This is a genomic window from Trichocoleus sp. FACHB-591, assembly GCF_014695845.1.
GTDB lineage: Bacteria > Cyanobacteriota > Cyanobacteriia > FACHB-46 > FACHB-46 > Trichocoleus.
Genome location: NZ_JACJPA010000025.1, coordinates 1 through 53,632, shown reverse-complemented (window position 1 = coordinate 53,632; position 53,632 = coordinate 1). Strand labels below are relative to the sequence as shown.

Genomic DNA, 53,632 nt, shown 5'->3' with positions numbered 1-53,632 from the left:
GCGACAACCGTGCTCGGAGCCTGCCTAGGCGAGGTGGTTGTTGCCCTGTTGCTTCAGGAAGTTGAGCAAAAGCGCATGCTGTTACAGCAGCAGGGGTGGGAGGTTCAGATTACGAGGTGCAAGATCTGAGATGTGGTTTTTGGGAGTACCTGCGGCTTCTAACTCATAAGCAATGCCGTCTTCCGTGCCGTCGTGCTGAATCCAAAGTTTTTCGTTGATGATATCAATGTGAATTAAGGTGTCATAGACGCGATCGCCGTTGTGCCAGCCCGTTTCGATGAGGAGATAGCGATCGCGGTTTTGGTCAAAGATGAGTTCTTTTTGTACCTGGTCGTCTTGTCCTAAAAAATCGGCGTATTCTTGCAGCACCTGTTCGACGATCCCTCGATATTTGGTAGTTAGGGAATCCATGGAATGATTTCCTCCTGAGTGGGATTGAAGCTAAAAAGCCGAATCAGTCCATCTTGAATTAAAATTTGCCTAGCTTCTTCTTCAAAGACGGATTTGCAAACTTCTTCGGGAACAGCGAGATAAAGAGTGCGATCGGGTTCGTGGCGCATGAAGGGATGGAAAATTTGCCAGTTCCTCTCATGCTCTACGATTAGGTGCCCTGTTGTAGCGCTAAATCTAGGCATTGATTGCTAAGCCAGTGGACACCAGAACTTCAGGAGTCTAAAACTTTGGGAACAAAAACCTGACTAATCCACAGAGATTTTCTCTAAGAACGTTCGCGCCCTAGAAAAGCCAAGCTGGAAAGTTTTCTCAGGAGCCAGAAGTAATTGTCGTCAGACACCCCACAGTTGGCAAGTTTCATCCTTGGAAAAATGGCTTGATGGAGGTAGTCGCTTGGGTTACGAATAGAGTGTAGCTGTTGCCGGTGTTGAAAGCAGGCGATTGCCCTTGGAACTTAGTCCGGAAACTAAGCGATTGCGGTTGTGAGAGAGGCGGGTCGTGGAGAAGAGGATCACTCGATCGCTGCGGCCACTACTTCAACCAGTTCTGGGAATTTTGAGTTCTAAGTGTGCAAACTCTTCCTAGAATTAGTGGTCGATCGATGATTAACTGACTGATCACTCAATGTAAGTATCAGCTACGTGCCCCACAGCCAGGACAGAGAAAACTACTCTCATTTCCATTGTTTACGCAAGGAGATGCTAAGACATTTCTACCAAATACGCGTTCAATTAATCCTGTTTGTAACTCATGAGCCAAAATATGGATATTCGAGTCGGAAAGTTGGATGTATGGGTAGCGTTGATAACATTGATTGCATACCCGTGCTCCCCACTCGGTGCCACAATCTTTGTTATCTTGACAGTAGCAGCGAAAGCACTGCCTATCCAACATTTCAAAGATTTTGGCTTCTTGATAGCAGGTTGGACAGGCTAACAATGATTTGAAACGATCCTTTGCTTCGTGGGAAAAATGGTTAAGCCTCTTTAACTCATTCAACGATCCTTTGGCTTGTGGTCCACGAGATTCAGTTTGTTTAATTAATATTGAGAGATTTTTATTAAAAGTATCCTGCTCCTCTTGTTGAGGTGGCTTGTGTAATATCATCTGCTTACCATCTTGCAGCAGCCATGAACTCTCACGTAGCAAGGTTTCAGGTATTTTCTCCTCAACTGTGAAGGGATAGATTTGGCAGTATTGGTTATAGAACCACCATTGAATAACGTGGGCAATACGTTCAATACTGAAAATATCCAATGGGCTAATAGGCACTAAGGCTAGTTGTCCCTTAACGTTATAACTATTCTCAAAACTACTAACCTTCTGTCTGAGCAGTTCTTGCCGCTCGTCTCCAGTTCCTAGATATAGGATTACTTTAATGACGTTCGCGTCATTAGAGCAAATAGTACTAAGTTTTTCGTAGGCTGTATTAATATCATTTACATCATCATTATCAGTAGCCGTCAAGGGCAGCATTAATGGAACCAGTTTTAATGGCTGAATTTCATTTGCTTCCAATAGAAGCATTCCATCAGAATGCTGCTCTAAAGTAATGCTATTTCTTGTACTATTGAATTTAATTGAGATTTTTTGATCCGAGTTATGCAGGCTATCAAACTCAAACCCCAGTCCTCGATCGTCTGCTGTTCCATTACCTGTTAAAGCTCGGCTAACAATAAGGAAGCAGAAAGCTTCAAATCCTTTAAAGCCTTTCTGATAAGTTTCAATAAGTTGGTGAGGGGTTTGCGTATGCCCACGTTTCCAAGGAGTCCAAGCATGCCATAAACGATCAACATAACGATAGTGTTGATCGTTTATTAGAATATTAGTCCTTTTAAGTGTACTACCAACTTTCGCTTGCTGAGGAATAGCACGATATAGCTCTGTATCTAACAAACCCTTTAGCTTATATTGCAATTGTCGCAATAACTTGAGTGTCTCTTCCGCCATTTTCAGGGCAGTTTCAGCCTGAAATTGTTCACCCCAAAGGCTACAAATTCGATTTCTATTTCTCCAATAGGTTCGGTCAATATCCCGCGAAAAATCATCCGCTTGTTCCAGTTCTCTTTGCAGAGTTTCTACATCATTAATTCGCCGTTGCAGGTATTCCAGCAAGTGCTCGATCAGCCTTACAGCCACTCTATTCTCATAGATGTCTAATAAATCCTCACGAATCAAGCACAAGATTCTTTTGGGACGAATACTGCGAAATGTCCGCTTTTCCCAATCTTCTGTATGTGCTGCCAGAAAATCCGTAGCATGTGGTGAGATGCGCTGAGCACGCGAAATAGGTAGTCGATCAGTCTCCATCTTCAAATAGGTTCTTGGACGGTGACAAATTTCCTCAAGATGTCCAATGTGTTTTCCCAAAAGTTGCTCTAGTAGTTGAGGGGAGACATTTTCTTCAATATCATTTACTAGAGGTACTGTATTGACCCATTTCTTCCAAAACTCACTTTGCCCTGACAGCCTGTTCAGCACATCATCAAAGTGCTGCAAGCTATCCAGCAAGAGGTCAGAGGGGATTTGCCAAGAGGGAAATATTCTTTCACTTGTAGCATCGCCTCGTAGATGCACTCTAAAACATCTCGTAGCATCAGGGGAAATGTAGAGCGTAGACCTGGAAGAAACAGGCACTCCATTAACAGTAACAGTTTCCCTCTCTGTAGATTCAGGAAGAAGCTGCCATTGTCCCATCAACAGATAATGAGGAATATTCTTCTGAGTTTGACCAGTTAGACGGTTGTAAAACTGCATAGTTAATACGCCCCCCGTTCAACCCGTTGCAATTCTGATTCAAGGAGTTTCAAAGACTTTACTGGTTTACCTGTGTCTAATTCAGACCAGTATTCCTCGATTGTTTCATGAAGTTCTCTTAAGTCTGCTGGTTGAGTATCATGGCGATCGCGTACTTTTCGCAGAATCTTTGTTGCCAGAATATGGTCAGTGGCCTCAGTTAAAGAACCTCCTGCTGCCAGCACAATGGGAACATAGTGGTGCATCTGGCGTTCAAGTCTATTACCCCAAGCAACTTTAAATTTCCGCTCAAGCAGATCAGACAAGTTATTATTTAGGAAACTAAACGCTTTAGCTGTTCGACCACCGTGTTGTTTTTGAGCTTCCTTAAAAGTATTGGTTAGTGCCTCATAAGAGATCGGGTGTCTAGGCGGAAGTTGAGGGATATCAAAACTCTCATGGCTACGTGCTAGTTCCATCACATGAGCACGGTCATAGGTTTTATCTGCAAACTCCAGAGTGGTTTCGTCTTGATTTGCAGTACCAACAAACCAAACGTTTGGAGGAATAACTAACGTGTCATTGCCTCGGAAAAGTTTGGGGACGGGACGATCTAAATCAGTGTTTAATCTAAGTGTTGGTGCATCTTGCTCTAACTTAGAAAGAAAGTCTGCGAAGTACTGTTCAGGACGCGATAAATTCATCTCATCGAGAATGATGATGTAGATTTGGTCTTGAAATTCAGGGCACTGCGCCTCATATAAAGCTGTGAGAAAGTCAGTTTCGTAGTACTTCCCTTCAAAGGAGTTGTAGTAGCCAAGTAAATCTTGACGATCGCGCCATCCCGCCTGCACTTCAACCAATCTATAGTTGGCTTGACCTCTCTGGCCCATTGCACGGGCAAAAGCAAGAGGAAGACTAGTTTTTCCTGTACCACTGATGCCTTGCAGAATGTGAAGTTTACTCATTGCAATTCCACCCAGGAATGCTCTAATATCCTGCTCCGAGTAGTAAAGCCGCTTACCGTTTTCTTGAGGGGATAATGCAATACGGAAGCGAAGATCTTCAGCGAATTGTGCGAGGTTAATGACCTCTCGTGAAAGTATGGGGGAGATTTGTAACTTATCATCTCTGTCCATTTGAGTGCATTTCTCAAATGGACTGCGCTCCTTAGACTGGGAGATTGCATCATTAACGTCTCTCCTCAATTCATCTAAAGCTGCCTGCAATCGGTTGTTGCTCGTTTCTAGTGCTTCTTTCTGTTTCTGTAAAGTGTTAAAGTCCAGCACTCCAGTTTGATAAACTGCTTCCACTTTCCTTAGGCGGCTCACTTCCTGCTGCAAATTAAAACGATCCCTATCCCAACTTTCCTTCTCGTCTTCTAGACTCCTCAATCGTTCCACTGCAGCTTCCGTTAGGCGCTCAGCTAATTTTTGCTCAAGTTCCTCATTTCGACGACGCAGATCGGTTAATTCAGCCAGAATCTCCTCTGGGTTACGCTGACCAAATCTCTTTACTGCATCTACTGCTTTAAGTAAATTAGCTTCAAGACTGCGTTGTAACTCTTGAGACTTTTCATAACGTTCCTTCCAGACCCGTAAATTGGCTTCAAGGCTTTCAACCTTCGCGGCTGCACGGTGCTCTACTTTTTCCTCTAAAGATTCTCTATCTTCATGTAGTAACTCGCGTTCAATTCCTAGCTTGTTCTGTTCTTTTCTAAGTTGTCTACGTTCTGTGATTAACTGCTGCCTTTCCTCCTCTATAGCCTGCCCCTCTAGCAAAACTTCCTGTTCAAATTCAGCATATTTCTGAGTAATCTCGTCTTTCAGTTGTTGTTGGATCTCAAGCTTCCGACTTAATGCTTGGGTAACCTCACTGCTAAGTTGTTCAACTTGCTGATCTAACTCAGCTAGTGCAACTCGATTCTGGACTAGAAAGCCTGCTACTGCATTGGCTTCCCGCTCTTGAAGTTGGCGTTCTTGCTTTCCGATCTCTGCAAGCCACTGGTTTAATTGCTCTCGCTCGTCATGTAGTAGTTTAGATTGTTCAGCTGATTCCTGATCTCGATCGTCTAACTCAGCCTGTTTAACCTTTAATTCAGCTTGTAAGGATTCAAATTCTTTTTCCCGGCTTGCTAATTGCTCGGCTGCTAGGGCAAAGATCTGAGCATTTTTCCAAAGCTCATTTGGATCAAGATCATCTGGAGCAGATGAGCCTATGGCTTCTAGCTCCTGAGGCAAAAGTTTTTCTAATGCTTGCGGTAATAAAGCATTGGCCTGTTCATTTGACTGAATTTTTTCTACTGGATCCGTTGCTTTCTGGGGGATATTAGTTCCACTTTTTCCAACACCTCCAGAGTTTCTGTTCCGAGAGTCACTTTGATTTCCAGGGAATCCCTTGCTGCGCTTGCCCATATTTATCTCCAGGTGGTCAAAAGATTAGAGTTGAAGAATCACGGTTGGTACGATAGTTGCAGTGTTTCAGCAGCAAATCTGTAGACTGTGTTGATGTGTTCCTCTATTTCACTTAATTCATAAATCTGGTCTTGACCTGATGCATGGGCACCGGCATTGCGAATATCTGCCAACTTATCTAAGTTAACTAGCAAGTCAGGAAATTTATGAGCCATTAATCTTAACGGGTGTGCTGTATTGCCTGGAGTAGCAAGAAGTGAAGCTAGTATTAGAGAACGAAGAGAACCATTTCCACTATTTGCTGTTCTGGAAATATCATTTTTGCTAAAATTTAATAGTTTGTTAGGTAGTGGACTATAAAAACCTGCCTTTTCTGCATACTCGTTAAGAGTGCTTTGAATTTCCTTTTGGCTCTCTGGTAAACGTTTGCCGAGGTTTTTGGTGGAGAAATCGTTTCGGATGATTTTAAACAGGCACTCAGCTACCTTCTGCAAATTTCGAGAAATATCCTCTAATTTAGTAATGACTCTTTGGGGGGTTGATTGGGTTAACTCTGTTGCTTCAATATAAGCTCGTTCAACGGCAACAAAGTACTCAAATAGCTCGTTATAGCCTCTAATTACTGGAGTCAGTTTACTTTCAACTTTAAACTCTGCATTTCTGCTCGTTAAATTGAACCATTCGTCAAAGTTCTGAAATACTTGTTTTTGTTGTTCATCTAACATATTGGATATAAAGTTTTCTAATCCGCTAATTGTCTTGTCCTTACGATGCTTTTCTAGCTTACGAAGCAACCAAGGACTATCGCCTAAGCCGAACGGATCGCAGACATTCCAAATGTTTGCGCCCGAAAAATCTTCAGGCACATATATATAAGTTGCAAGCCACAAATCTCTTGGTTCTTCATCTATAAAAGAAACGCGATCAAGGTTGGGAATTTTTTCAAAAACCCAATCTTCATCATCAGTTTTAATAGAATTAAGATTTCTCAAAGTTCTTTGATGCTGACAAACTGCATCAATAATTTCAGTTGGAGAGGGTTGTCGCTCAATTGTATTTTTGACTTGTGGTAGAAATGCTGATTTGGGGGTTGGCTTACCCGTTGTACCAAAAATCAACTCTAGATAGTCCTTATCATTCAATTGAGTATCAACATACCCCTCTCGTTCCACAAAACGCGGAAACAAATCCCCCGTCCATGGATCTTGAAAAATGAATCCAGCAACGGCATCCTGCGTAATCCAAGTTTCAGCTTCTAAAATCCTCTGGCCTTTCTGGGTAAGCTTGCCATGTAGGCCAATGTATTGTTTCTCAGTAAGTTGTGTGAGAATTAGGGCTGTCAAATCTTTGCCAATATCAAGATGTTGGCTGATTTCAATGGCTTCTGTAATACCAGCACGATACATGCCTAACACTGCTTTCTCTAGAATGTTAACCTTACGCGATGAAAGGCGTGGGGCAACGACTCGGTACATCCTAACGGGGTACAAAAAATACTTGCGCTGCTTCCAAGGTGTAGCGGGTTTAGGATTGTAGTACAGGATGGAAGTGTCTTTGCGAAAAGGCATACTAATTCCCCTAAAGCAGCTTTCCAGAAGATGTTTGACAAAGTTCATAGAAGGCAATTAATTCGCGAATTGCCTGGCGTTCATTCTGCGGTTTGTCAGCCTCTACCCTAATCATCTCCAAGTCACCTACCGCAATTAATAATCGCTGTTGTCGGCTCATTGCCACACAAAGACGGTTTTCCAGAAGTAAAAAACCATACTTTCTTCTATAAGTTTCCGGAGTATTAGGGCTTGTCTGGATATTGTTACTTCGGGTTACGGAAAGAAAAACGACATCAAATTCCTTACCTTGAAATGCGTCAACAGTCCCGATTCTTAGCCGCTCAACTAGTTTACCCTCATGGTTTGTTGTTTCTCGCCATGCGGGAGCGACTTGGAATGTTCCGTCATCTGTAACTTCCGCCAAACCGAGTTTACAAAGTTCGTGCCAAAGCTCTGTTACCTGTGCTCTATAGAAGGCGATTACTCCAAACGTTAAACGAGGGTCATGTTCAATAAGACGTTTGAGTTCTTCTGCAATCCTTCGGGCTTCTATACGACGAGACTTGCTTTGTCCTCTGGTTTCACCCCCTAAGTTGAGGGGAACATTAATCCAGGCAGCGACTTTACCTTGATAACCGGGAAGGGCGTGAAAAAACTCTTCTGCTAGTCTTCCTGCTTTAATGTGTGATTCTCCATGATGTTCATAGAATGTCCGGCTAACAAAGTCACCTAGAGTCGGATGCATCCGATATTGAGTATCTAAAGTCACAGTACGTTTAATACCGTCCTGATTTTCCCATTCCTGCAATTGCTTAAATAATTTCTCAAACAAGCTCTTCTTTAATGCTTCCTGGGTTGTTGTGTTCGATGAACTTAATTGACGTTCAACATCTTCTTCGAGGATGTGAGGTAATTGACGATGATCTCCAACCAAAATAATTCGGCGTTCAGCTTTTGCTAGCGGAATGAAAAGATCGAGCGGATTGGCCCTAGCAGCTTCATCTATGATGACTGTTTCAAAAACACTATCAGGGCTTCCTGTGGTAGATTCCATTTCTCTTCCTACCGCTTGCTGACAAGTAGCTGCCAAGACCACTGTATAGCTTCGCAGCATTTGCCTAACTCCCAGAGGATCGCTTTCTAAATCATGTAGATATTCCTCTAAAACACTTTCAACTCCAGCACGAGATTGCTGCACCTGCTCCGTCAGGGTCTCTCTCACTTGTTTAAGTAAGGCTTCAATTTCAGGGTTCGCGACAGGTGTAGCAATTGAATCGCTGACAACGGAAGTTAGTTGATCTAGAAGCCTGGTTTGAAGCCCAGCTAAATCCTGAAGGAAAGGAGGTTCACCGGAAGATTCAAAATTATCCCAATCGGCGGCTATCTCCAGTAGGCTATGATCGCTGTCTGTTAACAGACTTAATGATTCAAGGCGGCGTAGAGTCTTGTATGCAGCAGTTGGTCCATCATCTGAAAAAGCGACAAGCTCTACACGGAGAGAGCGAACTGCCTGTATTGCCAACTCTCTGTCTTCATCATCAACAGAGTTGTGAGTTGTAGTGCTCGTTGTAAGGGTACGACTTTTCTCTAGGAGGCGATCGCTAAGTTCCCCAGGAATGCTTTCCTTAGTTAGGTCATAAATCTCTTTTAACAACTGTGCTGTTTGCTGTAAGCTGCCAGGGGCTAATATATAAGCCGTGATTAAGCTCTGTACTTGACGTAGTAAGGTGGTTTCAGGCAATTCTGTCCAGTCAGCTCGTTTAGCTTTAAGAGATTCAATTCGCTCTCGACGCCAGCGATCGACATTATCTGGAGTGTCACTTCGACTGGCTTTTCCCCCAACTCGAACTGCTGGAAGTCCAAATATAACGGTTCGTTCCGCCGCATTCTCAACTGCATCATGTTGGTAACTAGTTAGCAGTAATCGGTGGGAAACGTTTCCATTTCTATTTTTCTCAATATCGGCTAGAACAGCCTGAATTGCAGTGATAACCTTCGTCTTTCCTGTTCCTGGTGGTCCCTGAATTAGAGCAATATCGGGCGTGTTGATAGCAACTCGCAATGCCTCTTCTTGACGAGGCGTTGGAGACCCATTAAAGGATGTACTGATCGTTTTGGAATGTAGTTTATGCTTGCGATGATTTGAAATTGAGATCTTCTGATTCTGTAGAATTAGTCCCAACTGAGGCATAGGGCAGGTTGCCGTTCGGATCAGTTCTTCAGCACGTTTACGGCGTCTCAAACGAGTCCGATCGCCCTGTAGCGACACAAACAAAAATCCCTTTTTTGGAGGGGAAAGTAGTTCATCTGGGTCAGAGGGACGAATATCTATCGTTAGGTTTTGAGTGTCAACTTCAGTAAGTTGCCCAAAGAATGCCTTCTGACTACTGAGGCTAGCTTCCAAACTGCTCAGATTCGGTTCCTTCTCATTGGCTTCCAGGGAAAACTCAGATAAATCCCTTAAAGATTGCAATCGCTCCTCTAAATTCGCCTGTTTCTCAAGATGAAAGCGATGTTCGCCATTAGCTAACCTCTCCTCAAATGAGTACGTGATCCAACCGAATTCTTGAGCACGTTGAAGAATCGCCTTCTGCTCAAGTTCGTTGTACTCCCGCCATAGAGACAGATAGGTATCTGCGTTTTTAGCAAGAACATCTAGTTCGGTACGAATGCTACCTCGCAATGTTCCTGCAACTGATATATCGCAAAAGGACATAAGTCCTTCAACTAGAATCAAAGGACGCTGCTCATTAAAGTCTTTAGGTGGGCGAGATTTTGTAACTCGTTCAACTCGGAGGTAATTATCTTCTGTGCGACGTAAATCAACTGTAATTTTATTTCCGCATAGCTGAAATGTATTCTCTAACCCATCCTGGTAATTCGCACTGGTTCTCATGAGAATACGTGCTTTTCCGCTTGCACTGGCTGGGGGCAAAATTAGTTCGCGGGTTAACCACTCAAGAACTTTGTCAACTGGATCTGAAATTCGTAGGTATCGCTTCCTGATGTCTTCAATGACTTTTTCATCGATGCCAAACTGCATCTCATCTGGAATGTAAAGTCTACCTGGAAACTCATGTACTTGAATAGAGAGTTGGTTAGGATTTTGTCCTCTGGGATGAGTTTCTAATACCCAACATAGAGTTGGTAGATTACGTTCAAGAATACTTTCTAGCTGAGTCTGATTCTGTTGATCCTTACCGTTAATGTTCCAGCTATCTTTCCCGTGATAGAGAAGAATGTCATTGCTGATCTCATCCTTTTGGAGAAGAACCTCGTTTTTCACAGATACGAGTTCCTGCCCATTAAATGCTGTGCGATCGCTCCGTTCAATTTCAATAGTGTAGATACGTCCACTTTGAATGTCGCTGACTCTCATGATGGGTTTCCTCCGGAGACAAATCTGAAGGTTGCAAGACGATGTGAACGATCAATGGGGGCAAAATGGAGTAGCCAGGTGCGATGTTGGTCATTTGCTGGAACTCGTTGTCGTTGCTCCTGTACCTCTACAGTCGTTTGTTCCTGTCCATCAAAACATGACAACCAAAAGCATCGTCCGTTCAAGCTACGGACCCAAATGTTGCTGCCCTCAAGTCGAAGTTCAATTCCAGGCGCTTGATGACCTGGTGTATTTCTGCCATTAATTACTCGCTCAGTCAGAATCAATGATTGATTTTCGGTCAGCGCTAGAGCCGCCAAAATTTTTTGGTTTGATAAGAGCCTTTGGCATTCTTTGATATTTGGTAGTGATTCCCACCGTTTGATCAGTAGCTGTACTTGTGCTGGGCGTGGATAATCGCACCAAGGGCAACATCTCTGATTCGCGTAATAAGTGCTGCTACAATCCGGACATTGCACTGTGAAGTCTGCTGCTGAATATAAAGCCTCAGCCCATTGATTTATACCTGGTCGTTTTGTTGGGTCTTGCAGTCCTTCCCCAAAGGAACGCTGACATAGCTTCTTGAGGTTTGGAGATAACACCATATCTCTTGGTAAACCATGCAGCGTACTATTACTTTGATCGTCTGGGTCGTCTACCCAGGGTAGATAACCCTCTAATGCCTTTTCTTCCAATTCTGGTTCACCCTCCATAACCAGATCTCCTATTAATGGATGAATAAGGCAAAGAGTCTGAAAGGCTAACACGGCAAAGGCGTGGGCATCAGTTAAGGTATTAACCCCAGATTTACTCAGCACCAATTCTGGAGCACCATATCCAGGAGTATGAAAACTGCGCGTGGATGAAGAGCTTTCATAATGCAGGTTGTCTGCATCAATCAAACGGACTTCATGAGCATCTGAATCATTGGAAATAAAGATATTATTGGGTGATGGATCGCTGTAAACTAACCCTTTGCTGTGAAGCTGAGCAAGAATTTCTGCACAACGTGCTAGCAGAAGCAAACGACGATGTAGTCCTCCACCAGTGAGATACCACTCTGCAAGGGAACTAACATCACGCGGAGGATGAATTAACCGTGAGAGTGGAACCATTCCAGTAATGAGTTCCATCACGTACCCTAGGTGAGGCGGTTGCAGCATCTCTAAAGGGGAAGCTACTCCCAACCCTCGTAACTCGTGCATTTGACGAATGTTTTGCAGTTGTCCTCGGAGTAACTGGCGTTGCTTGCTAGAGCGATCAAACAAAATTTTGATTGCTCGCCGCCCACCTTTAGCTGCATATACGGCTCCCTGTCCTCCTCTACCCAGTTCTCGTTCTAGCTCGTAGGTTTGCCCTCGTTCATCAGTTAGCCGTTTACCTTCAAAATTCATTTTTGGTCATCCTTTGGGCATTCGCACCAGAGCACTGCCAGAGTCTTATCGTCTAAGTGTTTAGGGGTTGCCCAATTTCGTAACTCATGGTGTAGAGCGTACCGACGCTCTGAAGGAACCATTGCACCGAAATCAGTAACGAGGGTATGAATAAAATCTCCGATGCGATCGCCCACTAAGTCATCAGCGATACCATCTGTTGCTAGCAGCACTGCTGAATTAGGGGATAACCTGGGCTTTGTAATAACTGTCCAGTCTTTGGTCGTTTTGGCAATTCCAAGTCCGGTTGTTTGGTTCGTAAACCCCTGACGCTCACCCTGTAAAATTTCTAAGCTTCCATCACCATACCGAATTGCAGCAATACCATCTCCTAATTGAGCAATAGTTAATTCACCAGATGGTATTACTACTGCAAAAAGACAAGTTGCTACGCTGTCTTCTTCTCTTGCAGGTAGAACACGCAATCCCCAAAACAAGTGAACTAAGCGGAGGAGAGTTGCAGTGGGGGCATTCTCAGATTTTGCCCAAGGCTTTAAGGCATCCTTAACGGCTCGACAAGCCATTTGTGACCCTATACGGGCATTTGGTTTAGACCCCATCCCATCACTAACGACAATGGCAGTGCCAAACGAACCCGTCGTTCCCGTCCAAGCATCCTCGTTCGGGCGGTTCTGCTGAATATGCGATCGCCCTCGAACTGACGCTCCAAACCATACCAATCGTGACTGCGAAGGGCTTAACATCAGAACTCCAGGAGGTCATCCAGGTTATCAAAATCAATCGGAGGAATGCTGTTGGGGCTAACACTCTTAGATCGGCTGGTAACTGTCACTGTGACCCAACGGAAGAATTTTTGAATTCCGGTTTCATCTGCCCTAAAAACTGGAATTTCGGGATGTTGACCGACAAGAAATGCTTTGAGAGTTGTTTCGTCTGCGTCAGGACCAATACCCATTGCAAAACGTAGCGCCTTAGAAGCCCGTTCTGAATGTAGAAGTTCTTGTAAAGGTTCTTTCCAGTTCTCGGAGGTCCGCCCTCTTTCGTCGGTAGGCTGCCCATCAGAAATCAAGACCAAGTTAGGATGATAGGAGCGGCTGGGAATAATTGTCTTATCTTCTAATAGCTGGGTTGCCAGCTCAAATGCTGCACCCATTGGGGTTGCTCCTTTTGCCTCCATATCTGTCCACTGGATTTGGGAAGCTGGTTGTAATGTCTGGTGAAGGCTAGCACCACCTCCACCAAACGTAATAACTGCTACATGAATGTCCGCTCGTACGTCCTGCTCATCGGCAAAAATTGTGATCATTTCAGCGATCGCCCGGTTTAGAGCTGGCAATTTTCCATAGGCCGTCATGCTGCCACTGACATCTGCCAGAATGATCACAGGCATCATCCTGGCGGTAGCAATAGAGAAATCTTTGAGTTTACTCATAACTCGATGTGAATTTTGACCAGTAACATGCTTTGTGAAAACCTGACACGAAGTCTCTAAGTAGAGGATTCCCCAAATTCTCTCTTCCTGCACCTCAAATCCTTTACAGGACTTTTATCGTTTACATAAGAACCGGGAATGCAAGGGATGTGTGAAGTTTTTGAAGAGAAAACGTTTGGGCATCAATAAAACTCAATGGAATACTTCAGTTCCTAGGCAGCTCAACTTGGTCAGGCAAGAAGTTCCATTGGTATATTTTTTTCTACGTACATAATTCCCTTGGGGAGAAGGGAGCATAAGCCGTTCTCGTAATGAATCAAAGCTTCAGCATCCAGTTTCTGCAGGATGTCCTTTCTGAAAGCTGATGGGTTGGAGTACCTAGTCCACTTCACTAGCGCAGTATCTCTAACCTTGCTGGGATTTTTGGAGTACAAGATAGCCAATGCCCTACTGCGAAAATCTAGCTTGGTATTTTGAACCCGGACGAATCCGTCCACATCAGCAATAATCGGGACAGCTGTCTCGTTGATACTTTCAGCAATTTTTCTGGCTGTATCGATCGGACAGTTGTAATAGAGCCGAAGAATCTCAGTCAAAATCCAGTCCGCACAGTGAGCTATTAGCAGAGCATCAGGGGAATTGGGACTGACATCGCCTCCAACATGAGCCACATCCCTCCGATTTCGTACATCGAGAAGAATTCGGGCAAGCCGAGGAATGAAAATCCTTACAGACTCGTGTAGGGCTGTATTGTTCTCAACTCGGCGGATGATGCCATCGCTGTTCCCCAAGGAAGTTCCAAAGGGGGTGTATGGGGGATTATCTAAATGCTGAATAAGGCGCAACACGCATTCCGCAAATCGTCCTCCATTCAGCTCACCTGGTCGAAATTTTCGAAAGGCTAGATTCTGCTTAATGTCTAAATACTCCTTGAGTAGATTCGTTACGATTTCAGGTGGAAGTGGTGGTGATAAGACAGAAATAACTTGGCTCCTTGCAACACTCATCGCTAATTCACCACCTCATCTTCGGAAATATCTGTAGCGCCAATTGGAGCACCAGTTGTCCAAGCCTCAACGATCTGCTGTCCTTTGGAAGTCAGGAAAAAACTGTCCTCGGTCTTTCGAAAGTATCGGCTATTACTGGGTTTGAAGAGAGCCTCTTTGAATGTCTCTGCCTTCACAGAGATTGTTTTGAACTTTTCTTTGAAGTAGTAGTAAGCATCGTTCGACCGAACGGCTTGAACCTTGTTCAGATGAACAGTCAGGAGCCAAAGAGATACAAGTGCATAGTCTTTTGCTCGATGGATGTCGCGAATGTTAAGGCTACCAATATCTACTTCTTCCAATGCCCACTCTTGAATCTTAATTTTATCCTCTTTGTTAAATCTCTGTCGTTTTCCGCTTGTAGTACCGTTACGTTCCCAATATTTATTTCCTGATCCGATGTTTCCATCCTCAATTTGAGCAAGAATTGCTCTTACTTCTTTTTCTCCATCATGATTGAGTTTGAATCCACCTCCAATTTCATTTAAGTAGGTTCGCGTTATCTCTCCCAAATACTTTGGAAAGTTACGTGGATCGAGAACACTGGCTCGCTCAGCGGCTTTTCTGAAATGTTCTTTATCTGGTACAGTCTGTCCACAAATTTGATTGTATGCAGCAGCATACAGTAGGATAAATCGCTTTTGTTGCTCTGCCCAAGTTGTTCCCTTAAAGTCCTTGATGTTAGCTACAAGGTAACCGCCATCCTGTTCAAAATAACTTGCTGCTCCAACTAAATTTGTCTCAACTGTTTGAGCCGAGGGTGCCTCTGGCAGTTGTAGTGCCGTCATTTCTGGAAGAGCATCCTCTAAACCTAGTGATAGTTGTTGCGGAACTACAGCAGCGTTAGGAACTATTTTATGGGTACCTTTTTGTGGTCTGGAAATGATCTGCCCAACAATGAACGGAGCAATTTCACTGACAGCATGATCAGACATACTGAATTCCGTATATTCTTCGTATGTTTTTCCTGATTGTTTAATGTCACGAACATACTTATTTACCTGCGCTGATGGTGAGGGCAGCTTTGCGATCGCCTGACCACAGCTAAAACAGAATGGCTTTCCTGGAACCAACTTTTTACCGCAGCTAGGGCTAAGGCACTTCGTCTGCTGATTGCAAATGATACAAAAGTTGTGTTCTGTTGGAGTCTCAGAATTGCAGAAGGGGCAGGTTAGCGTCAGAGCCATAGATCAGTGAATCTCCAAAAGGTAAAGTAATTCAGGGAAAGCTACGCAAGAATTTTGTAGGTTAGACCCAATCGATTTACCGGATGCCGGGTCAGATGAGAATAAATTTTCGGTGAGTTATTCACCCGCACCATACTGAGGTTCTGAAGTTATCTCAGTTACCATCTACTGAACTAGCAGTAGTGTAATCCGTCTTTCCTTCATCCAGAAATTACTTTGATGCGAATGACGAATTTGAAGGTGGGCAGCGATTGACACACTGGCGAGTTATCATTACTGTGTCAATCACCTGCCGCACTTCAGCAGTAGTCAGGGTAGCAAAAGCCTAAGCCTACTGCATCGCCTTAAACTGCGCTAATCGCTGTTTGAAAATCTGCCAGTATTCCATTAATTCCTCCTGCTCAATCCGGAAAACCTGTGTTTCTGTATGCGGTAGCGCAATCGCAATCAAAGCTTGGGCTACACGAATTCCCTTACTTTGGTAAACCCGATTGATAGCAGCGGTATAAGCTGCTACTTGGAAGCAGTGATCTTGAATCCAGTCCCAGCGTTTGAGTTTAGTGGAAGTTTTCCAATCACAAACCCAAAGTTGCCCATTGTAGTTAACAAGGGCATCAACAACTCCTGCAAAGCCAGATATATGCCACACGTTTCCCTCAACAAGGTAAGCCTCCTCAATCGCCTCCAGAAAAGGCTGAATGGATTGCCAATACTTCTGCTGTTCCACATCCTGGTCAATGTGGTCACGGAAAGAGCCATTGAAATAACCTTCAATCTGTTTGTGAAGAAGCTTGCCGCGTTTTGTCGATTCGCGCCTAATGCGCTGTGCTTCAGCAAAGCCTACTTGTTTCTCCCAGTCCTTAAATTTCTGCTGCTCCTCCTCAGGGCGAGTAGCAGCCAAAATAGTTGTGATCCCTGTATAAATTCGCCCCTGAACAGAATAGTATTGTCGTCCTTCGTACCAAGTGCATTGAGCGTTGTATTTAGGTAGACTTACTGAGTTCAGGGTTTCCATAGACACTGATAGCATCAATAGTGAACTGCTATCAGTATAATTCGGCACCCAATAGCGATAAAACTACTTAGATGCGAACGACGAATTTTTATTACTTGTAGAGATCTGAGATCGCCCTGCCGATACCACTAATCTTCTCCACAAGTTCCGGTGGTTCAATGACCTTTACCTGATCTCCAAACCCTAAGATCCACCGACGCAGGTCAATATCGTCCAAAGACCAACGAGGAAGTTTGATCTGAAACCGATTTGGATGAGCAGGGTCTAGACTTTTAGCCAAGGTAAAAATTGGAGCCAGTTGCTGAGATGTGGGATTGCCGGATAGTTTGGGTGACATCTTCATTTGAGAGATCGGAAATCGTTGAGTGCCCTCACTAACAAACCGGAAAGCACTGTCATTAAACCAAAGTTCTACAGTCATACAGACAGCATCACGGGTTGCGGGAGTTTTGCTCAAAAATTGGCGCTGCTCACTAGCACTTCTACCCAGATAAAGCCCTCCACAGGCTTGGTAGAGACATTGGAGCCTGTGCAGTGACTTTTGCTGGTCACGACGATCGCATTTGTTTAGTTGAGGATAACCCCGAAATAATCGGTCTAATCGTTCAAACTGCAATAAACCCTTGTCCTTTCCCTCGATAATTTCAAAGCCAAGATACCAACCGATATTATGAAAGACAATTTGCAAAGGGCAAACTCGAAAGAAGTCATCTTGGTTGTCGCTATATCGACCAACACCGGAAAACCGCTTTAACTCCAAAACTTGACCCAGCTCAATTTCATCCTCCAGTTTCTCAATATTCTTAGCAAGAGCAGATTGCGGCAGCAACTGGGAATCAACAATCGTACGGTTGCAGATAGCGCGAACAGGATAAATCGACTGAGTACTTAATTGACTTTGCCTCATCCGTTCGTCAAAAACTTCAAAAATTCCCAACGCAATGGGGTCTTGCAGATTTTTGGCTTGAGCTTGCAAAACGTGAAAAACTTTGGCTAATTGAGGAGCAGATAAAATTCCTGTTCCAATAAAATAACCACGTTTTAATGCGAAGTCTGGCAGAATGCGGAAGGGTTTGAGTATCCGTTCAATGTCTTTGCGGATTGCATCTGTTTGGTCACCGTCAACCAAACCCTGCTTCTGCATCATGGAGACTAAGCTACCCAGACTACCTTGCTCTGAATCCCACTGAAAGGGATGTTGGATGATAAAACGAATGGTTGTTAATAACCGTTTGAATGGTTCAGTATCAGAATAGGCATGGGTTGCAGAGTCGATCGCTAAAACTTCAGCAATGGTTAGTTCCTGATTGCTAGGAGATGGATTAAGGAAGTTATTTTCGTCTAGCCATTCAAGATCAGCAGCAATTGCGTTAGGGTCAGCATAGATGCCACCATATAGCCGTTGCATAACAGCACAAATCTCTGACAGGTCAGTCTGGAATTGAGTCTCGTCTCCAAGCAACTGTTTCAGTAAATCAGGATTGGTCTTTTGAAGATTGCCGATGCCGGGGTAATGTACCAGCAGGCTGATTAAGTGCAGTAGGCGATCGAAATCTAGCAAGCCTGAGTAGGGATGTAAGGTGACTTGACTATGTTGAGTACGGTTTGCGCGATTCGTGATACTGCGGGAAAGCTGATTGATTTTGCTTTTAACTTCAACGATTAGATCATTGGATTGGGCTGGGTTTAGCTCATAAACTCCCACAAAACCCTCGGCTGCCAGGGGTGGGAAATTCTTTAGGCTCTGGAATAGCTGATTTAGAACTTCAGGGGGAACTTGCCGCCCTCGCTGCATGTTCCAGTTCTGGCAAAACTGACGGGGTGTCTTCAGGTGCCAAGCGATCCACTGGGCTTTGAGATCAGCAACTTTCTGAAGCAAACTCATACGCCAGACACGTTTGGCATTGGTCGCGTCATAGATTACTGGTTGCTGTTGAGCGATCGCCTCTTGGATTTCCTTCAAAACAACTCGTTCAACTTCTGCCCAATCACCCTGAATAGATTCGTCCCCGTATAGTCTTTCCCTAATCCGGTCAGTTGAAATAACTCGACTATTAGGAATATGCTGGCTCATCTGAGTAGCCAGGGTGGATTTTCCGCTTCCGGGTGGACCAATTAGGAAATGGCAAATGAGAGGAGAATTCATAAGGTAGTGCCTCTCGTCAATAACAGTTCAGTACTACTATGTTCGATTCAAATCGTTGTAAAGACTTTCACAAAGCGCAAGTGCACTCATACAGAAAGATGCAGCAGTTCCTACATTCAAAAAATCTCGGATCTCTAGATGTTGTCCGAAATCACCGACTGACTTGATGTGGTTGACTAGAACATAGGTAGATTTGGAAATGTATCGAGTGACAGGGCGAGAGTTTTGAGTTCCAGTCGCAAGACGAAGAATATTACAGTGTTCACCACGGCTGCGAGGTAGTTGTCTGTTTGGGGCTAGAAGCCCATCTCGCCACTCGCCTGATTCTCGCCATTCAGTGACCCAACTAGAAGGAATTGAGCGATCGCGAGGTAATTCTTTCTCCCAAATCAGATCAAGTGCCCGTTCTGCAATACTTCGCATCCAAACCAGCGACCCCTCGGGAGAGGGAGAGATGTCTCGAATCGCCTTACGTACATGACCAGTGAGGGTTTGATCAACAAGTGGAATCTGAGCAAGTCTCAGTTCTAAAGTGCCTTGAATGTTTTCCTCAAAAACTCCGACACTACCAAATAAGCGTTGCAGGTCAGCAACTCCAGGGCTTCTGAGTCGTGCATATTTCTCAATGATCTTGCAGGCTGGTTTGAGAGTGCCTCCTGTAGTTTGTAGAAAGCCTCGTCTCTCCAATTCAGATTTTCTGCTGTGCGGCAATTGATTTTGAGGAAAGCCTCGTTCTAAAGCTAAGACTAAATCGCTCCTCATTTCGTCATTGCAATCACCCCACAGAGCTAAGAGAAGCTGAGATTGGCTGGCGACCATCCTTTCAGCAATTCGCCCAACCTCGGCTTGTGATAGCGTAGCTCCTTCAGATGTGTCACGGAAAAGCTCACGCATGAGAGCGGCTGCCAAGAGAGGAACACCTCCAGACCACGCGATAATTTCTCGTTTTGCGGCAGGCTCAATCGTAACGTTCTTCTCCTGAATCGGTTTCAGGAAACCCTCCCAGTCTGATTCTTCGAGCTTATTAATCTCTAACGGCGTATCATAGAAGATTTCCCAGAAGTCAGAAGATTTGGATTCCTCGGATGCACAAAGCTCTCGAAGGGGACGACGGCTGCCTGTGACCAGGGTCAAGCTGGGGTGAAGTGCTAAAGTTCGCATGTTATCCCAGAGCATTCTGGTGATATTTGAAGCGGCTAGAACGTGATCGAAGCCGTCTAGAACAGCAAGCAGGCGATCACCTGTACGGTCTAGCTCTCCAAACGCTAGATCAAGGAATTCATGAGGATTGCTGTTACCATTTAGGTCGATACACTCTGCGACTTCTGGTCGAAATTGCTTGATCGTTGATTTAACTTCTTTAGCAAAACAAAGTCTAAAGTCTTCATCAGCTGTGGGTGTAGTGTGGCGGAAGTCGATGTACAGCGCTGTCGTGAAGTAGTCATTTCCAGGGCGATACTTCTCTGCTAGATGATTAAGTAGTACGCTTTTTCCATAGCGGGCGAATCCAATGACTGATACATGATCGGGCGTTGGCTTCAATAAATGGCTTTCTAAATCTGCCAGCATCTGTTCTCGTCCCAACAATTTTGGAACGGTTCCCCCTAGCACTTGATAAAACTCAGTCATTACAATACCTCCTCGGCTTCTCTCATTGCTTCCCGTTTTAGATCTTCAAAATCAATATGGCGCTGAATCCATTTCTCCATTAGTGGAATGGAGAGGGCATAAGCTTCACGCCCCTGAGTAGAATCAAAATCAATCAATTCCAATTCTCGTAAAAAGTCCAAATCCTCTCCTAGCCCTCGTTTTTTGGGGACACGAATCCCAAATTCTTCAAGCTTCGTTTCTAAAAAATCGAGGTTTGTTGGATCATCACCATCTACAAAACGCTGACAAATTGCCAGAATCATTCGTCGGCGTTCAGTTCCCGCATACTTCCACAGGGTGCGGAAATGTTCATTGTCTTCTACCATTGCAGTGGCAGCAGATTCGACCAATGCGGGCGTGATGGTTCTTTCTGCCTGTCGCTTTGATCGCTCAAACACACGAGTACATAACGACTGAATTAGATAAGGTTGGCAGGCACAGAGATTGACGAGTCGATCGCGAGCTTCGGGTAAAAACAACAGTTGTCCCTCAACAGGTTCAGTCACAAGGTTTCTTGCACTATCAAGAGGTAAAGCGCTAATGCCAATCTGATAGCCAAACCCAAATAAGGCTGACCAGTATTCTTCCCGCAGCCGCTTCAGGCGTCGCGATCCAGTAATGATTGCTGACATATCTGAGTAGGTGTGCAGGAGATAGCGAATATTTTCGGGAACTTGAGGATTGGTGATGCCTTGATCAATTCCCTCTTGGAGTTTGTCAAACTCATCCAGCATTAAAAGCAACTTGCAGGGCTGGATTGCTTCTAAAACACTTCGCAGATACAGTTCAAATGCTTCAAAGGGATGGTCTCCAGAAAACGTGGCGTCTAAAGCGTCTACCAGTTCTCGTACCAAGGGCCTGTCTGAAGCAGGTGGTGGCTGGCTTGGTAACCAGGTTACAACTCCAGCTGTGGTACAAGCTTCCCAAATTGTTCTGGTGAATAGTCGAAAGACGTGGCGAGTTGCCATACTGTCTGCCCCTTGCAAGGAGCATTCCACCATTAACCAGCTATGTAAATTGTTGTCTTTTTGAAGCTGCCTGAGAATTGAAGTTTTTCCAGTGCGGCGATTGCCTTCGAGCAAAATCACATTAGATTGAGTTTCATCATTGAGGTGATCTTTAATTTGCTCAATGACATCGTCTCGCCCGTAAAACATTTCTTCTCGTTCGATCGGTCTACCAACCACATAGGGACTGGCTCCCAAGTTGGCAACAGATGACTCTCGAAGCGAACGAATAGCAAGGGAGAGTGGAATCTCTCCTTGAACCATGTTTCCGTCAAGCCGTTGCGCTCTCCATATTACGGTGAAGTCAAACGTTCCTGATGTCTGTTGAGGTTTCACAAGGAGTGGAATTTTACCTTTCTCACTTTCGGAGAGGTAGGTTATTTTTCCAGTTCCAATGGTCGGGACAGTCTGAAATGATAAATTTCTTAGAGAAGTTGGAGATACGTTGTGGATGAGTAAATTTACTTCACTGGGTGTTCCAACTTCAACACTAGCAGGCTCAGGGTTTATCTCAATCCCAGTATTTTCTAAAGTTGATTCAATTTCACGAGTAACTAACTTGATGACTTCATAACTAACTTGCCGTGCCCTTTCGATCACAGCAATAGAGTTGTTGTCTAGTTCTTCAAGTGCATCCCTCATCCGGCGATGGGCATTCTCTAGCACTGCTAAGCGACCTGTTCCATCTGGAATTTCATGGATGCCTGTAAGGGCAGAAGCAGCGGTGGCAGAGGCAATCAACCAAGGCAGGATCTCTGCGGGAACAGTCTCTAACCCGTGAACTTCTCGATTTCTGAGGTTGCTGAGTTCTTTACCAAAGCGATCGCACCACAGCAGCCTTGCTTCACTTCCTGCTTTCTCCGTTTCTGCAATCGATCGAACGACTTTAGATTGTTCAAGCCAGGTCAACACAGGGTCGTCACTGGCACCCGTAGCCATACGGACTAATGCACTTAAGGCATCTGAAATTCGTCCGTGAGTCCCTTGCCAAAGACGATCCTGCATCTGAAGGGGTGCTACAGGTATCTTCAGATCTTTCAGTGCTTCCATCGAAAGATGTTGGATAGTCGCTCCACGAGCGTGCCCCTTTAGCCAAGACTGATAGGCAGGAGAGCGCAAGAGTTCTGCTAGAAATTGAGCCGTTACCCCCTCTTTGGGACGAATGACAGCAAGACCTTGTGTTGCGATCGCTCCTACCGTTCCAGCTACATCTGAGATAAGCCCTACTTTGCCTATTGTCCCTGACTTTGTAACGATGATGTCTAGAGGTCGTAGGTAATGCTTTTTCTTAACCTTTGACTCTCCAGCTTTCGTAAGAAATAACTCCGGAGCTTTTGCCCCCACGTCTTTCACATCAGAAACGCGAAGCAGCCCTTTGACAACATCAGGGTGCTTAGGATCTTTGGTAATCATCTCCTGCTTATAGGAAATCCCTGTAAAAACTTCAGCGACTTGCTGTAACGATCGCAGCTTGATGGTGGGATCGGTTTCAATCAGGGTATTTAACTGCTCAGCTAAGGCATCATCACCTGTTCGCTTTACAATCAGTTCCCAATCTCGTTGGGCAAGCGTTGTAATTGGCGTATTCCAGAGATGAGTCCCAGGTTTGCCGTCGTGAAATGTTTGGGCAACTCGCTTTACAAATAACCGTTGTTCATCAGGTGATGCGAATTCTCGTTTTCGCTGACCAGAGGGAAAATTTTCGACCAAGAAGAAGCGGATGGAAGAAGCAGGCTCTTCTCGTCGAAAGATCAGAAGGTTGGAGTTAAGCCCAGTAAATGGAGCGAAGGCTCCTGGAGGCAGTGCCAGAACCCCTTCAACGTAGAAGTCAGATACCAACCGTTCGCGAAGATACTTTTCTGCGCCAGAGCGGAAGAAAATACCGTCAGGGAAGGCGACGACGGCTCGACCACCTGGACGCAGAGAAGCCATGATGTGTTGTAGGAAAAGCGCTTCTGTGGTTGAGGTAGGGATTGGAAATTCATTTCGATGAGCGTAAGCAGATGATCTCTGCCCCCAGGGTGGCACTGCCAGAATGCGATCGAATCCTTCAGATGCACGGTTTTGTAGTAGTGATCGTTCTAACGTGTCACCAAGTTCGAGCCGGGGTTGATCAATACCTGCAAGGACAACGCGCGTGAGTCCAATTGCGTAGGCGATGGGATTAATCTCAACGCCAAAAATGCTGGTTTCTTGAATGGCTAGCCAGCTGCCGGGTGAGAGCACAGTAGCTTGTTCTTGCAGACGGCGGGTGGAAGCAACGAGCAAGCCACCCATGCCAAAGCAAGGATCGTAGATGCGATCGCCTGGTTTTGGGTCAGCGAGTTCGATCATTAAATCAACGATCGGCTGAGGGGTCATAAACTGACCAGAATCTTTGCCCCCCGTGAAGTCTGAGATTAGAACTTCTAGAACATTTCCGGCAGCAGCTCGATCCGCTGTAAAGTCGAAGGGCAAGGAGTCGATCCAGCGGAATAGCTCGAAAATGGGTTCTAGTGAAGATAGCGATTCCGATTGCTCAATTCCAGTTTGTTCGAGAGCAACTCCGATTCGATGAAGCTGCTGCCCAAGTGGAGTGGAATCTGCCCATTTTAGAGATGGAACAAGTTCACGTTGGAAGAACCTCATGAGGTCATGAAAATCTCGTTGTCGCAATGCCGACCAACGAAGATGGTCTGGCAGCGCGGAAGGGTAGTGCGATCGATCAAATTCGGCGATCGCTCTTTGCTCTGCTTCATGAAAGTCTGCCCAGCGTAAAAACAGCAAAGCTGCGGCATGAACGACAACATCACGATCGAGCATTCTGCCGTTTCTGCGGTAAGCGTTTAGCACTCCCCACAGTTCTTTTTTAAGGTCTCGCTGTTCTAAAGAGTTCATCTGATAGGTTAAAGTTCTCCAGCAAAGGCTTTTCGTAAAATTGCAGCAGATAGGGCTTTGGTATTAGTTTGAGAAGAATGCTGAACGATTTTGTCTTGATGCTGCTAGACCTTCCTGCAAGGTGTGATATTCGTTGCGCGGCATCTTTTGCTCCTCTGCTTTCCTGGTGACTAAATCTCAACTTTGTTAGTATGCCCCTGCCGTAATGACGTAATCGCTTCGTCTAGTGATAGCATCCCGAAGTCCTATTACACTTGTATCCGATACCTCCTCCAAAGTACAACAACCTGATGCGAATGACGAAAAAGCAGCTTCACCCGTTTTCATGTAGATCGTTAGAGAAGCAAGTGCGATAAAGCTAGGGTTAAGGTAGTTGGGCAAGAGAGACAGTTGAATGCTTTGATGCTTTGATGGAGAAATTAGAACAGTTGCACAATAATTTACCCTGGCAGCAACTAACTCAAGGCGATCACACAATGAATGACAGCAAGGCATTGTTTGATTACTGGTATGATCGAGCTCGGCTGAGAAATCATGAACTCATCGCAGCATCCGAGCACGTTCCAACTCAGAAACTACGTCACGAATGTACGAATTATGATGAACTCTGGCGGAGCACTGGGGTTCAACAGTTGGATGAGCCAGAGCGCAGCAAAGTCATTGCGATCATTAAGTACGAATGTACAGCTAAGGTTTTGCAGCATCGGGCTGGATGCCTTCGCGATCGAGCATGTGAACTTGAGGAAGCGTGTCATGAACGGGATCAACAGAAGTCCAAACTTTTGGCTTTGCTCAAGGCATTGCAGGAAAAGTTGTTTGGCAAGGACAAAGAAATTAAGCGCCTGGAAACACGAATCGCATCTCTAGCTGCCGAAAATGAAGCTCTCCGGGTTGAAGCTGAGAACAGCAAGGCTGAGTCAGAATTGCGTACAGAACTAGAACAACTTAGAAAGCGATATGATGCAGTCGAGAAACGCAGACAGGAATTAGCCCAAAACAATAAGAGCTTAGGGGGCAGAGTTGCCCACACCAAACGCTATAAACAGCAACGGGATGAAGCAAAGGCTTTAGTAGAACAGCAGCAAACTCAAATCGCTACCTTAATCCAGGAGAATCAGCATCTCCGTGCAGAAAATGAGCGGTTTCACCGAGAATTGAAGCGAGCACAGAACTAGAAAACCTACGTTTTTGAGCGTTTGGTGCAATTATGAAATTTCAAGAACTAAAGGCAAAAGTCTATGAGTTAGCTAAGGTGACTACTACTCAGCAACTCAAGGTGAAATACGAGGAAATTAAGACGTTGGATATGCGTCGAAGAGCCTCATGGGAAAAGGCTCTTTCTGTTATTCAGAGCCAGCGAAATGAGTTTGAAACTTGGCTAGAAAACCCTCCAGAAGAATATAAAGATCTATTTGCAGAAATCAAAGGAGCTTCACAGAAATATGACCAGAAATCAACGGAAGCAGAGCAACTAGCGCAAGAAGTACTTTTGATGGCAAACAGTTTTGAAGCTTTAGCTAATGAGTGTCAAGACGAAGCGGTCCAACTAGAAAAGGAAGTAGAAGCATCAAGACGGATCAGAAAACAGGCTGAATTAAATTAAAGTTTTTAGGGGCTCCTTGCCGACCACCAACAGAGCGGCACAACAGTTGCCTGAGCATGTCACCATAGCCAAGGGCAACTTGGTAATGTTCTGGCATGTGCTCGAAGTGGTAGCCTTTGCCCCAGCCGTCGTCAATCGTTCTAACGTGTGCTCCTGTCACTTGGCTCGAGAGGCGGATACAGCGAGCGCAACAGACAGGCTTCTGCTCATCACTGGAGTTTAGCCTAAGGAGAAATAAGCCCATGCATCAACTGCTTTGTGGGTATCCAACCTTGCTGGACATGCAGAGTGTGATGAATCCCATCTATCGTAGTTGCTGCAAGTACCCACCCTTGCGCTTTAGCCCAGCTGAACCAGGCGTTAAAGCCAGCAGGTAAGAGAGAGGTGCTAGATGCCACAATAGCCAGCTTCCAGCCTTGCAAAATGGCTTGATGGAGATAGCCTATGGGGTTACGAATGGAATGGTGCTGGCGTTGGTGTTGGAGGTAGGCGATCGCGGCTGGGACTCGGTCTGGAAACTGAGCGATCGCTGCCTTCAGTGACTTTGGTATTGGAGAAGCGGAGTCCTGTCCGATCGCTTGGGCGACAGCCTCAATGAGTTCTGGGAATTCTAAGTCTTGATTGTTCAAAAATTTCCCAGAACTAGGGGCGGAAGAGTTGTCTTTGTCAGAATTGCTTAACTCGCTACAAGGAACAGAACAGCGATCGCTCGACTTTGGCAACTGAGACAACTCCCCAGCTTTAACGGTTGCTACTGCTTCAACGCTTTCAGCTTCTGCAACAACCACTGTTGCTTGTTCTGAAAAAGAGGTCTTTGAAGAAATCTCTGGATTTGAGATGTGATTACTTTGCACGTCGAGGCGATCGCTATTCACAGCTCGAGGTGTGATGAGATCGCCCAAGTTGCCTGCAAACGCTTGCAATCTTTCATAGTTGATTCGATAGAACATGACGCGCTTGTACTGGCTGAGCCAATGTTGAGCGGTTTGGATCAGTCCCAGTTTTTTGAGGTTGGCGATCGCTTTTCTTAAGCCGTACTCGCTCATCCAAGGAAACTGTTTTTGCCAAGCTTTAAGGGAGTTATAAATCCACTTCACGCCATTACTTAGCCAACCCCTCGTCTCTGAGTTGAGGGTCCAGTAGTGCAGTTGTTGCAGGAATGCCCCTTCATCAAATCCGGTGCCTGCTCTGCCCAGTGCTTGCTTGAGCAGCCCGGTGAGTTGAGGGGGAATCGGAATGGAGTTGACTTCCAAAGTTTTTGAGTTCATATCTGTATTTCTCCAATAAGTTCGAAGGCTTGATGGAAGGTGGTTTAACCTAGCTGCTGTGAGTGCTGGGAAACTGCCCTTTGGAGCCGTCTGCCGATCCCCCGCACAAGCTGTTGAAATCGGGTAATCTCTGCCTCAACAGCTTGGCGCTGTTGCTCTAGGGCGGCCACTTGATGACCTCGGGCGATCGCGGCTCTGACTTTCCCCACAACCCGATGCGAGAGATGTTTAGTTTTAACTTTCGGCTGTCCTGAGGGCTTGTATTCTCCCGTCAGCCAGCGCAGTTGGTAGTAGAGATATTGCTTGCCGTTCTTGCTCTTGGTGTAGGTCTCAATCCATTGGTCGCGATAAACTTCTCCTTCCTCGGTAATTGCTTGAATGGCCTGAGTTAAGCGATCGCGGTCGTAGTGGAGGGAGTTGAGGAGTGTGAGATAGGTGGGGAGCCAATGAAGTTCTGGGAATGCATCGAGGTCTAAAACGAGAGAATTTCCCAGAACAGCAGGCAAGCCTGAGCAGCCAGGGGAACTAGGGTCGGCAGTGACAGAAGCGAAATATGACATCAGAAACTGACCCACAACTGAGGTGGGTGACAGGATGGATGATGGTTTGGGTCGTTAATTGTTGGCTAGTAGGGAGAGAAGGGAGGTTCTATCTCCCTACTGAGGAAATGACTAATCAATGAGAGGGCTGGTTGGTAGAGCGATCGCCGCCATCTTTTCAGCCAAGCGATCGCTCTGCTTTAGAGAGGCTTGAGTGGATGATTAGAACGGCAAAGCTAGATCATGCAAGTCTTTAGAGACCAGCACTAACCACCAGCCGTTGCGGTAGCCGAGGGCAACCGTGCCAAAGCCGAAGCGTTTTTGGTCTTGCTCCCAGATCCACATTGCTTGAAGCCCTGAGTCGAGGGTAGAACAGCGTGAGAAAGGAATAAGTTCGGAAACTGCTTGTCCAGCCTTTTGAGCAGATCTCTGGATAGATCTTGAACCGATAGTAGCGTTCAGCCGTTGCTGATCCTGTTGACATGTAGGGCAGCTGAGTCTGAACTCGGTATTGCAGCAATCGGGGGTAGAACGGCATCCTTCTGCATAACCCTGGAGATAGGTGCTGTTGCGACAGAACTGGGGATGGTGAGCCCGTCGATTCATGCCATCGCGAAAGCCAGCACTAAAAATCTGATCGGGCGCAACAATAGGGTTGCGTCGAGGAAATCTTGATAACATAGGTTTAAGTCTGTAAAGGACATTGAGGGCGATCGCTGACCGTGGAAAGTAGGCGATCGCTTTCTCATTGGTTCCCTCTGCATTTCTCAACCTGACTTGGGACAGGCTTCGGTTGCATTAATTCTTTGATTTCTTGTGGTTAAAAATAGATTTCTTGATTCTGATTGACAACCCTAATTTGGGTATTGGCAGGGTAAGTAATCCAGACGGCGCATCTAAGGTTTCTAAATGATTTTGTAGAGTGCAGTGATTTAGGTCGAATGTCTACTGTCAGTGTTGCAGCATAAGTTGCGCCCAACTTCTCCAAGCAGCCTAGCTCGAACCTTTAAGCAGGCTTAACCCTTTAGGATTTGTCAAATCCTTCCTTCTCGTTCAGCTTGATCAACCACTTGCTTGATGAGTCGTTCTAGGAAGTTGCTGACACTACGGTCTTCCAGAGCAGCAAGCTTCTCTAGCTTCTGCTTCAGTTCTTCCTCTATATAGGTAGCTACCCTGGATTTATCTGTAGGCACGTCGAAAATCATCATACTTTTTCTCCATTGTCTACTGAAGATAGACTTTTGCTTTAAGTAGATTACCTTTGTATACTTTATGCTACCATGCTTCGTAAGAACTGGGGGAAGAAGCAACCCACTTCGTATTAAGTCTTTTCAGGAGATTAAGCACATGAGTGAATGCCGTGATGTATCGGCCTTTAAGCCGATCGCAGACCCAATTACTTATTCGCAGGAAACGCAGCTGCAACCCACTCAGAAGCCTGTTAGCTTAGAAGCTGCGACTTCCCCTGTCACTTCTCACGAAGGTAGTGCGAACTCTCCTCTTGTCCTGTGGCGACCCACGGAACCGCAGTTCACCAAAGCGATCGCGGAGTATTACGGCGTATCCCGCAAGTCAGTCCAGCAGTGGTTTCAAAAGGTGAAAGAGGCGTGCCCCTGGTTTCGTGAAGCGGATTTAAGGCTACCTGACGAGCGCTATACGCCGCTTTGTATCGAACTGATGGGCGACTACCGCCTCTCCGGGCTACCGCTTGAAGCTTGGAAAGCCAAAGTTTGGGAGCAAAACCCTGACCTCGTGACGACTTATCAAGCCTCAAAGCCGCCTGCTGAGCACGTTCAAACCGCTGCCCCCACCACTGCCATCACGTTACGACCCTCGGAGACGCCGATCGCGGTGCCGCAAGTTGAAAGCTTGAACCTGAGCGTCATTGACTCCACTCAACGCCTGACCGAGGCGATCGCGAGCTTAAACACGACGCTGCAACAGTTTGTGACCAACGACCAAACCTTAGAAGCGGCTTTAAGGCAAAACGCTAGCCAAAAGGGCACCCGCCTCGGCACTGAACTCGCCATTACCGAAGTCGGCAGCATGGTGCAAGCCACCGAAGCGGTTCGGGTGGAACTGGCAAAAAAGTTGGGGCTGCTCTCAAACCCCAGCGAATCTCCACCGTCCCCCTCTGTCTGATTGTCCTTCTCCTCGTGGTTGCGGTGGTGGGTGGCTGGGCTTGGATGGGGGGCGATCGCTCAACGCTCAGCCTAGAAAACCCTTGCCCTGAGCATTCATTGTTTTGTCTCAGTGACTGACTTCCCTCCTTCCACTAGGGCGTATTTCTTGAGGTACCCCTGATGATTACCACCGAAATTCAACTCCCCGACTCGCTGTTTGACCAGCTCCAGCAGGTACTCCACACGCATCCCGCCCTCTCTTGGAATGTGGTCCTCTGCCAAGCCCTGCACGCCTACTTACCGCAACTCGTGGACTCGGAGCCCCAAGACTCTAGTTCTCTTCTTTAAATCCTCACGCCAGGAGACTTCAAGGCTATGACACCCAATCCCTGCCTGCAACACTTGATTGCAGACCCAACTTTCGGTTATCTCTTTCCCCATCGCTTGACCTTAGCGGCTTTTGGGGTGCCGAATGACTATCACTTGCGCAAGCACTACCCGCGCCTCGTGGAGGGCCAGCACTACCTGAAGATTCGCGGGAGCGATCATGTGGAACGTTTGTTCTACATTCTGGTGGGCCTGCTGATGCTTGCAGACCTTGTCAATACCCCACAGTGGCAAGCGTTTAAGTAAGCTTTAGTAACGCACACTCAACTCCCTGGCGCGATCGTTCCGGCTCCCACCACGCCCCTCACCCCATATCCTTCGGGTGGTGCCGCCTACCCAACTCCTGACTCCACCTTCCACGCCCCTGACCCGGAGCCCTTTTCCACGCCAGCTCCGACTTCAGTCGCCCCTTACCCTCTCCCGGCGATTGCCTGGATAAGCGGAAGAGCCGAGCGATCGCCCGCTGCCCCGCTTTGCCACGAACACCCCCACCCCTCAAGACACCGCTGCTCTGATTTTTGAAGCCCAACGAGTCGCGGGTGAACAAGCTCAACAAACCGCCCAAGCCCTGCTACAAGCCCAACGCTTGGTGGCGGAGCAACAACCAAGCGAAATCCACGTCAATGTCAATGTCTGGAAGCGCTGGGATGACTGGCTCTCCCGTCAAGATGCCTGGGCGGTGCTGCTGATCGTGACCTCGCTGGTGGCAATGGCAGGCATCGGCACCTACTTGCTCGTGAGTGCGGCTGTGCGCCCCACGTCTGCTCCTCTGACGGTGTCCCCTCAAAGCCAAGGCAGGTAAACCATGCGACGAATGGTGAAGTATTCTCCGAGTCCCGATGAATCACGTCCGTCTCTAAATGCTCATCTCGTTACCCCCCGCACACGAGAGCTGAGCGAAACTGAACTCAACACGGAGCTGGAGCGCCTCAAACGCCAACAGCGGGGGGTGAAACTGGCGATCGCGGAAGCCGAGCTGGAAAAAGAGCGGATTAGCCTGACTCAAAAGCGGGTGGAAGTGGGGATTGCCAAAGTCAACCTCGAGTCCACCAAATGCGACTTCCTCGCTGCCGCGCACAAACTCGTGGAAAAACGAGCCAGGGTGGCGATCGCCAGCGACAATGCTCAGTCCGCCCTCAGCGAGTGGAGTATGAACCAAGATGCCATCCGCGAGAAGGTCCAAAGCATTCATCTCTCGGTTCAGGAAGCGACCCAAAAGAATGTGGACAAGGAAGATGACCTGCACCTGCGAGGGGTGGTATCTCGCTTCTCTTTACGCTGATGTTGGCTGGAGCGGGATAGACCCGAAACACGCTCATGAAACGACTCGCAATCGCCCTATCTTGCCCGCTCTGCCTAAATCTGCTGACAATAGGACTGCGCTGGCTGGTGGTCAGCCAAAGGCTTTCCTTTGCCAATGTGGGACTGATCGCCCTAGTGGGCTTAGGGGTGGTGACTTTGACCTACTTCGCCACCCTCGAGGCCAGTCCCCATTATTCCCTCTATCACCGGGAAGCCAAAATCTACGCAGTAGCCGCCTTAGCGGGTGTCCTGCTGGGATTACTCTAAGTGCTGACAGTCGAGGTGGTGTAATATGACCGCTCGAGATCGCCCTTCAAATCATGTCCTGGTGGTCTTGGCCCTCCTGTCGCTGTTTAGCTTTGTGGGGATTGGCGATCGCTCGCATCAATGGCTCTGGGTCTCTCTGCGGGTGGTCGGCTGTGGAGCCGCCCTTTCAGCGGCTTACGGCTACTCCCAGGAAGAAGAGACCATCCAGAGCACGGATGAACATACCCGCCTGCTTGAGGTGGCCAACGAGGTCAGAGAGGGGTATGAGTGGCAGCAGTACAACCTCCAATTGCAGCATCAGCGCGAAATTGAGCAGTATGAACAAGTCCTCGCGCAACTCCAAACCCAGCTGCAAGCCGCAGAAGTGGTTAACTTTGACCAGATGGAAGCCGAGCGAGAACGCTTAGCTCTAGACTATGATCGCCTGCAAAAAGAACGGGAACGCTTGACCCAGGAACAAGCTCTGCTGGAAGAGCATTACGATCGCCAGCAGCAAGCCCTCGAAGCCCGAGAAGCAGCGTTAAGGGAGCAGGAGGAGGCGTTTGAAGCCGCCATGCGTGAGCAGATTGCCCAAGAGCGCGATCGCCTCCAAGCCCAAGAAGACGCCTTGAATGAGCGCGAACGCTTGATGCTGCAGCACTTTGAGCAGGAATGGGCGGAGCGCGAGGAGTTCTACGCCGCGATCGCCGATGCGGCGGTGCAGGAGTCTTACAGCCTCAAAAAACCAGACTTGCCGAGGGGCACCAGCCATGAAGAACTCCTAGCACGGGAAGCGATTCGTTGCCTCTACGAGCATGGCATTGTGGTCAAAAAACCCTTTGTCCGTCCACTACCCCGCGATCGCTTTGAGCTGTGCTTTGAAGTGCTACCAGTCCTGGTCGATGGCAAACTCAGCACCCCGATTCGCTCCAGTGGGGAAGCCCTGAAGAAAATTGAAAAAGATTTGCTCAAACCGCTGCGGATTGCCGTGCCGGGTTGCTGCGCCGACCCGATCGCAGAACCTATTGATGGGGGGCTCAAACTCACCTTTGATGTTTCTGGCACTGATTGGGAAGCCCTCGAGCGCGATCGCAAGGCCAGAGCTGATGCCATTCACGACCCAGACCCGAGTCATCTAGCCACCTTCGTCAAAGAAAACCCCCAAATTTGCTTGATGGGGGACTCTGGGGAAGGCAAGACGACCTTGATCAACAACTTGATTCTCCTGATGGAGCAAGATTTGGGGGAAAACGTGGGCTTGATTCTCACCAACCCCAAACCCAACGAAGAAACAGACCTCAGCAAGCTCAAGTATGCCGATTTTGACTCCAGCATCTTTGGCTTACTCGAAGCGGCGACCGAAATCCTCTATCGCCTGGATTTGAACACCAACGCTCTGCTCGAACGACGCACCATCCCCGACAATCCTCTCCCTATCTTTACGCCGCTGATTTACTTCTTTGATGAGTTCTCGGAGATCGCTGGGGTGTGGAATCGCTGCAAGCCAGAAGTGATGGAAGAGGTGCTCGATGAATTTGCGGCCACGCTCCCCCCTGAGAAACTGCATGTCATGGACTTCATCCGCAAGCGAGTGTCTCCCAGCTCCTTCGCTGGAGATTTGCTGAAGTTTTGCTGGCGGGTGGGACGGAGCGAAAAAGTGAAGCTGCTGATTGCGGGACAAAACCTGAAAGCATCGAGTATTGGCGTTTTGATTACCGACTTAAATCAAACGGCGATTCTGTATCTCGGTGAAGCCATTCGAGAAGGGATTGAAACGCGAATCTCCTCCTGGCAAAAAGAATCCCTCAACCAAGAATATGCCCATCGCAGTCAAAAAGTGGCAGAGAAAAAAGCCAATCGCTTTTATGGCTTATTCGTCCCCAAAGGCAGTAAAGCTTATTTTTCTACGCTACCAGATGAATTCGCTTTTTCTCAAGATAACGCCTCATTGGAGACGGTGCAGCGCCAAGATGAGCCCGCACCGGATGCACCCACCGCACCAGGCGCACCAGATTTGGTGCAAGAGTTAGAACGTTTATGGCATCTGCCTTCTAAGGGTGCTGACCCCGACCGCACCGGTGAAGACCGCACCCGCACCAACGCGGTGCCAGACCCCTTTGACCCCCTTGACCCCGAGATTAACTCCTCCCTCACGGAAGCGGTTCTGAAGAACTTCGATGTCTACAAATCTCAAACCAAAGTCATCGAAATGGTGTGGAATGTGGGCAAGTCTGGTACCAGCAATAAGTACCGAGCCGCGAAGTGGAAACTGAGGCGAATTCTCAAGAAACACGATCGCAATCTACCCGGAAAATCCTGGGGTGAAGACCCGGATGATTTCAAGAAATTCCACGAGATACTTTAGCCATCAACCGTATCTTTATTATTAGAAACTGCGATCGCGTTGGCTTGCCTGTGCGGAGCACGTATCGCCTTAGTTGTGAGTCTAGGGAGGATAGTGAAGCAGATCTCTCCCTCAGATTCTGCTCTGGGTGACGGTGCGATCGTCTCCCTTCCGCTCAAGCAAAGGCTACCTTACAAGGCATGATTAGGGATGACCAGCACATCCTCAAACTGCACCGGTTTCCCAACTCTCGATCAGGTGAGCGATTGCAGGCAGAAGATCACGACCTGTAGTGGGGGTAGATCGAATGCCAATTTCCAGTCATATCTGATTCTTGCCCCACCTTGATTCTGGGGGAGTGGTTAACGCCTGGAAGGGGGTAAAAACCTACCCAAAAGTTGGTAGTGCCCAGAATTAGGGATAATGACGTAATGAAATTCTCAATTTACATGGGTTCGAGCGCTGGATAGCCTTACATCTTGAGCGCTATCGCTGCCGAGTTGGAATCTGAATCTTAAACTCCGTCCCCTCGCCCTGGGTTGAAAGACAATCTAACTTGCCAGCATGTTTTTCAGTAATGATTTGGTAGCTGATGGACATGCCCATACCCGTCCCTTTGCCAATCGGCTTAGTGGTAAAGAAGGGATCAAATACCCGTTGTTGAATTGCCTCAGGAATACCAAGTCCATTATCTGAGATTGTCACGATGATCCATTTGGTATCCAGAACTAATGTGCGAATTTTAATGTAACTTGGATCGGCCTTCCTCCCTTGGTCGGTCTGCTTAGTATGGCGTTCTTCTAAAGCATCAATCGCATTGGCCAAGATATTCATAAACACCTGATTGAGTTGCCCTGGATAACACTCCACCAGGGGTAGTGGACTGTACTCTTTAATTACTTGAATTTCTGGGCGTTCGGCTCTGGCCTTTAAGCGGTGTTGCAGGATCAACAAAGTACTGTCAATCCCTCCATGAATGTCCACTGACTTGAATTCTGCTTCATCTAGGCGAGAGAAGTTACGCAGAGACAACACAATCTCCCGAATGCGCTGTGTCCCCATTCGCATAGATTGCAGAATTTTGTGGAGATCCTGGGTAAGGAAATCAAGGTCAATTTCATTTAGGGTTTCTTGCAGTTCTTGGGGTGGATGAGGATAGTGTTGCTGATACGCCTCCACGACTTCCAGCAGATCTTGTGTATAGCTATGCATGTGGTCGAGATTGCCATGAATAAAATTGACTGGGTTGTTGATTTCATGGGCCACTCCAGCGACTAATTGTCCTAGACTCGACATTTTTTCGCTCTGCACCACTTGAGTTTGAGTTCGATGCAATTCCTCAAGCAACTGTTTGAAATGCGCGTTCTTCTCACTCAGCGCCTGGGTTCGTTCTTCCACTCTTTGTTCTAAGGTTTGGCTATAGGTCTCTAGCTGCTGATTAGTGTCTTGTTGCTGTTTCAGCAACTGGTTTACTGAATAAATGAGTTGATTGAACGACCGAGCCAGCGCGCCAACTTCATCGGTACTTGTGACAGGAGCTTGAAGGACAAAGTTAGACTCTCGAATCGACTGCTGAGCAATATTTGTTAGGGTGCGAACCGGACGAGCGATCGCCCGAGCGATCACGAAGGCTAGCACGATGGCGATTGCTGTGGAGAGCGCCATGCTAAGGATGATAATTCGTAGTCGTAGGATGTCAGCTTGAGTGAGCTGTGCATTGGCTTGATCTTCTTGTCGTTCTGCTGCCTGGTTAATCAGCGCTAACCTTTTGGCAAGGTCTTCAAATTGAATTTTGATCTGAGTTGCCTTGGGTCCACGAACTGCCACTACAATCTTTTTTTCTGCAAGAGCCCGCCCGCCGAATGACCGTTTTTGCGGATCGATTTGTTGCCAAAGGCCTTGCATTAATCGATTGTACGCATCTAGGGTTTGGTGATACTTTGCCAATAATTCCTTCAATTCAGCTGGACTGACTGCCGTATCGTGTGGGTTGTTTTCAATAAATTGCTCTAACTCAGACAACGTTCGCTTCAATTGACGAGAGGAGAGTTGAAACTTACTGGTTTCGTACTGGAACCACACCGAATCCTCAAGCACGGCAAACAGCTCTTGAGGATGAGCCCGGACAGTTAAGGTAGTTCGCTCTAGCTCTCCTAACAGGTCTTGTTGATAATCCGTTAGCTCATGCCGAGACTGAGCCTGCTGCTGGTAATAATTGCCGATTACGAGTCCGATTGCAGTTCCAGTCACAGCAATGCCAATGGCTAGCCCATAGCTATAGCTAATTTTCTTGGCAATACTAGAGTTTGCAACCACGGATTTGCAGGAATGAAACCACAGCTTCGGGGCACTCATATAAAATCCAGCCAGCAGTAACTATCAGATGCGCATCACAACAAGATGATCGAGGGAATCAGCAGCGTGCGATCGCTGAACCTATCCCCTCGGTTATTAGAGAACCTCTTAGCGTCTAGTATCTAGACGCTCACTGGATCACTTCTGATTGCCCAATTACACGATAGACCTCCCGAATCATGTTGTAGTCCGCGTCATTGGCAATGCTTAGTATTCCGCCCCTAAATCTTTTCGCAAGTTCCTCGCCAGCCAAAATTGCCTGCATGAGTTTTTCTCGGCGCTTCAGCATGCGTGAACGCATCACTTCAACCACTTGAGGATTGATCTGGCTACTCACGGCAAAAACATCCCCTGGTAACAGTGGACCTTGCGCTAAAACTGGATAATCTTTTGCGGACAGACCTTCCTCTTTCAATGTTGCCAAGTAGCGAGAAAGAGCCCTTGATGCCGCATCGATTTTGCCCGTTTTCAATCTCACAAGGCGATCGTCATTGTCTGGCTCAATGATTTTGACCTCCAGTGGATTCACCCCCGCATCAATCAGTATCTTGACAGCACCTAGATGAGAGGCGGCTGCCCCGAGTTGCCAAACATCCAACGTTTTTCCTTTGAGATCTGCAAGGGACTGAATGCCACTACCCGCATAGACAGCAATCACCGTGCGATAGTTTTGGCGTTGGAGGGTAACCAAGGGAAGCGCTTGTGCCCTAGCCCGTAAAACCACATATTCCGAGGGTCCCGCCCAAGCAAAGTCTATCTCTCCTGATAGCATGGCTGGAGCAGCAGCAATCAGATTCTCCACGGGAAAGAACTCGATATTGGTTTCCAGAACTTCTTCCAGCGCTACTCGAAACGGCTCATAGTCACGCTGCAACTCCTCGAGTCCTTTCGCATCGGTCACGGCAAAGCGGAGTTTTTCTGGCATGGTCACTCGTGAGTGAGTAGATCGAATTTGGGTTGTAGCAGAACAACCTCCTACAAACAGCAGAGAGCCCGTGACAAAATTACGTCGCTTCATAGTGGGTTTAGTATCACAAAGAATGGGTTTGGCGTCACGAGGCGCATCAGGATGGTTAGTGTAGCTCTTCAAGAGCAGTAAGATTAATCTGCCAAGTTCTCAAAAGTTCTCAAGGCTTTTAGAAGGTCACAGCATGCCAGTGGGATAATGGTAGTTGTGGGAGGGAATGAGCTTAGGAATCCCCAAATATTCAGTGAGACTACGAGTGTAGGCAGAATTTACGCGTTTTGTAGGAAATTTCTAATCAATTTGTCGGAGATCTAGTCTCTTGACTTCTACAAAATCTCAAGTAGTGAAGTAATAAATGAACCGAGTGTCTCCGCATTTCCTCGCGCTTGAAATCGCATAACGTCTTGCGATAGAAACACGATCGCCCTTTACCGGGAAAACCCTGAGGTGAAGATCTGGATGACTTCAAGAAATTCCACGAGATCATTTAGCCAGCAACCGCATCTTAATGATTAAAAACTATTGGTGCGTTGGCTTGCCTGTGCGGAGCACGTATTGCCCTATTGATGGGTGGAAAGAGGGTACTGAAGCAGCAGGTCCCCCTCAAATTCTGCTCTGACTTGCAGTAAAACTTCGTCCGCTTCAGTCCAGGCGAGTACCATCTGATCACAAAGCACGACTGGGACAACCCTAAAGAGTTCTCAATCTAAGCTTGTCGCGCAACTTCAGAGCAGCCAATCTATTACAACCCCAGGATCACGACTTGTACCGGGAGCCGATCGAACACCAACCTCCAGCAATATTTAGCTCTTGCTCCAACCTCGATTCGGAGGGAGTAGGTGACGCCTCACAACTTACCTCCTGAGGCGGTGCAGTCCCAAGCTGACGCCGCACCGAGCGCACCGAACTGGTGCAAGAGTTAAAACGCTGATGGCAACTGCCTTCTAAGAATGCTACCCTCAACCGCACCGGTGCTGACCGCACCCGCACTGAGGTGGTGCGGAGCCACTTTAGCCTCCTTGATCCCAAGGTTAACCCTCAATGAAAGTGAAAGAAATAGTGTTGAATGTTAACAAGTCTGGAACGAGCCAGCAGTGCCAAGCGGTGAAGTGGAAATGGAGTGACTACTGTTTGAGTCTACGAGGGTTCCGACTATGGTTGAAGAACCAATGCTGCCTCAGTATCAGAGGGTGAATGTTGATGAGGCTGAAACATCATCTGTCTTTTGCTGGGGTGATTGGGGCGATCGCGCTTGCTTCCTGCTCGCCTCAAACCCGCTTGTCAAGTCCGTCGTCGGTTCAAAACCGTGAAACTCAGCTTCAAACCGTTCCCTTGAATCAAGACGATATCGTTATGGGGCAAACCGTTTATGTGCCCATTTATTCGCATATCTATCATCACAATAGCCAAGATCGGGTCATGAATTTATCAGCGACGCTTAGCGTTCGCAATACAGACTCGAGCGATCCAATCATCCTTACCTCTGTGAAGTACTACGATACGGATGGTCAACTCATGCGGCAAGATATTGAGCGCCCAGTCGCCCTAAAACCCCTGGCTTCCACGAGCTTCTTTGTGGCAGCAGATGATACGAGTGGTGGGTCAGGTGCAAACTTTGTGGTGGAATGGGTTGCAGAAAAAACGGTGTCAGAACCTGTGATTGAAGCAGTCATGATCAACACCTCTGGAGGGCAGGGAATTTCGTTTATTAGTCCGGGGAAAGTGGTTGAGCAGCGTGGCAAGAGAAATTAGCATCAGCCAGCTTGCATCCTATTGGAGTGGCTCTGTTCTAGAAAGTGGAGGTTAGATTTTGGTGTTTGATACTTTGGTCGTTGGTTCTGGACCCGCAGGATTGGCGATCGCCGCTGCTCTTTGTGATGAAGGGTTGAACGTTGCCGGTTTAGCGCCCGTTCCGCTTCCGGTTGAGTGGTCAAACACCTATGGGATTTGGTGTGATGAATTAGAGCCGATGAACTTGATGCATCTTTTGAGCCACCGTTGGCAAAACAGTGTGGCTTATGCGGCTCAACAAAAAATCGCGCTGCAACGCGAATATGGCCTATTCGATAACGTCAAACTTCAAAACTACTTTTTGGAACGCTGCGATCGCGGCCAAATGACGTGGTATCAGGGCACGGCTGCCACTGTGAAGCATCTAGCTAATTGCTCTTGTGTCACAACCACCGAAGGAACGACTTTATCCGCCAGGCTTGTGATCGATGCCAGTGGTCACAAACCGGCGCTGTTAAAAAGACCCAAAAGCGATCGCATCACTTACCAGGCAGCCTACGGCATCGTGGGCAAATTTTCTTCACCCCCGATCGAATCCCAGCAGTTTGTCTTGATGGACTACCGCTCAGATCACCTGCCACCTGCGGAACGCCAAGCGCCTCCCACCTTCCTCTACGCGATGGATTTAGGCAATGATGTCTTTTTTATAGAAGAGACGTCATTGGCGAGCAGTCCTGCTGTGACGTTTGAGGTGTTGCAGCAACGGTTAGAGCAGCGACTTGCTTTTCGAGGGGTGCAGGTGAAAGAAGTGCAGCACGTGGAATACTGTTTGTTTCCTATGAATCTGCCGTTACCTTCGCTCGACCAGTCCGTGATGGGGTTTGGTGGGGCAGCGAGTCTGGTGCATCCCGCCTCAGGTTACATGGTGGGGGCTCTGCTACGACGTGCGCCTGGGGTCGCGAAGGCGATCGCCCATGCAGTTGAACATCAGAACGATCCCCCTGCAAGAATTGCTGCATCTGTATGGCAAACGCTGTGGTCAAGTGATGAGAGGCGGAAACGCGCCCTCTACCTATTTGGTTTAGAGAATTTGATGCGATTTGATGAACAAACGCTCCAGGCCTTCTTTGCCTCCTTCTTTCAGTTGCCGCGATCGCAGTGGAGCACTTTTCTGGCAAATACCCTTTCTACCCCCGAAATGTTGCAAATGATGATGAACTTATTTGGTCACACCACCCCTGAAGTTCGCTGGAATTTAATACGCTCTGCCTGGAGCGAGCGGGCGTTGCTTTGGGAGGCGTGGGTCGCTTCAGAATGAGCGTCTTTGCCTGGATACCTGTGGGGAAGGGAAAGGCGATCGCCTAAAACTAGCCTATTGGCCGACGGCAAAGACTTGCTCTGCGGTGAGTTGCAGTTCTGGAAAGGCAGCAGAAATGATGCGATCGCTACCCCGAAACTGCTGAACCTGATATTCTCCGTCAACTAATTGGTAAATCGAGAGGGTTGGTTGTTTAGGTGAGCCAATATAACGCCTACCACCTAAGCCGAGCTCATCGACGATCCAATACTCTGGGATTTGCAGTGCCTCGTAATCAATAAACCTGTGTCCATAGTCGTCGCGCCAATGGGTGCTGACAATCTCGATCACCACTCGCACTGATATGCCTTGGGTAATCGTGGAGCGTTTCTTCCAGAGGGGTTCTTCCGCCAACGCAGGCTGATCTAGAACAATGACATCGGGGTTGTAGCCTGACTTATCTGTATCGACTGGCTGGACGATCGCTTGGCGCGGAATGACGTAAGGCCACTGCAAGCGCTTAATTTCTAGGAATAACTCCCCTGCTAGAAACCCACCCACTTGCTCATGCATTCCCGTCGGTTGCATCTTGATGACGACCCCATTCCACAATTCGTAGCGACCATAGCCATCTGGATACCAGCCCAGAAACTCGTCTAAGGTCATCAGTTGAGGAAGCGCTCCCACCATTGCTTTGAAGCCCTCGGATCTGGGTTAATTCTAAGTGTAGTTGAATGGCAGAGATGCGTTGACATCAAGCGCGATCATGACGCCTGCTTCTGGCTCTTACGCAGATTTGGTGAAGCGATCGCAGCCTCTGATAGTAGGAGTAGTTGAGGGCTGAGTTGAGATTGGCATTCGAGAGAGGAGGCTGAGGGAGAGAGGGGATCTGGGACATTTCAAGGGTTGAGGTTGTGAGCCGTGCCTGTTGAAGGATAGTGGCATCGAATACAATCTCAATTCATACCTCTATTCTGCTCTCAGAAATTGCCAGAGGCGTGGAAGGTGCGATCGCTCCCCACAAAAAACCTCCCACTTGGGGAGGCAGCGGCGGTTGAAAGACAGCGGCTCAACTTGCCACTTTGTCCTTAAAGAGTTTTCCCGCAGAGAAGGCTGTAACCTTTGTGGCTGGGATGGTCATCGCTTCCCCCGTTTTGGGGTTGCGACCTTCGCGAGCTTGGCGCTCTCTGGCTTCAAAACTCCCGAATCCGATTAACGTGACTTTGTCACCCGCCGCCACAGTGGCTTGAATCACGTCAAACACAGCCGTGAGTGCCGCTTCGGCTTGCTTCTTGGTCACGTTGGCTTTTTCCGCCACGGCATCTACGAGTTCACCTTTGTTCATAGAAATTGCGAGAAATCTCTAGAGGGCTCGGTGTGATTATAGTTCAGGTTTCTCGGGAGCGATCGTAGGTTCCCTATCGAATCAGCTGATTGCACGCGATCGCCATCAGGTTGAAGGAGATCGCGCTACTACCCAGATTGGCTCTCAGCCGGCAATCCTTGTAGAAATTTACCTGATGCAGGTGACCTGAACGGGTTTTAATGTCGGACCCGGAAGGCAATCACTAGGATCAAATTGATGGGTCACCGTTCCCCACCCTGCACTGATTTCTAAGCGATGCCTCAGCCCTGCGAACTTTGCCAGCGAGAGATGTCTGCTCTTACCGCACACCACCTAATTCCTCGTCAAAAGACGAAACGCCAGGGTCTCGACCCCAGCCCCCCCATTCAAATCTGCTCCGCTTGTCACCGTCAAATCCATACGCTCTACGACAACTCCCATCTGGCCCTCCACCTGAATACTCTAGAGAAGCTGAAGCAAGACCCACAGCTACAAAAATTCCTCTCCTGGGTTCACAAGCAAGACCCGAATAAGGGAGTGAAAATGGATCGAAAGCGTTGATCCCTGTCTGAAGCCGTTAAAATTAGTTCCAGATTGGCAATCTGTCGCGGGTGAACTGGAGTGGTGAGTTTCACGGCTTCAGTTCACCCCACCGCTCCAGTTCCTTCTGGGCGATCGCTCCACCCATGCGATCGCCCAGAAGGAACTGATTTTCACATCTGAGCATGAATCGTCCAATTGGGGATATTGGCTAGATTTCCAAATCCTTAAAACGGTTTTGCGTTACATTAGTCGGTGGTGTTTGGACGTTGGCTGAAGCCTGTGAAACCAAACTATAAACGCTTGGGACTCCGGGTACTCGCGATGCTGCTGGTTGTTTCATCCTAGTTAGGAATTGCGATCGCTCGATCTGGGCTGGAGGTGTGATCATTCCAAAAAGAAGGTATTCCTTTGCTCTAGCTGGCTCCGGTTTGTTGAACCGAGCCTAGGTTTATGGGTGCTGCTTCGCAGATAGTGCAAGGGTCAGCTCTGCTTTATTCTTCGGTTGGTTACTAGCAGCAGGTTTTCCCTTATCTGCTTGATCTCTGTCCTTTAAAGTCCTCCCTCAGGAACCAACCCCTCTTGCCGAGGTTTGGTTACAGTAAGGAAGTTGTTGCTGTCTCGCAATGCAGTCTTTATCTGTACTTGTTTTTCTGTCCCTGCTACAGGGCTGTGTTGACACTCAGCCTTTCATCTTGATGAGTGATTTATCAAACCCGCCTCAATCCCAATCCCCAGCAGTAGCGAGCGTTGCTGTGACCTCCAGTCGATCGGAGGGAGTCGAATTCAGGTTGAGTGACTATCAATGGCAACACCGCATTTTGTTGGTCTTTGCCCCTGCAACTGCTTCATCTGATTATCGGCAACAGATGCAAATATGGCAGTCAGATCAGGCAGGTGTAGAGGATCGTGACCTCAAGTTAGTAGAAGTTTTGGGAACTGGAGAGAGCCAGGTCGAGGGGCAATCCATCAGTGCGGCATCAGTAGATGTGCTAAGACAACAATTTGGTGTTTCTGTTGAAGAGTTTGCGGTGATTTTAGTTGGCAAAGACGGCACAGAAAAACAACGAAGCCAAGCCCCAATGAATTTAGCCATGCTATACCGTGCCATCGATGCCATGCCGATGCGCCAGCAAGAAATGCGTTCTCGACCATAGCTGTGGTCAGGAGTGCGGTTGCCATGTCTAACTATTCTTCTGAACGTCCCTATGATGTTGTCCTCTACAGTGCCAGTGGCTTTGTCGGTCAGCAGACGGTGCAGTACTTTGCCACTCATGCGTCTCTTGAAGAGGTGCAGTGGGCGGTTGCGCCCCGCGATCGCCAGAAATTAGCAACCGTTCGAGATGCGGTGGGTGTCGGGGTAGATGTGTTGGTGGCGGATAGCCAGGATCAGCAGGCGATCAACGCGATTGTCTCTCAAACCTGCGTGATTCTCAACACGGCTGGCCCCTTTGCCCTGTATGCTAATGCCCTGGTTGATGCCTGCGTTCGGTATAAAACCCATTACGTTGACATTACCGGAGAAACGCCCTGGGTCAAAATCCTGATCGATCGTTATCATGCTCAGGCGGCTACTGATGGAACCCGCATCATCCCTTGTTGTGGCTTTGATTCAGTTCTATCGGATCTGGGAACTTATCTGGTGGTTCGTCACCTACAACGAGAATTGGGTGTGCCCTGCCAGAAGGTCAATGCTTACTTTCAAGCCTTCGGCGGTTTCAACGGTGGCACCCTGGCATCGGCAATCAATCTCTACGACTCGCCAGGGGCAGCCCAAATGAATCATCCCTTCTTCCTCAATCCCGCTGCTTCTCACCCTCAAGCCGAAGTTGACCGTAACCGTGACCTGCAAACGTCCTCGTTTAATACAGACCTCAATACTTGGGTTGCGCCCTTCTTTATGGGGGTCGTAAACACTCGTATTGTCCGCCGCAGTCGTGCTTTGTACGAGGAATGGCAGGAACCCTATGGACCCGACTTCACCTATCAGGAGTATCTCAAGTTTGACGAGCCACTGGCATGGCTAAAGGCAACGGGTGTAACGGCGGGTCTAGCACTATTCATGGGGATTCTACAACAGCCCCAGACGCGATACGTGCTGTCGCACAGGCTAGCGCCACCGCTTTTACAGCCCGTCTTACCTAAACCAGGTGAGGGACCTTCTGAGCAAACGATGAATGAGGGATGGTTCACCTGTGAACTGCTAGGGACTGCGGTAGACGGGCGTAAGATACGAGGACTGATTCGGGATCAGGGCGACCCTGGCAACCGAGCCACAGTCAAGTTTGTGTGTGAATCAGCCTTGAGTCTGGCTCTGCAAACGGATGAGTTGCCCGGTGGTCAAACTCGGGGAGGCATTCTTACACCAGCCACCGGGTTGGGGGATGTTCTGGCAGAACGATTGCGTCGGGCTGGGATGACGATAGAGGTGAACTCATTGTGATGAATGAGCCATTGCCTCAGTTCATTCATCCTATCGTCGATCGCTTGCGCTCAATTGAGGGAATTGTGGCGATCGCGTTGGGTGGCTCAAGAGCAAGAGGCAACCATACCCCGAAGTCAGATGTAGATCTGGGGCTATATTACCAGCCAGAAAACCCGCCGGATCTCCTAGCGCTCAATCATCTCGCCTCTGAACTGGACGACAAGCATCGTACAAACTTAATTACCCCGATCGGTGAGTGGGGAAAGTGGATGAATGGTGGAGGATGGCTAAAAATTGAAGGCATTCCAGTGGATTTCCTCTATCGAGATGTGGTTCAAGTCAACCACGTCATTGATGAATGCCATAGGGGGCACATCACGATCGACTATCAGCCCGGACACCCTCACGGTTTTGTGTCTTCGATCTACATGGGTGAAGTTGCTCTGGGTCTGCCACTTCACGATTCACATGGCGTTTTAGCTGCCTTGAAAGCTAAGACAACGCCTTACCCGGCAAAGCTTAAGGAAGCAACCATAAACAAATTCGCTTGGGAAATCAGTTTCTCACTGGTAGTGGCTCAAAAAGCAGTTGCACGGGGTGATGCTGCCTATGCCGCAGGTTGCTGTTTTCGCTGTGTGGCCTGTATGAATCAAGTACTCTTCGCACTAAATGAAATGTACCTGCTGAATGAGAAGAGCGCTGTGGCACTTGCGAATGGCTTTACGCTTTGTCCTCCTCACTATCAGCAACGGGTTGAGTCAGTGTTCGCATTGTTAGCGACTGATGCAGAATCGATCAGCGAAGCTACTGCTATCCTAGATGAGATTGAGCGGGAATTGAGCCAATGGTATGGCGATCGGCGCTTGGAAATTTGAAGTTGATTCAACCAGGCCCTTACGGAGCGATTGCAGCAAGATCGCTAATCTCCCACAGCGATCGCCGAGTAGTAAGCTGACTGGCTACGGTGCTGTTCGTGCTGGAGATATTTGTTATTTGGCGACGAATTCAACCTCACACAGTTCGCAGGGTAACGTTGGATCGTCGATATCAATCACCATCCATAAACGGTTTTTCCCGTGCCTGAAGGCACAAACCCCCTCGACTTTTCCGGTGAATAAGGAACCATCGGGTGTACGAAGCTCAATCCAGCGTGGGTTCGTATCAAGGATACCTAAGACTGAGCCTGTGACCCTGCCATCCGAGGTGACATCGGGCGAACCCTCTGCCGCTGCTGAAAAGATAATGCCTGTTTGAGTCACGATTGCATCGGTAAAACTCAAGTTCAGCCCCTGCAAATTGCCCAAATCATACTGACAAATATTCTGCAACGCTGGAGGTTGGTGATGCTCTGGGTTATCCAGATACGCTAAAAAGCTGTCCCAGTCCAAATCAACCATGGCATTCACGGGCAGTAAATTGTTGTTAGGCTTGCCATTGCCGCGATTGAACAACCGAAGCTGACCCTCCCGAAACATGGCTCCTTCAATATTGAGTTCACTGCCTGAAAAGGGCGTGCAAGCTCGTAGTTGGGCATACAAAGCACTTGCCTGTATCAATTTTGGGTTGGATGGGTTGGATGCCTGCACCCTTAAAATTTGCTCCCGTTGTGCCGTCGAACCAGAGCCAAACGCCAGAAGTAACTCGCCCTTTGGAGTGGGAACGGTGGTACAGGCTTCTAAATCTAGTTTGAAGCGTTTATTCCCACGCAAGTCGTCAAACTGCCTTGCTCCTGCCTCTCCTGCCGCGAGGGTGATGGCCTCAACACTTAGGCTCTCTGGATCAATCAACACCAGAAAGTTGGCATCATCTTGAACCAGGGCCAGTTTATCACCCAACCAACTGAGGCTAGAACCGGCGCGAATATGAGCGGGGCGATCGCTGACCGGATCGGCTCCTTGACTGTAGAACAGTGGTATCCTTCTTTGTACGGTTGCCTTCACCGCTGGATCTCGATTGGCTTGCATCATTGAAACTGTAGCTTCACTCAACGCTGTTGCCTCCCCTCACAATTCTGTATCCTGATTCAATTTTGGGGCTGTGAGGTCTTGTCCTGCCTGATGCAGAATCAAGTGCTTCACATGACCTTGCGGATCTCGAACGAAGGTAATTTGAACATCAACTTCCGTGATGAAAAATTGAGTCTCCGTTTCTGCAAATAACTCAACCTGAGATTGCCCGGTAGCTTGAGCGTAGAGTCGGTCGTGTTCTTTGGTAATGGTGAGAATGAAGTCTGGCGCGAGTTCATAGCGCCCCACATATGCATCAAACAGGTTGGGATCAACAGGGATTGCCTGACGTTGCCTGGGTGGATGATGTTTAGCTAGGAGATAACGGGGTTCTAACAGATGCAAGCCAATATCATTGACATCATGCTCTGAATTTGATATCACAACAACTCCAAATCGCTTCTGTTTCACAAATCCCAAAAAGCTGCGAAATCCACCTGTCCCACTGTCATGGAAGCTGATTTCTGTCTCATGATGGTTCAAAAGATGCCAGCCCAGCGCGATCGCCATTCCGGATGTTCCCGTTTGCGCCTGAACTATATGGGTAGTCTGAAGGATTTGATTTAACGGGGAAGAGACAAGTTGCAAATTTGCTCCTAAAAACTTGAGCAAATCGTTTGCCGTGGATCGCAATGCTCCTGCTCCTGCTAAGGTCGGAAAGTCTCAGTAAGGCACGGGTTGAGCGAGGGTGTTATGTCCGGTTGCAAAGCGAGCCTGTTGTTCCATAGTCAGTTCAATACCCGTATCGTGCATTTGCAGCGGTTGAGTGATCTGAGTCTTAACGAGCGTTTCGTAATCCAGACCTGTTTTAAGGCTGAGCAGATGCCCCAACAGACCTATACCCAAATTGGAGTATTCGTACTGGCTGCCAATATCTCGTGGTAATTGAAAGTTGGATAAAAACCCATACAACTGGTCAACAGAGTAATCGACATAGGGATTACTCATATCCGCTGGGGCAAAGTTATCGGGTAAATGGGGCAACCCGGAAGTATGTGTTGCTAAATCCAATAAGGAGATTTCTTGACCATTGCGAGTGGGTGCTTTCACAGCACCAGGCAGCAACGTAGAGATGCGATCGCTCAGGTTGAGAGGGCCTTGCTCCACCAGATTTGCTAGCACCAGCGTTGTAAACACTTTGGTAATGGAACCAATTTCAAACAGGGTATTTCCATCCACTGAGTAGGAATCCGTCTGATCTCGCTTACCCTGTGCAATGATGCGGTTGCCACTCTCATCAATGACTCCTACGACAATACCAACACTCTGTTTCTCCTGATCAATGCGTTGTTGCAAAATGGCTTCAATCTCGCTATCTGCCAGGATTGTTTGAGCCGTGAGAATTCTGACTCTATGGTTTCCTCACTTGTCACCGGTTTAGATTTCTGGGGACGGCGGTTTGCCCATTCTGGCTCGAATTGACCAAGTTCGCTGTGCGGTGCGAAGCAGCTCCCCTTTCAGGTCACCTCATTGCCTTACGAAAAATTAGACCTCTCTACCGCTAAGCCTGTTTTCTCTTGGGCAAACCCCGAACTGGGTCAAGATGAAACCAAAATGGCAAAGAACGTGGCCTCCCTGCCCTTTGTCTTCAAGCACGTTGCCTTGATGCCCGATGTTCACTTGGGTAAAGGTGCCTTGGTAGGTTCGGTGGTGGCGACGAAAGAAGCGATCGTGCCTGCGGCAGTGGGAGTCGATATTGGGTGTGGCATGGGCGCGATCAAAACGCCTTTTGTGGCGGAGCAATTGGACGGTAAACTGCACCAGATTCGGCAAGACATTGAAGCTCTAGTTCCCGTTGGCTTTAACGAGAATGATGAAGCAGACACCCAAGTGCTGGACTGGCAAGGCTGGCAAGACTTCAAGTATCTGCACGCTGGTGCACAGCATTTGGAAGCGAAGGCTTTGAAGCAGATGGGGTCGCTGGGAGGCGGCAACCACTTCATCGAAGTCTGTATGGATGAGCAAAATCAGGTTTGGTTGATGCTGCACTCCGGGTCTCGTCATATTGGCAACGTGCTGGCACAGCGCCATATCGAGACGGCGAAGGAGTTGGCAAAGCTAGCGGGCGAAAAATTGCCTGATCCCGACCTGGCACACTTTGTTCAGGGCACCCCAGAGTTTGAGGCGTACTGGCGTGATTTGCAGTGGGCACAGAACTATGCCTGTGTGAACCGCGAAGTGCTGATGGCGCGATCCAAGCGAGTGCTAGAAAAGCATTTGGCGAACGATCAACCCTTCACTCCTTGCCTGAACATTAACTGCCACCACAACTATGCTGAGCGAGAAGTGCATTTCGGTGAGGAAGTGTATGTGACTCGTAAGGGGGCAGTCCGCGCACAGCAAAATGACTATGGCATTATTCCGGGTTCGATGGGAGCCAAGTCTTACATTGTGAAGGGCAAGGGGAATGTGGCAAGCTACTGCTCTTGCTCTCATGGGGCGGGACGCTTAATGTCCCGCAACAAAGCCAAGCTCAACTTCACGTTGAAAGACCTGATTCAGCAAACACAGGGGATTGAGTGTCGTAAGGATGAAGGGGTGCTGGATGAACTTCCCGGAGCCTACAAACCGATCGACCAGTTGATGGCCAACCAATCTGACCTGGTAGAGGTGGTGGCAACCCTGAAGCAACTTGTTTGTGTGAAGGGTTAGGGGTGAACTGGCAGCAACAAAATTAGGGGAATCCCCCAAGTCTTGAACCTCCCCTAGCCCCTAAACTCCAGTCATTGCAGGCTCATGGCACTGGCAACGACAAAAGTCGAATAACACTATGTCATCCAGGGATCTGCCACCGATTTCCGTGACCTGAAAATTACAGCACAGGATTCGTTTAGCGATGCGATCGCCAAAGCCAGCAACCCAAACTTTGGGGAACGAATGCTTCTGTTGCCTATGACTGGGCAATCAAGCACAAGTTCAAGGCAGACGTGTTCTGCTTTTGGACGGACTATGAAAGTTGGGAAGGACGCAAGCATCCTAGCCAAGCTTTATCCGAGTACCATCGTAAGGTGAACCCTCAGGCAAAAGCAGTTTACGTAACCCTGGCTCCATATCTTGCTGGTTGAGCCACAAGCTTCAATGTTGTGGGGTATTGCCGGGTTTGATCCAGGAACACTACGGTTGATCCAGATGATTGCAGCAGGAGAGCTTTGATTTGCTTAAAGTTGGGAGTACCCTTTCCACGAAAGTGCTCCTAATTTGGGGTTTCAGAATTATGACAAACGGCGAAGCTAAGCAGCGACTAGAGTTTTGCTAATCTGCTCGAAGATGGACTCAAACTTGTGCTTCGCCTCATCAAACTCTGGCACCTGCCAATCCGGGATAGAAGTGCCATCCAATTGATTCGCATTCAGGTAAACCGGATAGCGAACTTCAATTTGTAACGCCTCAACTTGCGGCATCTGACCGTAGTACCGCGTGATGTACCCACCACTAAACGATTTATTGCGAACCACCTGATAACTCTGTGAGCAAAAGGCAGCCTCAACGACGGAAATGAAGTGCTCAGAACAAGTTGTAGTATTTCCGTTCCCTAAACAGATTTCATCCTCGATCAATCCAAGAAAACTGTGTAGATCCAGCAAGTATACCTTGCCAAATTGCTCAATCTGTTCGTTTAGCAGAGCTTGAAGCTGTCGATGATAGGGACGATAGTATTGCTCAACTCGTTGCTCAACCTCTTCTCTTGAAGGCGGAGTTCGATAAATCGCTGTGTTGACCGCAGTCTTTTCAGCAACAACCGATTGCCAAAAGTTACCAAAGAGCGGTTCCTGAAGCGATCGATTGAGGTCAACCACATAACGGCTATAAACGGCTTGCAAGACGGTAACACCTAAATGAGGCAGAAAATCATAGAGTTTGTCGAGATGCCAATCCTGATTGGGCAAATAGTGCCGGTGAGAAGCTTCTAGAGTGTCAGTGATCTCCTTTGATATAAGCAATCCACTGTGAGGCAGACTGGCGATGACCGGAATGGTTTCAGTGGTTGGTAAGTGCAGGAGAAAGGGGTCTGGCATTGTCGGCTCAGTAAGTGAACAAAATTGCTTGATCCTTAATATAGGAAAACTTTGATGCCGCTCAGCAACGGATTGACTCAGTGTTTGCATTGTTGGTGGCTGATCCAGAATCGCTCAGGGAGGCGGTATGCGCGAAGGGCATCAGCGAAGCTACTGCTATCCTGGATGAGATTGAGCAGCGGGAATTGAGCCAATAGTATGGCGATCGACGGTTAGCAAGTGAGGCAGTCCGCGAGGAGTTATGGTCTCGTATAAAAAATATTCGAGTATGTGCCAGTTACCAGTTAGCTGATAATCTGTTTGCACGCCAGTTAAGTCCGAAAAGTTATTGCGGCGGTTGAAGCAGAATGTTAGGCGGTCGGAGAGAGTAGATGAATCAATCCAGCATTCACGGGGGTTGCCTGTGCGGAACAGTGACATTTGAAGTGAACCCACCCTTTCAGAAAATGGCTCATTGCCACTGCTTACGGTGTCGCAAAGGCACGGGCACAGCTCACGCCACCAATCTAACTGTTGAACCCAGTCAGTTCCGCTGGCTTTCAGGGGAAGAAGCTATCACCCAGTATGACCTTCCTACAGCAAAGCGCTTCAGCAAATGGTTTTGCAGTCATTGTGGGTGCCCGGTACCACGACTAACACCCGATGGCAAGATCATGACGATTCCCGCTGGCTCATTGGATACAGCCCCGCCTATCACTCCGACCGATCACATCTTCTGGGCATCCAGAGCGCCGTGGGGTTGTGCGAGCGGCGGGCTGCCAACCCACGCAGAGTATCCAGAGTCATGGTAGAGCCAGAACATGTCTAATCCGATGGAACTTGAGACCGTACATCTCCGCCTAGTGCTGCAATCGACCGAAGAGGTTCTCGCCCAAATTGAGGCAATGAGTCCTGCAGATCAGGCTGAGGTTTCTCCAGACTGGATCGCACAGCTCCGGGCTGCCCCATCACCAAACCCGTGGACGCATAGCTTCGCGATCGTGCTCAAGACAAGCGGTGCCGTCATTGGTAGTTGTGGGTACAAAGGCCCACCCGGTTCTGATGGCATTGTTGAAATTGCCTATAGCGTGAATGCCGATCAACAAGGGCGGGGGTACGCCACTGAAGCAGCAGAAGCACTGACCCGGTATGCCTTAGAAAGTCGTCAAGTGCGGTTAGTCTGTGCTCACACGCGACCTGAGGAAAATGCTTCAACGCGGGTGCTTACCAAATGTGGCTTCCGCCGGGTTGGAGAAGTAAACGATCCGGAGGATGGTCTTGTGTGGCGATGGGAGCGTACAGGTGGGACGGACTAAACACACCATCAAACATCAACTCCCTTCACAACCGATCTATGAAAGTTCCAACCACTGCACTGACTACTCATCAACTGTTCATCAGCAGAGCCTTACCCCATCTTGCCGCAGACCCGCGATTAGTGGGTGTTGCAGCAACAGGTTCTTGGGCAGAGAACTCAATGGACGAGTTCAGTGATCTCGATTTGATTATTGCTGTGGAGCATGAGAGCTTCGCACAGGTGATGTCCGAGCGAGAGAGTATTGCTGCATCACTCGGAGAGCTATTGGCAGCGTTTACGGGTGAGCATGTAGGGGAGCCACGGGTCTTGATCTGCCTTTACAACTCACCGCTCCTGCATGTTGATCTCAAGTTTTTGTCCATTACTGATGTTGCAACGCGAGTTGATGAGCCTGTTGTTCTGTGGGAACGCGACGATCGGCTATCACAGTCTTATGCTGCTAGCACCGGTGTGTATCCCTTACCCAGTGAGCAGTGGATCGAGGATCGATTTTGGATATGGATTCAATATGGAACTAGCAAGATTGCGCGGGGAGAATTGTTTGAGGCGCTAGACTTCATTTCCTATCTACGGAGCACGGTTCTCGGTCCTCTAGGACTACTGCGATCAGGATGCAAACCAAGCGGTGTTCGGAAGATTGAGCAGCTTGCACCGACTCTCGCTGAAACCCTTGAAAGCACGGTCGCTTTGCACGATCGGGAGAGTTGTTATCTCGCATTGGAACGGTGCCTCGAAATTTATCGAGCGCTCCGTTCAACGGCAATTACCCATCATGCAGCGGCTGAGGAAGCGGCTGTTGAATATTTGAAGACGATGCGTGCACGTCAAGGATAGGATTCTCACTCACCTTGATCAATACAGGCATGATTTTGGCCGAAATGGCTAGTCTCCTCAACATTCATGGCTTCACGCAGACGGATACATTGCTGAATTTATGCGTTATGCGCTTTAGCACTTGTTGCCTCAGGGGGTAACAAGAAGGTTAGAATAAAGACTGGAGGCGGAAAGCAGAGTGTAAACCTTGCTGAAGATACATTCGCTTATTGCCACTGAGCTGTATCCAAGACTCTACCCAATCGCTGGCTAAATCCATCCCTTCTAACCAGGCATGGGCATACAAACCTATCCAAAAATCGCTATGCCTGCGTTGTATTCTTCGTTCTTCTTTAGCTCGACAAATATAGCTAGCTAAGCCTTGAGCACGAACTTCATAGCCTTGAATGACCGCACTGGTATAAGCAAGGACTAAGAGGACAAATAAACCCGATAAGCGTTCAGGATTGAGACGAGTGGACTCGACTTGATACCCCCACTTTTGTAGTCCCGGAAAAAAGCTTCAATACCCATGCGATGCTGGTAAGCCTGAACGGCAGCACCTAAAGAGGGCAGATTAGTTAGCTCAGATCTTGCACCAAGGCTTAAAAGGTGGCAGAAAGGGCGTGAAACTAATAGACCGCAAGAACAATGGACATTCTTGCCCACGCCCAAGAACTAATCTATCACTTGCTCGATGGGATGCCGACTCCCTACCAACGTCAAAGCCTGCAAGCTTTGC

47 protein-coding genes and 1 pseudogene are annotated in these 53,632 nt (G+C 47.9%); 18 read left to right on the top strand and 30 right to left on the bottom strand.

Features of this window, described 5'->3' with window-relative positions; translation table 11 throughout:
• Positions 1–81: 81 nt before the first annotated feature.
• The 15 genes from H6F90_RS03820 to H6F90_RS03750 all read right to left on the bottom strand — a co-directional run bounded on the left by H6F90_RS03820 (position 82) and on the right by H6F90_RS03750 (position 24,286).
• Positions 82–411 carry a XisI protein gene (locus tag H6F90_RS03820; protein ID WP_190550372.1) on the bottom strand — a complete coding sequence of 110 codons (330 nt, stop codon included), beginning with the start codon at positions 409–411 and terminating at the stop codon, positions 82–84.
• On the bottom strand, positions 399–635 hold the full coding sequence (locus H6F90_RS03815; protein ID WP_190550370.1) for an element excision factor XisH family protein: 237 nt from the start codon (positions 633–635) through the stop codon (positions 399–401). Before H6F90_RS03815 ends, H6F90_RS03820 begins: the two co-directional genes overlap by 13 nt.
• A gap of 451 nt (positions 636–1,086) precedes the next feature.
• The gene (locus H6F90_RS03810) at positions 1,087–3,210 is read right to left on the bottom strand and encodes a hypothetical protein (RefSeq protein ID WP_190550368.1); all 2,124 of its coding nucleotides are present in this window, start codon (positions 3,208–3,210) and stop codon (positions 1,087–1,089) included.
• A gap of 2 nt (positions 3,211–3,212) precedes the next feature.
• Positions 3,213–5,603, bottom strand: a complete 2,391-nt coding sequence (locus H6F90_RS03805; protein ID WP_190550367.1) for a hypothetical protein — start codon at positions 5,601–5,603, stop codon at positions 3,213–3,215.
• A gap of 38 nt (positions 5,604–5,641) precedes the next feature.
• Positions 5,642–7,078: a hypothetical protein gene (locus tag H6F90_RS03800; RefSeq protein ID WP_206756155.1), complete on the bottom strand. Its 1,437-nt coding sequence runs from the start codon at positions 7,076–7,078 to the stop codon at positions 5,642–5,644.
• Between the two features lie 103 nt (positions 7,079–7,181).
• Complete coding sequence (locus H6F90_RS03795; protein ID WP_190550363.1) at positions 7,182–10,532, bottom strand: DEAD/DEAH box helicase; 3,351 nt, start codon at positions 10,530–10,532, stop codon at positions 7,182–7,184.
• Positions 10,529–11,926 (bottom strand): serine/threonine protein kinase, encoded by a 1,398-nt coding sequence (locus H6F90_RS03790; protein WP_190550362.1) that lies wholly within the window; start codon positions 11,924–11,926, stop codon positions 10,529–10,531. The genes H6F90_RS03795 and H6F90_RS03790 overlap by 4 nt, the downstream gene beginning before the upstream one ends.
• Positions 11,923–12,669 (bottom strand): PP2C family serine/threonine-protein phosphatase, encoded by a 747-nt coding sequence (locus H6F90_RS03785; RefSeq protein WP_190550361.1) that lies wholly within the window; start codon positions 12,667–12,669, stop codon positions 11,923–11,925. The genes H6F90_RS03790 and H6F90_RS03785 overlap by 4 nt, the downstream gene beginning before the upstream one ends.
• On the bottom strand, positions 12,669–13,358 hold the full coding sequence (locus H6F90_RS03780; protein WP_190550360.1) for a VWA domain-containing protein: 690 nt from the start codon (positions 13,356–13,358) through the stop codon (positions 12,669–12,671). The genes H6F90_RS03785 and H6F90_RS03780 overlap by 1 nt, the downstream gene beginning before the upstream one ends.
• 230 nt (positions 13,359–13,588) lie before the next feature.
• Positions 13,589–14,365: a hypothetical protein gene (locus H6F90_RS03775; protein ID WP_190550359.1), complete on the bottom strand. Its 777-nt coding sequence runs from the start codon at positions 14,363–14,365 to the stop codon at positions 13,589–13,591.
• Positions 14,366–14,367: 2 nt separating this feature from the next.
• Positions 14,368–15,339, bottom strand: a complete 972-nt coding sequence (locus tag H6F90_RS03770; RefSeq protein WP_190550358.1) for a hypothetical protein — start codon at positions 15,337–15,339, stop codon at positions 14,368–14,370.
• Between the two features lie 583 nt (positions 15,340–15,922).
• Positions 15,923–16,606 carry a PD-(D/E)XK nuclease family protein gene (locus H6F90_RS03765; RefSeq protein WP_190550357.1) on the bottom strand — a complete coding sequence of 228 codons (684 nt, stop codon included), beginning with the start codon at positions 16,604–16,606 and terminating at the stop codon, positions 15,923–15,925.
• Positions 16,607–16,697: 91 nt separating this feature from the next.
• A complete protein-coding gene (locus tag H6F90_RS03760) occupies positions 16,698–18,752 on the bottom strand; it encodes an AAA family ATPase (protein ID WP_190550356.1) in 2,055 nt (684 codons plus the stop codon).
• Between the two features lie 36 nt (positions 18,753–18,788).
• Entirely contained in the window at positions 18,789–20,381 is a 1,593-nt protein-coding gene (locus H6F90_RS03755; RefSeq protein ID WP_190550353.1) for an ATP-binding protein, read from the bottom strand.
• Positions 20,381–24,286: an N-6 DNA methylase gene (locus H6F90_RS03750; RefSeq protein ID WP_190550351.1), complete on the bottom strand. Its 3,906-nt coding sequence runs from the start codon at positions 24,284–24,286 to the stop codon at positions 20,381–20,383. The genes H6F90_RS03755 and H6F90_RS03750 overlap by 1 nt, the downstream gene beginning before the upstream one ends.
• Positions 24,287–24,696: 410 nt before the next feature.
• Between H6F90_RS03750 and H6F90_RS03745 the strand changes: the two genes are divergently transcribed.
• Both H6F90_RS03745 and H6F90_RS03740 read left to right on the top strand, forming a co-directional pair.
• Positions 24,697–25,461 (top strand): hypothetical protein, encoded by a 765-nt coding sequence (locus H6F90_RS03745; RefSeq protein WP_199295701.1) that lies wholly within the window; start codon positions 24,697–24,699, stop codon positions 25,459–25,461.
• A gap of 32 nt (positions 25,462–25,493) precedes the next feature.
• Positions 25,494–25,889 carry a hypothetical protein gene (locus tag H6F90_RS03740; RefSeq protein ID WP_190550349.1) on the top strand — a complete coding sequence of 132 codons (396 nt, stop codon included), beginning with the start codon at positions 25,494–25,496 and terminating at the stop codon, positions 25,887–25,889.
• On the opposite strand, the gene H6F90_RS03735 is transcribed toward H6F90_RS03740, so the two are convergent.
• The 5 genes from H6F90_RS03735 to H6F90_RS03715 form a co-directional block, all read right to left on the bottom strand.
• The gene (locus H6F90_RS03735) at positions 25,864–26,133 is read right to left on the bottom strand and encodes a hypothetical protein (protein WP_190550347.1); all 270 of its coding nucleotides are present in this window, start codon (positions 26,131–26,133) and stop codon (positions 25,864–25,866) included. The genes H6F90_RS03740 and H6F90_RS03735 overlap by 26 nt on opposite strands.
• Positions 26,114–27,157 carry a hypothetical protein gene (locus H6F90_RS03730; protein WP_190550345.1) on the bottom strand — a complete coding sequence of 348 codons (1,044 nt, stop codon included), beginning with the start codon at positions 27,155–27,157 and terminating at the stop codon, positions 26,114–26,116. Before H6F90_RS03730 ends, H6F90_RS03735 begins: the two co-directional genes overlap by 20 nt.
• Positions 27,158–27,201: 44 nt before the next feature.
• Entirely contained in the window at positions 27,202–27,717 is a 516-nt protein-coding gene (locus tag H6F90_RS03725; RefSeq protein ID WP_190550343.1) for a hypothetical protein, read from the bottom strand.
• 201 nt (positions 27,718–27,918) lie between these two features.
• Complete coding sequence (locus H6F90_RS03720) at positions 27,919–28,467, bottom strand: hypothetical protein (protein WP_190550341.1); 549 nt, start codon at positions 28,465–28,467, stop codon at positions 27,919–27,921.
• A 263-nt stretch (positions 28,468–28,730) separates the two neighbouring features.
• Positions 28,731–28,904, bottom strand: coding sequence for a ribbon-helix-helix protein, CopG family (locus H6F90_RS03715; protein WP_199295700.1), 174 nt, complete (start codon positions 28,902–28,904; stop codon positions 28,731–28,733).
• 139 nt (positions 28,905–29,043) lie between these two features.
• Here H6F90_RS03715 and H6F90_RS03710 point away from each other — a divergent pair, with 139 nt between their 5' ends.
• The 3 genes from H6F90_RS03710 to H6F90_RS03700 all read left to right on the top strand — a co-directional run bounded on the left by H6F90_RS03710 (position 29,044) and on the right by H6F90_RS03700 (position 30,452).
• Complete coding sequence (locus tag H6F90_RS03710) at positions 29,044–29,838, top strand: hypothetical protein (RefSeq protein ID WP_190550339.1); 795 nt, start codon at positions 29,044–29,046, stop codon at positions 29,836–29,838.
• A gap of 161 nt (positions 29,839–29,999) precedes the next feature.
• Positions 30,000–30,167, top strand: coding sequence for a hypothetical protein (locus tag H6F90_RS03705; RefSeq protein WP_190550338.1), 168 nt, complete (start codon positions 30,000–30,002; stop codon positions 30,165–30,167).
• 27 nt (positions 30,168–30,194) lie between these two features.
• A complete protein-coding gene (locus tag H6F90_RS03700) occupies positions 30,195–30,452 on the top strand; it encodes a hypothetical protein (protein WP_190550336.1) in 258 nt (85 codons plus the stop codon).
• 58 nt (positions 30,453–30,510) lie between these two features.
• Here the strand turns inward: H6F90_RS03700 and H6F90_RS03695 are convergent, their stop codons facing one another.
• Together H6F90_RS03695 and H6F90_RS03690 are read right to left on the bottom strand one after the other, a co-directional pair.
• Positions 30,511–30,759 carry a hypothetical protein gene (locus H6F90_RS03695; RefSeq protein WP_190550334.1) on the bottom strand — a complete coding sequence of 83 codons (249 nt, stop codon included), beginning with the start codon at positions 30,757–30,759 and terminating at the stop codon, positions 30,511–30,513.
• An 18-nt stretch (positions 30,760–30,777) separates the two neighbouring features.
• Entirely contained in the window at positions 30,778–30,999 is a 222-nt protein-coding gene (locus H6F90_RS03690; protein ID WP_190550330.1) for a hypothetical protein, read from the bottom strand.
• Positions 31,000–31,011: 12 nt separating this feature from the next.
• Between H6F90_RS03690 and H6F90_RS03685 the strand changes: the two genes are divergently transcribed.
• Genes H6F90_RS03685 through H6F90_RS03675 form a run of 3 tightly spaced genes read left to right on the top strand, consistent with a single transcriptional unit; the run spans position 31,012 to position 34,119 of the window.
• The gene (locus tag H6F90_RS03685) at positions 31,012–31,488 is read left to right on the top strand and encodes a hypothetical protein (protein WP_190550328.1); all 477 of its coding nucleotides are present in this window, start codon (positions 31,012–31,014) and stop codon (positions 31,486–31,488) included.
• Positions 31,489–31,523: 35 nt separating this feature from the next.
• A complete protein-coding gene (locus tag H6F90_RS03680) occupies positions 31,524–31,775 on the top strand; it encodes a hypothetical protein (protein ID WP_190550326.1) in 252 nt (83 codons plus the stop codon).
• A gap of 25 nt (positions 31,776–31,800) precedes the next feature.
• Positions 31,801–34,119 (top strand): hypothetical protein, encoded by a 2,319-nt coding sequence (locus tag H6F90_RS03675; protein ID WP_190550324.1) that lies wholly within the window; start codon positions 31,801–31,803, stop codon positions 34,117–34,119.
• 465 nt (positions 34,120–34,584) lie between these two features.
• Here the strand turns inward: H6F90_RS03675 and H6F90_RS31380 are convergent, their stop codons facing one another.
• Together H6F90_RS31380 and H6F90_RS03665 are read right to left on the bottom strand one after the other, a co-directional pair.
• Positions 34,585–36,414 carry a sensor histidine kinase gene (locus tag H6F90_RS31380; protein WP_370587937.1) on the bottom strand — a complete coding sequence of 610 codons (1,830 nt, stop codon included), beginning with the start codon at positions 36,412–36,414 and terminating at the stop codon, positions 34,585–34,587.
• 169 nt (positions 36,415–36,583) lie between these two features.
• On the bottom strand, positions 36,584–37,378 hold the full coding sequence (locus tag H6F90_RS03665) for a phosphate/phosphite/phosphonate ABC transporter substrate-binding protein (RefSeq protein WP_206756154.1): 795 nt from the start codon (positions 37,376–37,378) through the stop codon (positions 36,584–36,586).
• 1,242 nt (positions 37,379–38,620) lie between these two features.
• On the opposite strand from H6F90_RS03665, the gene H6F90_RS03660 reads away from it, so the two are divergent.
• The gene (locus tag H6F90_RS03660; protein ID WP_199295699.1) at positions 38,621–39,172 is read left to right on the top strand and encodes a DUF3124 domain-containing protein; all 552 of its coding nucleotides are present in this window, start codon (positions 38,621–38,623) and stop codon (positions 39,170–39,172) included.
• 61 nt (positions 39,173–39,233) lie between these two features.
• A complete protein-coding gene (gene crtL, locus H6F90_RS03655; protein ID WP_190550316.1) occupies positions 39,234–40,469 on the top strand; it encodes a lycopene beta cyclase in 1,236 nt (411 codons plus the stop codon).
• A 54-nt stretch (positions 40,470–40,523) separates the two neighbouring features.
• Here crtL and H6F90_RS03650 read toward each other — a convergent pair whose 3' ends face one another.
• Positions 40,524–41,138 (bottom strand): Uma2 family endonuclease, encoded by a 615-nt coding sequence (locus H6F90_RS03650; protein ID WP_190550314.1) that lies wholly within the window; start codon positions 41,136–41,138, stop codon positions 40,524–40,526.
• Between the two features lie 379 nt (positions 41,139–41,517).
• On the bottom strand, positions 41,518–41,793 hold the full coding sequence (locus H6F90_RS03645) for an HU family DNA-binding protein (RefSeq protein ID WP_190550312.1): 276 nt from the start codon (positions 41,791–41,793) through the stop codon (positions 41,518–41,520).
• Positions 41,794–42,069: 276 nt separating this feature from the next.
• Between H6F90_RS03645 and H6F90_RS03640 the strand changes: the two genes are divergently transcribed.
• The 4 genes from H6F90_RS03640 to H6F90_RS03625 all read left to right on the top strand — a co-directional run bounded on the left by H6F90_RS03640 (position 42,070) and on the right by H6F90_RS03625 (position 45,633).
• Positions 42,070–42,354 (top strand): HNH endonuclease, encoded by a 285-nt coding sequence (locus H6F90_RS03640; protein ID WP_190550309.1) that lies wholly within the window; start codon positions 42,070–42,072, stop codon positions 42,352–42,354.
• A 605-nt stretch (positions 42,355–42,959) separates the two neighbouring features.
• Positions 42,960–43,490: a DUF4174 domain-containing protein gene (locus H6F90_RS03635; protein WP_190550307.1), complete on the top strand. Its 531-nt coding sequence runs from the start codon at positions 42,960–42,962 to the stop codon at positions 43,488–43,490.
• Positions 43,491–43,513: 23 nt separating this feature from the next.
• Complete coding sequence (locus H6F90_RS03630; RefSeq protein WP_190550305.1) at positions 43,514–44,776, top strand: trans-acting enoyl reductase family protein; 1,263 nt, start codon at positions 43,514–43,516, stop codon at positions 44,774–44,776.
• Positions 44,776–45,633: a nucleotidyltransferase domain-containing protein gene (locus tag H6F90_RS03625; RefSeq protein WP_190550303.1), complete on the top strand. Its 858-nt coding sequence runs from the start codon at positions 44,776–44,778 to the stop codon at positions 45,631–45,633. The genes H6F90_RS03630 and H6F90_RS03625 overlap by 1 nt, the downstream gene beginning before the upstream one ends.
• 114 nt (positions 45,634–45,747) lie before the next feature.
• On the opposite strand, the gene H6F90_RS03620 is transcribed toward H6F90_RS03625, so the two are convergent.
• From H6F90_RS03620 to H6F90_RS03610, 3 genes and pseudogenes are all read right to left on the bottom strand, one after another.
• Positions 45,748–46,746, bottom strand: a complete 999-nt coding sequence (locus H6F90_RS03620; protein ID WP_190550301.1) for a hypothetical protein — start codon at positions 46,744–46,746, stop codon at positions 45,748–45,750.
• Between the two features lie 15 nt (positions 46,747–46,761).
• On the bottom strand, positions 46,762–47,148 hold the full coding sequence (locus H6F90_RS30505; RefSeq protein ID WP_370587938.1) for a DUF3471 domain-containing protein: 387 nt from the start codon (positions 47,146–47,148) through the stop codon (positions 46,762–46,764).
• Positions 47,137–48,060, bottom strand: a pseudogene (locus tag H6F90_RS03610) (serine hydrolase domain-containing protein); the annotation flags it as partial. The pseudogene H6F90_RS03610 and the gene H6F90_RS30505, both read right to left, overlap by 12 nt.
• A gap of 174 nt (positions 48,061–48,234) precedes the next feature.
• Here H6F90_RS03610 and H6F90_RS03605 point away from each other — a divergent pair.
• Positions 48,235–49,416: an RtcB family protein gene (locus tag H6F90_RS03605; RefSeq protein ID WP_190550295.1), complete on the top strand. Its 1,182-nt coding sequence runs from the start codon at positions 48,235–48,237 to the stop codon at positions 49,414–49,416.
• 578 nt (positions 49,417–49,994) lie between these two features.
• Here the strand turns inward: H6F90_RS03605 and H6F90_RS03600 are convergent.
• On the bottom strand, positions 49,995–50,780 hold the full coding sequence (locus H6F90_RS03600) for an N-formylglutamate amidohydrolase (RefSeq protein ID WP_190550293.1): 786 nt from the start codon (positions 50,778–50,780) through the stop codon (positions 49,995–49,997).
• 371 nt (positions 50,781–51,151) lie between these two features.
• Between H6F90_RS03600 and H6F90_RS03595 the strand changes: the two genes are divergently transcribed.
• The 3 genes from H6F90_RS03595 to H6F90_RS03585 are packed head-to-tail and all read left to right on the top strand — an operon-like array spanning position 51,152 to position 52,911.
• Positions 51,152–51,571: a GFA family protein gene (locus tag H6F90_RS03595; RefSeq protein WP_190550291.1), complete on the top strand. Its 420-nt coding sequence runs from the start codon at positions 51,152–51,154 to the stop codon at positions 51,569–51,571.
• A gap of 9 nt (positions 51,572–51,580) precedes the next feature.
• A complete protein-coding gene (locus H6F90_RS03590; protein WP_190550289.1) occupies positions 51,581–52,075 on the top strand; it encodes a GNAT family N-acetyltransferase in 495 nt (164 codons plus the stop codon).
• Between the two features lie 38 nt (positions 52,076–52,113).
• Positions 52,114–52,911: an aminoglycoside 6-adenylyltransferase gene (locus H6F90_RS03585; RefSeq protein ID WP_190550287.1), complete on the top strand. Its 798-nt coding sequence runs from the start codon at positions 52,114–52,116 to the stop codon at positions 52,909–52,911.
• The last annotated feature ends 721 nt before the right edge of the window (positions 52,912–53,632 follow it).

Bases quoted from the DNA above. Each gene is read 5' to 3' on its own strand.
- H6F90_RS03820 (WP_190550372.1), bottom strand. From the start codon at position 411: ATGGATTCCCTAACTACCAAATATCGAGGGATCGTCGAACAGGTGCTG.
- H6F90_RS03770 (WP_190550358.1), bottom strand. From the start codon at position 15,339: ATGTCTGATCATGCTGTCAGTGAAATTGCTCCGTTCATTGTTGGGCAG.
- H6F90_RS03665 (WP_206756154.1), bottom strand. From the start codon at position 37,378: ATGCCAGAAAAACTCCGCTTTGCCGTGACCGATGCGAAAGGACTCGAG.
- H6F90_RS03765 (WP_190550357.1), bottom strand. From the start codon at position 16,606: ATGGAAACCCTGAACTCAGTAAGTCTACCTAAATACAACGCTCAATGC.
- H6F90_RS03805 (WP_190550367.1), bottom strand. From the start codon at position 5,603: ATGGGCAAGCGCAGCAAGGGATTCCCTGGAAATCAAAGTGACTCTCGG.
- H6F90_RS03775 (WP_190550359.1), bottom strand. From the start codon at position 14,365: ATGAGTGTTGCAAGGAGCCAAGTTATTTCTGTCTTATCACCACCACTT.
- H6F90_RS03815 (WP_190550370.1), bottom strand. From the start codon at position 635: ATGCCTAGATTTAGCGCTACAACAGGGCACCTAATCGTAGAGCATGAG.
- H6F90_RS03785 (WP_190550361.1), bottom strand. From the start codon at position 12,669: ATGTTAAGCCCTTCGCAGTCACGATTGGTATGGTTTGGAGCGTCAGTT.
- H6F90_RS03790 (WP_190550362.1), bottom strand. From the start codon at position 11,926: ATGAATTTTGAAGGTAAACGGCTAACTGATGAACGAGGGCAAACCTAC.
- H6F90_RS03780 (WP_190550360.1), bottom strand. From the start codon at position 13,358: ATGAGTAAACTCAAAGATTTCTCTATTGCTACCGCCAGGATGATGCCT.
- H6F90_RS03760 (WP_190550356.1), bottom strand. From the start codon at position 18,752: ATGAATTCTCCTCTCATTTGCCATTTCCTAATTGGTCCACCCGGAAGC.
- H6F90_RS03725 (WP_190550343.1), bottom strand. From the start codon at position 27,717: ATGTCATATTTCGCTTCTGTCACTGCCGACCCTAGTTCCCCTGGCTGC.
- H6F90_RS03705 (WP_190550338.1), top strand. From the start codon at position 30,000: ATGATTACCACCGAAATTCAACTCCCCGACTCGCTGTTTGACCAGCTC.
- H6F90_RS03755 (WP_190550353.1), bottom strand. From the start codon at position 20,381: ATGACTGAGTTTTATCAAGTGCTAGGGGGAACCGTTCCAAAATTGTTG.
- H6F90_RS03795 (WP_190550363.1), bottom strand. From the start codon at position 10,532: ATGAGAGTCAGCGACATTCAAAGTGGACGTATCTACACTATTGAAATT.
- H6F90_RS03635 (WP_190550307.1), top strand. From the start codon at position 42,960: ATGCAGTCTTTATCTGTACTTGTTTTTCTGTCCCTGCTACAGGGCTGT.
- H6F90_RS03660 (WP_199295699.1), top strand. From the start codon at position 38,621: ATGAGGCTGAAACATCATCTGTCTTTTGCTGGGGTGATTGGGGCGATC.
- H6F90_RS03630 (WP_190550305.1), top strand. From the start codon at position 43,514: ATGTCTAACTATTCTTCTGAACGTCCCTATGATGTTGTCCTCTACAGT.
- H6F90_RS03645 (WP_190550312.1), bottom strand. From the start codon at position 41,793: ATGAACAAAGGTGAACTCGTAGATGCCGTGGCGGAAAAAGCCAACGTG.
- H6F90_RS03600 (WP_190550293.1), bottom strand. From the start codon at position 50,780: ATGCCAGACCCCTTTCTCCTGCACTTACCAACCACTGAAACCATTCCG.
- H6F90_RS03680 (WP_190550326.1), top strand. From the start codon at position 31,524: ATGAAACGACTCGCAATCGCCCTATCTTGCCCGCTCTGCCTAAATCTG.
- H6F90_RS03650 (WP_190550314.1), bottom strand. From the start codon at position 41,138: ATGGTGGGAGCGCTTCCTCAACTGATGACCTTAGACGAGTTTCTGGGC.
- H6F90_RS03675 (WP_190550324.1), top strand. From the start codon at position 31,801: ATGACCGCTCGAGATCGCCCTTCAAATCATGTCCTGGTGGTCTTGGCC.
- H6F90_RS03810 (WP_190550368.1), bottom strand. From the start codon at position 3,210: ATGCAGTTTTACAACCGTCTAACTGGTCAAACTCAGAAGAATATTCCT.
- H6F90_RS03730 (WP_190550345.1), bottom strand. From the start codon at position 27,157: ATGAACTCAAAAACTTTGGAAGTCAACTCCATTCCGATTCCCCCTCAA.
- H6F90_RS03735 (WP_190550347.1), bottom strand. From the start codon at position 26,133: ATGGGCTTATTTCTCCTTAGGCTAAACTCCAGTGATGAGCAGAAGCCT.
- H6F90_RS03640 (WP_190550309.1), top strand. From the start codon at position 42,070: ATGCCTCAGCCCTGCGAACTTTGCCAGCGAGAGATGTCTGCTCTTACC.
- H6F90_RS03750 (WP_190550351.1), bottom strand. From the start codon at position 24,286: ATGAACTCTTTAGAACAGCGAGACCTTAAAAAAGAACTGTGGGGAGTG.
- H6F90_RS03800 (WP_206756155.1), bottom strand. From the start codon at position 7,078: ATGTACCGAGTCGTTGCCCCACGCCTTTCATCGCGTAAGGTTAACATT.
- H6F90_RS03590 (WP_190550289.1), top strand. From the start codon at position 51,581: ATGTCTAATCCGATGGAACTTGAGACCGTACATCTCCGCCTAGTGCTG.
- H6F90_RS03715 (WP_199295700.1), bottom strand. From the start codon at position 28,904: ATGATGATTTTCGACGTGCCTACAGATAAATCCAGGGTAGCTACCTAT.
- H6F90_RS03585 (WP_190550287.1), top strand. From the start codon at position 52,114: ATGAAAGTTCCAACCACTGCACTGACTACTCATCAACTGTTCATCAGC.
- H6F90_RS03740 (WP_190550349.1), top strand. From the start codon at position 25,494: ATGAAATTTCAAGAACTAAAGGCAAAAGTCTATGAGTTAGCTAAGGTG.
- H6F90_RS03685 (WP_190550328.1), top strand. From the start codon at position 31,012: ATGCGACGAATGGTGAAGTATTCTCCGAGTCCCGATGAATCACGTCCG.
- H6F90_RS03625 (WP_190550303.1), top strand. From the start codon at position 44,776: ATGAATGAGCCATTGCCTCAGTTCATTCATCCTATCGTCGATCGCTTG.
- H6F90_RS03745 (WP_199295701.1), top strand. From the start codon at position 24,697: ATGGAGAAATTAGAACAGTTGCACAATAATTTACCCTGGCAGCAACTA.
- H6F90_RS03595 (WP_190550291.1), top strand. From the start codon at position 51,152: ATGAATCAATCCAGCATTCACGGGGGTTGCCTGTGCGGAACAGTGACA.
- H6F90_RS03710 (WP_190550339.1), top strand. From the start codon at position 29,044: ATGAGTGAATGCCGTGATGTATCGGCCTTTAAGCCGATCGCAGACCCA.
- H6F90_RS03700 (WP_190550336.1), top strand. From the start codon at position 30,195: ATGACACCCAATCCCTGCCTGCAACACTTGATTGCAGACCCAACTTTC.